This is a genomic window from Microbacterium sp. SS28, from assembly GCF_022761035.1.
Taxonomy (GTDB): Bacteria; Actinomycetota; Actinomycetes; order Actinomycetales; family Microbacteriaceae; genus Microbacterium.
The window spans coordinates 395,018-451,305 of sequence record NZ_JAKWJP010000002.1; the positions used below are offsets into that span (position 1 = coordinate 395,018).

General features: G+C 70.8%; 52 protein-coding genes and 2 tRNA genes (2 of these 54 running past the window's edge). 17 read left to right on the forward strand and 37 right to left on the reverse strand.

The annotated features are described in order from the left end of the window. Positions 1-237, reverse strand: partial view of a DUF3145 domain-containing protein gene (locus MJ607_RS07175; RefSeq protein WP_243074884.1) — the start only. It extends 267 nt beyond the left edge of the window; only the first 237 of its 504 coding nucleotides appear in the window; the start codon lies at positions 235-237; its stop codon lies beyond the left edge, outside the window. A 156-nt stretch (positions 238-393) separates the two neighbouring features. Here MJ607_RS07175 and MJ607_RS07180 point away from each other — a divergent pair. Both MJ607_RS07180 and MJ607_RS07185 read left to right on the forward strand, forming a co-directional pair. Beyond that, positions 394-467: transfer RNA gene (locus MJ607_RS07180), tRNA-Ile, on the forward strand. 1 nt (position 468) lies between these two features. Further along, a complete protein-coding gene (locus tag MJ607_RS07185) occupies positions 469-756 on the forward strand; it encodes a hypothetical protein (RefSeq protein WP_243074885.1) in 288 nt (95 codons plus the stop codon). 15 nt (positions 757-771) lie between these two features. Here MJ607_RS07185 and MJ607_RS07190 read toward each other — a convergent pair whose 3' ends face one another. Next, complete coding sequence (locus tag MJ607_RS07190) at positions 772-1,776, reverse strand: DMT family transporter (protein ID WP_374238034.1); 1,005 nt, start codon at positions 1,774-1,776, stop codon at positions 772-774. A 42-nt stretch (positions 1,777-1,818) separates the two neighbouring features. On the opposite strand from MJ607_RS07190, the gene def reads away from it, so the two are divergent. Then, positions 1,819-2,385, forward strand: a complete 567-nt coding sequence (def, locus tag MJ607_RS07195) for a peptide deformylase (RefSeq protein ID WP_243074886.1) — start codon at positions 1,819-1,821, stop codon at positions 2,383-2,385. Between the two features lie 113 nt (positions 2,386-2,498). On the opposite strand, the gene MJ607_RS07200 is transcribed toward def, so the two are convergent. The 5 genes from MJ607_RS07200 to dusB all read right to left on the reverse strand — a co-directional run bounded on the left by MJ607_RS07200 (position 2,499) and on the right by dusB (position 7,829). Beyond that, positions 2,499-2,571: transfer RNA gene (locus tag MJ607_RS07200), tRNA-Asn, on the reverse strand. 56 nt (positions 2,572-2,627) lie between these two features. Continuing rightward, complete coding sequence (locus tag MJ607_RS07205; protein WP_243074887.1) at positions 2,628-3,410, reverse strand: ATP-binding cassette domain-containing protein; 783 nt, start codon at positions 3,408-3,410, stop codon at positions 2,628-2,630. A 45-nt stretch (positions 3,411-3,455) separates the two neighbouring features. After that, positions 3,456-5,306, reverse strand: coding sequence for a DNA primase (dnaG, locus tag MJ607_RS07210; RefSeq protein WP_243074888.1), 1,851 nt, complete (start codon positions 5,304-5,306; stop codon positions 3,456-3,458). After that, on the reverse strand, positions 5,306-6,673 hold the full coding sequence (locus MJ607_RS07215; protein WP_243074889.1) for a deoxyguanosinetriphosphate triphosphohydrolase: 1,368 nt from the start codon (positions 6,671-6,673) through the stop codon (positions 5,306-5,308). The genes dnaG and MJ607_RS07215 overlap by 1 nt, the downstream gene beginning before the upstream one ends. After that, positions 6,663-7,829, reverse strand: a complete 1,167-nt coding sequence (gene dusB, locus MJ607_RS07220) for a tRNA dihydrouridine synthase DusB (protein ID WP_243074890.1) — start codon at positions 7,827-7,829, stop codon at positions 6,663-6,665. Before dusB ends, MJ607_RS07215 begins: the two co-directional genes overlap by 11 nt. A gap of 61 nt (positions 7,830-7,890) precedes the next feature. Between dusB and MJ607_RS07225 the strand changes: the two genes are divergently transcribed. Continuing rightward, positions 7,891-8,394: a glutathione peroxidase gene (locus tag MJ607_RS07225; RefSeq protein ID WP_243074891.1), complete on the forward strand. Its 504-nt coding sequence runs from the start codon at positions 7,891-7,893 to the stop codon at positions 8,392-8,394. 40 nt (positions 8,395-8,434) lie between these two features. On the opposite strand, the gene MJ607_RS07230 is transcribed toward MJ607_RS07225, so the two are convergent. The 5 genes from MJ607_RS07230 to recO form a co-directional block, all read right to left on the reverse strand. Next, positions 8,435-9,139, reverse strand: a complete 705-nt coding sequence (locus tag MJ607_RS07230) for a DsbA family protein (RefSeq protein ID WP_243074892.1) — start codon at positions 9,137-9,139, stop codon at positions 8,435-8,437. 26 nt (positions 9,140-9,165) lie between these two features. Next, entirely contained in the window at positions 9,166-9,795 is a 630-nt protein-coding gene (locus MJ607_RS07235) for a hypothetical protein (RefSeq protein ID WP_243074893.1), read from the reverse strand. Between the two features lies 1 nt (position 9,796). Beyond that, on the reverse strand, positions 9,797-11,191 hold the full coding sequence (locus MJ607_RS07240) for a glutamate decarboxylase (RefSeq protein WP_243074894.1): 1,395 nt from the start codon (positions 11,189-11,191) through the stop codon (positions 9,797-9,799). Between the two features lie 115 nt (positions 11,192-11,306). Then, entirely contained in the window at positions 11,307-12,116 is an 810-nt protein-coding gene (locus tag MJ607_RS07245) for an isoprenyl transferase (RefSeq protein ID WP_243074895.1), read from the reverse strand. Beyond that, the gene (gene recO, locus MJ607_RS07250) at positions 12,113-12,856 is read right to left on the reverse strand and encodes a DNA repair protein RecO (protein ID WP_243074896.1); all 744 of its coding nucleotides are present in this window, start codon (positions 12,854-12,856) and stop codon (positions 12,113-12,115) included. The genes MJ607_RS07245 and recO overlap by 4 nt, the downstream gene beginning before the upstream one ends. A 36-nt stretch (positions 12,857-12,892) precedes the next feature. Here recO and MJ607_RS07255 point away from each other — a divergent pair, with 36 nt between their 5' ends. Beyond that, entirely contained in the window at positions 12,893-13,597 is a 705-nt protein-coding gene (locus tag MJ607_RS07255; RefSeq protein ID WP_243074897.1) for a trimeric intracellular cation channel family protein, read from the forward strand. A 1-nt stretch (position 13,598) separates the two neighbouring features. Here MJ607_RS07255 and leuA read toward each other — a convergent pair whose 3' ends face one another. Continuing rightward, complete coding sequence (gene leuA, locus MJ607_RS07260; protein WP_243074898.1) at positions 13,599-15,359, reverse strand: 2-isopropylmalate synthase; 1,761 nt, start codon at positions 15,357-15,359, stop codon at positions 13,599-13,601. A 274-nt stretch (positions 15,360-15,633) separates the two neighbouring features. On the opposite strand from leuA, the gene MJ607_RS07265 reads away from it, so the two are divergent. From MJ607_RS07265 to MJ607_RS07290, 6 genes are all read left to right on the forward strand, one after another. Continuing rightward, positions 15,634-17,157, forward strand: a complete 1,524-nt coding sequence (locus MJ607_RS07265) for a S1C family serine protease (RefSeq protein ID WP_243074899.1) — start codon at positions 15,634-15,636, stop codon at positions 17,155-17,157. Between the two features lie 46 nt (positions 17,158-17,203). Further along, the gene (locus MJ607_RS07270; RefSeq protein WP_243074900.1) at positions 17,204-17,818 is read left to right on the forward strand and encodes a hypothetical protein; all 615 of its coding nucleotides are present in this window, start codon (positions 17,204-17,206) and stop codon (positions 17,816-17,818) included. An 87-nt stretch (positions 17,819-17,905) separates the two neighbouring features. Next, entirely contained in the window at positions 17,906-20,167 is a 2,262-nt protein-coding gene (locus MJ607_RS07275) for a CHAT domain-containing protein (RefSeq protein ID WP_243074901.1), read from the forward strand. Positions 20,168-20,194: 27 nt separating this feature from the next. After that, a complete protein-coding gene (locus MJ607_RS07280) occupies positions 20,195-21,535 on the forward strand; it encodes a hypothetical protein (protein ID WP_243074902.1) in 1,341 nt (446 codons plus the stop codon). A 116-nt stretch (positions 21,536-21,651) separates the two neighbouring features. Next, on the forward strand, positions 21,652-21,825 hold the full coding sequence (locus MJ607_RS07285) for a hypothetical protein (protein WP_243074903.1): 174 nt from the start codon (positions 21,652-21,654) through the stop codon (positions 21,823-21,825). A 118-nt stretch (positions 21,826-21,943) separates the two neighbouring features. Next, entirely contained in the window at positions 21,944-22,648 is a 705-nt protein-coding gene (locus MJ607_RS07290) for an ASCH domain-containing protein (RefSeq protein WP_243074904.1), read from the forward strand. Positions 22,649-22,718: 70 nt separating this feature from the next. Here MJ607_RS07290 and era read toward each other — a convergent pair whose 3' ends face one another. The 12 genes from era to MJ607_RS07350 form a co-directional block, all read right to left on the reverse strand. Then, on the reverse strand, positions 22,719-23,651 hold the full coding sequence (gene era / locus MJ607_RS07295) for a GTPase Era (RefSeq protein ID WP_243074905.1): 933 nt from the start codon (positions 23,649-23,651) through the stop codon (positions 22,719-22,721). Further along, entirely contained in the window at positions 23,644-25,053 is a 1,410-nt protein-coding gene (locus MJ607_RS07300) for a hemolysin family protein (RefSeq protein WP_243074906.1), read from the reverse strand. The genes era and MJ607_RS07300 overlap by 8 nt, the downstream gene beginning before the upstream one ends. Then, complete coding sequence (gene ybeY / locus MJ607_RS07305; RefSeq protein ID WP_243074907.1) at positions 25,050-25,520, reverse strand: rRNA maturation RNase YbeY; 471 nt, start codon at positions 25,518-25,520, stop codon at positions 25,050-25,052. Before ybeY ends, MJ607_RS07300 begins: the two co-directional genes overlap by 4 nt. Continuing rightward, positions 25,517-26,548, reverse strand: coding sequence for a PhoH family protein (locus tag MJ607_RS07310; protein WP_243075277.1), 1,032 nt, complete (start codon positions 26,546-26,548; stop codon positions 25,517-25,519). Before MJ607_RS07310 ends, ybeY begins: the two co-directional genes overlap by 4 nt. Positions 26,549-26,591: 43 nt before the next feature. Further along, positions 26,592-26,939: an HIT domain-containing protein gene (locus MJ607_RS07315; protein WP_243074908.1), complete on the reverse strand. Its 348-nt coding sequence runs from the start codon at positions 26,937-26,939 to the stop codon at positions 26,592-26,594. Positions 26,940-26,962: 23 nt separating this feature from the next. After that, positions 26,963-27,784, reverse strand: coding sequence for a 16S rRNA (uracil(1498)-N(3))-methyltransferase (locus MJ607_RS07320; RefSeq protein WP_243074909.1), 822 nt, complete (start codon positions 27,782-27,784; stop codon positions 26,963-26,965). 3 nt (positions 27,785-27,787) lie between these two features. After that, positions 27,788-28,903, reverse strand: a complete 1,116-nt coding sequence (dnaJ, locus tag MJ607_RS07325; protein ID WP_243074910.1) for a molecular chaperone DnaJ — start codon at positions 28,901-28,903, stop codon at positions 27,788-27,790. Between the two features lie 47 nt (positions 28,904-28,950). Then, positions 28,951-29,988 carry a heat-inducible transcriptional repressor HrcA gene (gene hrcA, locus MJ607_RS07330; RefSeq protein ID WP_243074911.1) on the reverse strand — a complete coding sequence of 346 codons (1,038 nt, stop codon included), beginning with the start codon at positions 29,986-29,988 and terminating at the stop codon, positions 28,951-28,953. Positions 29,989-30,082: 94 nt separating this feature from the next. After that, the gene (gene hemW, locus MJ607_RS07335) at positions 30,083-31,300 is read right to left on the reverse strand and encodes a radical SAM family heme chaperone HemW (protein ID WP_243074912.1); all 1,218 of its coding nucleotides are present in this window, start codon (positions 31,298-31,300) and stop codon (positions 30,083-30,085) included. Continuing rightward, positions 31,300-31,950 carry a DUF1990 family protein gene (locus tag MJ607_RS07340; RefSeq protein WP_243074913.1) on the reverse strand — a complete coding sequence of 217 codons (651 nt, stop codon included), beginning with the start codon at positions 31,948-31,950 and terminating at the stop codon, positions 31,300-31,302. Before MJ607_RS07340 ends, hemW begins: the two co-directional genes overlap by 1 nt. Before the next feature lie 10 nt (positions 31,951-31,960). Next, entirely contained in the window at positions 31,961-33,808 is a 1,848-nt protein-coding gene (gene lepA / locus MJ607_RS07345; protein WP_243074914.1) for a translation elongation factor 4, read from the reverse strand. Between the two features lie 23 nt (positions 33,809-33,831). Beyond that, entirely contained in the window at positions 33,832-34,995 is a 1,164-nt protein-coding gene (locus MJ607_RS07350; RefSeq protein WP_243074915.1) for a pyridoxal phosphate-dependent aminotransferase, read from the reverse strand. 65 nt (positions 34,996-35,060) lie between these two features. Between MJ607_RS07350 and MJ607_RS07355 the strand changes: the two genes are divergently transcribed. Further along, positions 35,061-35,786 (forward strand): alpha/beta fold hydrolase, encoded by a 726-nt coding sequence (locus MJ607_RS07355; RefSeq protein ID WP_243074916.1) that lies wholly within the window; start codon positions 35,061-35,063, stop codon positions 35,784-35,786. Here MJ607_RS07355 and MJ607_RS07360 read toward each other — a convergent pair. Both MJ607_RS07360 and MJ607_RS07365 read right to left on the reverse strand, forming a co-directional pair. After that, the gene (locus MJ607_RS07360; RefSeq protein ID WP_243074917.1) at positions 35,775-37,022 is read right to left on the reverse strand and encodes an MFS transporter; all 1,248 of its coding nucleotides are present in this window, start codon (positions 37,020-37,022) and stop codon (positions 35,775-35,777) included. The genes MJ607_RS07355 and MJ607_RS07360 overlap by 12 nt on opposite strands. After that, complete coding sequence (locus tag MJ607_RS07365) at positions 37,019-38,368, reverse strand: GH1 family beta-glucosidase (protein ID WP_243074918.1); 1,350 nt, start codon at positions 38,366-38,368, stop codon at positions 37,019-37,021. Before MJ607_RS07365 ends, MJ607_RS07360 begins: the two co-directional genes overlap by 4 nt. A gap of 248 nt (positions 38,369-38,616) precedes the next feature. Between MJ607_RS07365 and rpsT the strand changes: the two genes are divergently transcribed. Then, the gene (gene rpsT, locus MJ607_RS07370) at positions 38,617-38,877 is read left to right on the forward strand and encodes a 30S ribosomal protein S20 (protein ID WP_243074919.1); all 261 of its coding nucleotides are present in this window, start codon (positions 38,617-38,619) and stop codon (positions 38,875-38,877) included. Between the two features lie 129 nt (positions 38,878-39,006). On the opposite strand, the gene holA is transcribed toward rpsT, so the two are convergent. From holA to pabB, 5 genes are all read right to left on the reverse strand, one after another. Continuing rightward, positions 39,007-40,044, reverse strand: coding sequence for a DNA polymerase III subunit delta (gene holA / locus MJ607_RS07375; RefSeq protein WP_243074920.1), 1,038 nt, complete (start codon positions 40,042-40,044; stop codon positions 39,007-39,009). Positions 40,045-40,053: 9 nt separating this feature from the next. Beyond that, complete coding sequence (locus MJ607_RS07380) at positions 40,054-42,420, reverse strand: ComEC/Rec2 family competence protein (protein WP_243074921.1); 2,367 nt, start codon at positions 42,418-42,420, stop codon at positions 40,054-40,056. Further along, entirely contained in the window at positions 42,417-43,010 is a 594-nt protein-coding gene (locus tag MJ607_RS07385) for a helix-hairpin-helix domain-containing protein (RefSeq protein WP_243074922.1), read from the reverse strand. The genes MJ607_RS07380 and MJ607_RS07385 overlap by 4 nt, the downstream gene beginning before the upstream one ends. Positions 43,011-43,114: 104 nt before the next feature. Next, positions 43,115-45,748 carry a leucine--tRNA ligase gene (gene leuS, locus MJ607_RS07390; protein ID WP_374238035.1) on the reverse strand — a complete coding sequence of 878 codons (2,634 nt, stop codon included), beginning with the start codon at positions 45,746-45,748 and terminating at the stop codon, positions 43,115-43,117. A gap of 77 nt (positions 45,749-45,825) precedes the next feature. Then, positions 45,826-47,127: an aminodeoxychorismate synthase component I gene (gene pabB / locus MJ607_RS07395; protein WP_243074924.1), complete on the reverse strand. Its 1,302-nt coding sequence runs from the start codon at positions 47,125-47,127 to the stop codon at positions 45,826-45,828. Between the two features lie 41 nt (positions 47,128-47,168). On the opposite strand from pabB, the gene MJ607_RS07400 reads away from it, so the two are divergent. The 4 genes from MJ607_RS07400 to MJ607_RS07415 all read left to right on the forward strand — a co-directional run bounded on the left by MJ607_RS07400 (position 47,169) and on the right by MJ607_RS07415 (position 50,616). Continuing rightward, positions 47,169-47,873 (forward strand): DedA family protein, encoded by a 705-nt coding sequence (locus MJ607_RS07400; RefSeq protein ID WP_243074925.1) that lies wholly within the window; start codon positions 47,169-47,171, stop codon positions 47,871-47,873. Positions 47,874-47,877: 4 nt separating this feature from the next. Next, positions 47,878-48,909: an App1 family protein gene (locus MJ607_RS07405; RefSeq protein WP_243074926.1), complete on the forward strand. Its 1,032-nt coding sequence runs from the start codon at positions 47,878-47,880 to the stop codon at positions 48,907-48,909. Between the two features lie 32 nt (positions 48,910-48,941). Continuing rightward, the gene (locus tag MJ607_RS07410) at positions 48,942-49,652 is read left to right on the forward strand and encodes an SOS response-associated peptidase (protein WP_243074927.1); all 711 of its coding nucleotides are present in this window, start codon (positions 48,942-48,944) and stop codon (positions 49,650-49,652) included. Between the two features lie 70 nt (positions 49,653-49,722). Then, positions 49,723-50,616 carry a 3-methyladenine DNA glycosylase gene (locus tag MJ607_RS07415; protein WP_243074928.1) on the forward strand — a complete coding sequence of 298 codons (894 nt, stop codon included), beginning with the start codon at positions 49,723-49,725 and terminating at the stop codon, positions 50,614-50,616. Here the strand turns inward: MJ607_RS07415 and MJ607_RS07420 are convergent. The 5 genes from MJ607_RS07420 to MJ607_RS07440 all read right to left on the reverse strand — a co-directional run. Beyond that, the gene (locus MJ607_RS07420) at positions 50,613-51,809 is read right to left on the reverse strand and encodes a glycoside hydrolase family 3 N-terminal domain-containing protein (RefSeq protein WP_243074929.1); all 1,197 of its coding nucleotides are present in this window, start codon (positions 51,807-51,809) and stop codon (positions 50,613-50,615) included. The genes MJ607_RS07415 and MJ607_RS07420 overlap by 4 nt on opposite strands. 52 nt (positions 51,810-51,861) lie before the next feature. Next, positions 51,862-53,538, reverse strand: a complete 1,677-nt coding sequence (locus MJ607_RS07425; protein WP_243074930.1) for an acyl-CoA dehydrogenase family protein — start codon at positions 53,536-53,538, stop codon at positions 51,862-51,864. Next, complete coding sequence (locus MJ607_RS07430) at positions 53,535-54,620, reverse strand: putative zinc-binding metallopeptidase (protein ID WP_243074931.1); 1,086 nt, start codon at positions 54,618-54,620, stop codon at positions 53,535-53,537. Before MJ607_RS07430 ends, MJ607_RS07425 begins: the two co-directional genes overlap by 4 nt. Before the next feature lie 63 nt (positions 54,621-54,683). Next, on the reverse strand, positions 54,684-55,823 hold the full coding sequence (locus MJ607_RS07435) for a sorbosone dehydrogenase family protein (RefSeq protein ID WP_243074932.1): 1,140 nt from the start codon (positions 55,821-55,823) through the stop codon (positions 54,684-54,686). Beyond that, positions 55,820-56,288: the 3' portion of a VOC family protein gene (locus tag MJ607_RS07440; RefSeq protein ID WP_243074933.1), read on the reverse strand. 5 nt of this gene lie beyond the right edge of the window; only the last 469 of its 474 coding nucleotides appear in the window; its start codon lies beyond the right edge, outside the window; its stop codon occupies positions 55,820-55,822. Before MJ607_RS07440 ends, MJ607_RS07435 begins: the two co-directional genes overlap by 4 nt.

Genomic DNA, 56,288 nt, shown 5'->3' on the forward strand with positions numbered 1-56,288 from the left:
CACCTCGAAGCGCAGGTGCTCCCACCCGCGCATCGCGGTCGCGAGTGCCGCGCCCATGCCGGCGTGGCCCTCCCAGTAGAACTCCGCGCGTCTGCTCCCCGAGAGGATCGGCTGTTCGCACCAGTCGAAGTTGACCGCCCGCCCGAGGGCGCGGCCTACCGCCCACTCGAGGTGGGGGCACAGTGCACGTGGCGCGGAATGGATGAAGATCGCTCCGCGCGCTTGTGAAGACGCCATGGTCGCTCCGTTTCCTTCAGGTACGTCTTCCCCAACGACCTGAACACGGATGCCACAGCATTCTGTTGTGGGGCCATTATCGCTCAGTGGCCCGAGGAACCACAAGCGTGTCATTCGGACGGCCTGTAGGCTCGGAGGGCCCCCTCGGGGGTGCAGGGGGCGGTGGCCAAGCTGGTGAAGGCAGCGGGCTCATAACCCGACGATCGTGGGTTCAAGTCCCACCCGCCCTACATGGATCCCCTCGCGTGGACGATCTTGAGCATCGCGCTCGCTGCGGTCGCGTCCCTGATCGTGGCCGCGCCGGCACTCAAGCGCGACCAGCGCAAGCGCCAGCTCGAGGGCAAGGCGCCGTCCGGAGGACTCGGATCGGGCATGGACGCCGTGTGGCGTCCCTCCGCCGAGGATGCGCACGCGGACTGGGAGTCGCAGCTGGAGCTGCCCGCACCGGCGCCCTCACCGGGTGACGGTGGCCGTATCGAGGAGGGGCGGCTCGTGATCGAGGTTCCGCCGGAGTCCTGACGCGGCATCCGCCGCTCAGTGGGTGTGATCGTCCTCGGGATCGGAAGCCGGCGTGCTTCCGCGCTTGATCGGGATCTCCTGGCTCTCGGACTTCATCTGCGGGTGGTAGCGCGCGAGCGTGAAGACACCCGTGATCGCGATGGCACCCGCGATCGCGAACCCGAAGAAGGCCCACAGGGGCGCGTTCGCCGCCTCCTGCAGGATCGTGAGGCCGATGAGGACGGCGACGATCGGGTCGACGACGGTGAGACCCGCGATGACGAGGTCGGGAGGCCCGACGGCGTACGCGGTCTGCACGAAGTACGCGCCGATCGTGACGGCCGCGACCATCGCGATGAGGCTGAGGATCGTGAGCCAGTCGAAGTCGTTCGCCTTGACCCGTTCGATGACGACCTTCGCGAGAGTCGCGACGAAGCCGTAGATCATGCCCGCCGCGACGATGTAGAACAGCGGGAGGCCGCGCTGGCGGAGCCACAGCCACACTCCGCCGAGCAGGACCAGCAGCACCGCGAGGAGCGAGAGGATGATGATCGTCTCACGCTCCGTCACGGGGTTCTCGGTCGCGAAGAACGCGGCGATCGTGACGAAGATGAAGACGCCGCCGACGCACGCGATGATCGCGGCGATCGACTGCCTCGTCGGACGGATGCCCGTCACGCGCGCGTTGAGAAGCGTCGTGATGACGAGCGAGATGGCCCCGATCGGCTGCACGATGATGAGCGGGGCGAAGGCGAGCGCCACGAGCTGACAGCCGATCGCGAGGCCCAGCATGACCGTGCCGCTCACCCACGAGGGGCGCGTCAAGAGGCTCAGGAGCTGGCGGCCGCTGAGTCCCGCCTTGCCTGAAAGGCCGCTGAGGCGCTCGACCTTCGTGACACCGCGATGCTGGTACTGCGCGCCGAACGACATGAAGACGGCGCCGAGCAGAGCGAGCGGAATGCCGAAGAGGATCGCCGGGTCGCGGAAGAAACCGATGAGCTCATCCGTCACCGCGTCGATCGACAACTCCGCCCACAGCACCCTCCGACACTAACCGCACGGATGCCTCGATAGGCTCAAGGCGTGGCTGTTCTGTCGATTCGCATCATGGGCGACCCCGTCCTCCACGCCCCCGCCGCGGCGGTCGAAGAGATCACGGACGAGGTCCGCACGCTCGTGGCCGACATGTTCGAGACGATGGATGCCGCGCCCGGCGTGGGTCTCGCGGCACCCCAGGTCGGGGTCGGGCTGCGGATCTTCACGTACTCGTACCAGGACGACGACGGCGGCCCCTGGCGCGGCGTCATCATCAACCCCGAGCTGTGGATGCACCCCCTCGAGCCCGGCGCCCCCGACCCGGACGATGAGTCCGAGGGATGCCTCTCGTTCCCCGGCGAACGGTTCCCGCTGCGCCGCTCCGAGCGCGTGCTCGTCACCGGCACCGACCTCGAGGGCGCGCCCGTGCGCATCGAGGTCGACGGCTGGCGCGCACGCATCCTGCAGCACGAGTTCGACCACCTCGACGGCATCCTGTACATCGATCGCCTCGATGACGGCGACTGGAAGACGACGCAGAAGATCGCCCGCAAGCGCGGCTGGGGCAAGCCGGGCAGCTCGTGGATGCCGGGCGTCGACGACATCGACGCCTGATCCCGCCCGGTTCACGGCCGCTGATCGAGGCCGGCGGAGGCGCGGCATCCGTCGCCTTGTCGGCGACCCCGGAAATGAAGAACGGCCCGAGGGTGGAGCCCCGGGCCGAACCGCTCCCCCACTTGGACTCGAACCAAGAACCTATCGGTTAACAGCCGATTGCTCTGCCAATTGAGCTATGGAGGATCACCCTGCGCTCTCGCGCGGGCAACTAGACAATCCTAGCAAACCCGAAGGCATGCTCACGACGCGACGAGGCGATGATCCGCCGACGAACTCGGCGTCCAGAGCAGGTGCTCCGTCCCCCGGCCATAGGCGACCGTGTGCCCCGCGCGCAGCACGAGGACGTCCGCGTCGAGCTCGCGCACGACGTCTGCCTCGTTCGTCACGATGAGCGTCGACATGCCGCGGGCCCGCCGCCGGATGATCGCATCCCTTGCCGCGCGCCGGACTTCCACATCGAGATTCGCGAAGGGATCGTCGGCGATGAGCACGCGAGGCTCGAGCACGAGCGTCCGCGCGAACGCGACGCGCTGGCGCATGCCGGCGCTCAGCTCGTACGGGTACTTCGCGCTCGCGCCGAGCGGGAGCATGAGCTCGTCGAGGAGCGTCGCGACGCGCACGGCGAGAGCACGCTGGTTGACGCGTCGGTCACGGCTCGTGATGGGCTCGCCGATGACCTCGCCGACCGTCATGCGCGAGGGCAGGCTCGCCCCCGCCCGCTGCTCGAGATAGCCCGTGAAGTACGTCAGCTCACGGCGCGCGCGGCCGGGGCGACGCACCGGGATGCCGCCGACCCACGCATCGCCGCCGACGACGGCGACGCCGGAGGCCTCGGTGCCTGCGAGCACCGCCGCGAGACTCGACTTGCCGGCGCCCGTGGGACCCATGACGGCGAGGGTGGCGCCGTGCGGCAGGACGAAGGACACGCCGTCCACGACGCGCACATCGCCGCCGCGCGACGCGCGCAGCAGCGAGAGGTCGGTCGCGCGGATCGCGACGTCGGCGTCACGACGGCGGGGCATGACCACATCCTGCCGCCTCGCGACGCGCGGCGCCAGCCGAGGAGATCAGCCGTCCTCGACGAGGCGGCGCTGCAGATCGAGCTCGCGCAGGCGGAGACGGATGCTGCGGCCGTCCTCGGAGTCGACGGGGACCCGCTGGATCGCCCCGAGCATCTCGGACTTCTCGCGATCGAGGGCGCGCACGATGAGCCGCCGGCACATGGCGGAGGCGGAGGCGACGGCGACCTCATCCGTCTGCGCCGGGAAGTCCGAGGTCAGCAGCTCCGCAGCGAGCGAGCGGAACGGCTCGCGCACCGACCCGACGGCGTCGGCGGCCCACCCGATGCGGTCGAAGTCCGTGACGGGTGCGACGCCGGCACGGACGGCGTCGAGCCCGGGATGCACGAAGGGCAGGCTCAGCGCCCGGGCGCGCAGGTCGGGATCGATGCGGTGGCCGAACTGCAGGAGGCCCATGAGCGCGTCGCGCTCGAGCGCGATGTCGGCGGTGCGCGGCAGCGACGCGAGCGTCACGCGGACGGCGGGCTCGGCATCCGTCTCGGACGCGCGCGCCTGGTCGACGCCGCGGTCGGGGGCCTTCTCGCCGCGCGCCGCACGCTCGACCTCGCGCCGGACGTCCTCGGTGTCCATGCCGAGGCGGCGGGCGAGCACCCGGACGTACTCGGGCTGCAGGAGCGGATCGCGGAGCTCCGCGACGACGGGCGCGGAGGCGCGCAGAGCGCCGATGCGCCCCTCGACCGTCGCGAGGTCGAACCCCTGGATGCGCTGGTCGAGGACGAACTCGACCATAGGGGCCTTGTCGTCCATGAGGGCGCGCACGGCGCCGTCGCCGCGTGCGAGGCGCAGGTCGCACGGGTCGAGGCCATCGGGCCCCACGGCGACGTAGGTCTGCGCGTTGAAGCGCTTGGCGTCGGCGAACGCGCGGAGGGCGGCCTTCTGGCCCGCGGCATCCGGATCGAACGTGAAGACGACCTCGCCCGCGGTCGAGTCGTCGCCCATCACGCGACGGAGGACCGTGATGTGGTCGGAGCCGAAGGCCGTGCCGCAGGTGGCGATCGCGGTTGTGACGCCCGCGAGATGGCACGCCATGACGTCGGTGTACCCCTCGACGACGACGACGCGGTGGCTGCGGGCGACGTCGCGCTTGGCGAGGTCGAGCCCGTAGAGCACCTGCGCCTTCTTGTAGATCGTCGTCTCGGGCGTGTTGAGGTACTTGGGCCCGTTGTCGTCGTCGAACAGGCGCCGCGCGCCGAAGCCGAGCACCTGGCCCGTCACGTCGCGGATGGGCCACACGACCCGGCCGCGGAAGCGGTCGTAGACGCCGCGCTGCCCCTGCGACACGAGGCCTGAACTCGTGAGCTCGTCGGTCGAGAACCCCTGCGCGCTGAGCGCGTCCAGCATGCCCGACCAGCCCTTCGGGGCGTACCCGACCCCGAAGTGCGCCGCGGCCCCCGCGTCGAAGCCGCGTTCGCCGAGGAAGCGGCGCGCGATGTCGGCGTCGGGCGACGCGAGCCGGCTGCGGAAGAACTCGGCAGCCGCCGCGTTCGCGGCGTACAGGCGGGCGCGTCCCGACGTCTCGGGACCGGCTCCCCCGTCCTCGTAGTGGAGCGTGACGCCGATGCGCGCCGCGAGGCGTTCGACGGCCTCGGTGAACGAGAGGTGGTCGAGGTTGCGCAGGAACGAGTAGACGTCGCCCGATTCGCCGCACCCGAAGCAGTGGTAGAAGCCGGCCTGCGGGCGCACGTTGAAGCTCGGGCTGCGCTCGTCGTGGAAGGGGCACAGGCCCTTGAGCGCGCCGACCCCCGCGGACTTGAGCGCGACGCGCTCGCCGATGATGTCGGCGATGTTCGTGCGCGCCTTGACCTCGTCGACATCCGCCTGCAGGATGCGTCCGGGCATCAGAGACCCTCGAGCGGCTCGGGCAGCGCGTACTCCGTCGAGGCGACGATGCGGCTGCCCGGGACCCAGATGCCGATGCTCTCGAGGTCGACCGAGCCGACGAGGCGCGAGTGCCACGAGATCGCGAAGCGATCGGTGAGGCTCGCGACCTGGTCGACGATGACGCGACGGCGCGCGGCATCCGTCTCGGCGCGCGAGAAGTCTTCGGCGTGGATGCTGTCGAGGTGACGCGGCTGCTCCCACAGTGCCGTCGCGAGGCGTTTGAGGATGCGGCGCTGCTCCTTGTAGAGCCCCTTGCGACCCTCGACAGAGACGATGAAGGCGCCGATCGTGCCCTTGAGCACGGCCATCTCGGCTTCGATGACGCGCGGGACGACCACGTGGCCACGGTAGCGCGTGAGCGCGGGCGCGTCGTAGTGCTCGCGGGTCGCCGCCGTCGCGGCGCGCGCGAAGCGGCCGATGAGGTCGGACGTCAGGTTCTTGAGGCGGGCGTGGGCCGCGCGCGTGCCGTCGAAGGACGTGATCCACTCGGGCATGCGCATGAGCCGGTAGAGGGCGTCGTCGAGCTCGTCGCGCGCGAAGTCGTAGCCGACCCACGCCTGGATCGCCGTGAGCAGCGCCTCGCGTTCCCGCACGTCGGCGAGGCGCGCGGGATCGATGTAGCCGTTGACGACGGCGTCCTCGAAGTCGTGCACCGAGTAGGCGATGTCGTCGGAGAGGTCCATGACCTCGGCCTCGATGCAGCGCACGCGACCCGGAGCGCCCTCGCGCAGCCAGCGGAACACTCCCTCGTCCTCGGGGTAGACGCCGAACTTGAGGCGGCCGCCGGGGTCGGGAACGGGATGATCCGCTGTCCAGGGGTACTTGCAGCTCGCGTCGAGGCTCGCGCGCGTGAGGTTGAGCCCGAAGGATGCGCCGTCGTCGTCGACCACCTTGGGTTCGAGGCGCGACAGGATCCGCAGCGTCTGCGCGTTGCCCTCGAATCCGCCGATGTCGGCCGACCAGTCGTTGAGCGCACGCTCACCGTTGTGACCGAACGGCGGGTGGCCCAGGTCGTGGCTCAGGCACGCCGTGTCGACGACGTCGGGCGAGAGCCGCAGCTCGATCGCGAGCTCGCGGCCGACCTGCGCGACCTCGAGCGAGTGCGTCAGGCGGTTGCGCGCGAAGTCGGCGGGGCTCGCGGGGCTCAGCACCTGCGTCTTGGCGGCGAGGCGGCGGAGTGCCGCCGAGTGCAGCACGCGGGCGCGATCGCGCGCGAACGCGTCGCGCTGCGAGCGGTGGAGCTCGGGGTGGAAGCGCTCGGCGTCATGATCGGCGTAGCCCGCGGGCCGTCCGGCCGAGACGCCGACGGCGCCGTCAGCCGCCACTGTGGTCGAGTTCCGCTTCGGCGAGGGCGCTGGATGCCTCGGCACCGAGCTCTCGCGAGTCGAGCCAGCCGTCCGGCAGTGCAGGCCGCTTGGGGGTGCCGGCCCGGCCGCGCTGGCCCTCGGCCGCGGCGCCCGGGTAGGGCGCGTCGAGTTCGAGGGTCGCGAGCAGCTCGTCGATCTCGGCGAGGCTCGAGGCCGTCGCGAGGCGCGCACGCGTGTCACCGCCCACGGGGTAGCCCTTGAAGTACCACGCGACGTGCTTGCGAATGTCGCGGCATCCGCGGTCCTCGTCCTCCAGGAACTCCACGAGCAGCTCGGCATGACGCCGGAATGCCTGCGCGACGAAGCCCAGGGTTGCGTCGACGGGTGCGCCCGCCGCGGCGCCGGGCGCACCGAGGGCGCGCGCGAGGTCGCCGAAGAGCCACGGCCGGCCGAGGCATCCACGTCCCACGACGACACCGTCGCAGCCCGTCTCGCGCATCATGCGGGCGGCGTCGTCGGCTGACCAGATGTCGCCGTTGCCGAGCACGGGGACGCTCGTGACGGTCTCTTTGAGCTTCGTGATCGCCGACCAGTCGGCCTGGCCCGAGTAGAACTCGGCTGCCGTTCGCGCGTGCAGCGCGACGGCGGCGACGCCGGCGTCCTCGGCGATGCGGCCGGCCTCCAGGTAGGTCAGGTGGTTGGAGTCGATGCCCTTGCGCATCTTGATCGTGAGCGGGATATCGCCCGCCGAGCGCACGGCGCCCGTCACGATGTCGCGGAACAGCTCGCGCTTCCAGGGGAGCGCCGCTCCCCCGCCCTTGCGGGTGACCTTGGGGACGGGGCATCCGAAATTCAGATCGATGTGGTCCGCACGATCTTCCGCGACGAGGACGCGGACGGCTTCGGCGACGGTCTTGGGGTCCACACCGTACAGCTGGATCGAGCGCGGCGTCTCGGACTCGTGGTGCGTGATGAGCCGCATCGTCGTCGCGTTGCGCTCGACCAGCGCGCGCGACGTGATCATCTCGCTCACGTACAGGCCCGCGCCGTACTCGCGGCAGAGTCGCCGGAACGCCGTGTTGGTGATGCCCGCCATGGGGGCCAGCACGACGGGGGCGTCGAGCTCTATGGGCCCGATGCGCAGTGCGCGCGCAGGGGCGAGGGCGGTCGTCATCCTGTCATTCTCCCAGACGAAACTTCAGCCTCTCCCGGAAACGGGGCCTTAGCCTGAGAACATGACACAGGCCATCGACACCGCCCTCCGCGACATCCCGTTCCAGACCGCCGACGGCGGGACTCAGACGCTCGCGGATTACGGTGAGAAGGTCCTCCTCGTCGTCAACGTCGCCTCGAAGTGCGGTCTCACGCCGCAGTACGAGCAGCTCGAGCAGCTGCAGAAGGCCTACGCGGACCGCGGCTTCACCGTCGTGGGGTTCCCCTGCAACCAGTTCGCGGGACAGGAGCCGGGCGGCATCGACGAGATCCTCGACTACTGCGCCATGACGTGGGGCGTCACGTTCCCCGTCGCCGACAAGGTCAAGGTCAACGGGGGCAAGGCCGCACCGCTCTTCAAGGCGCTCAAGAAGACCCGGGATGCCGAGGGCAAGCGCGGGCCCGTGATCTGGAACTTCGAGAAGTTCGTGCTGACGCCCTCGGGCGATCTGCACCGGTTCCGTCCGAACGTCAAGCCCGACGACCCCGCGATCGTCGAGGTCATCGAGCGGAACCTTCCCGCCTGACCGGCCGGCGCCGCGGCTCGCGTCGCGGCGCCCCCGCGGATCAGGCCGCGGCGTCCTCGTCGCCCTCGGCTCGCTCGGCCCAGACCTGCCGCGCGATCTGCGCGAAGGCCTCGGCGGGCTGGGCGCCCGAGACGCCGTACTTGCCGTCGATGACGAAGAACGGCACGCCGTTGATGCCGTAGGCCTGCGCCTGCGCCTGGTCGGCGCGCACCGCGGCGAGGTAGCGCCCGCTCTGCAGCGCCTCGAGCGCGGCATCCCGATCCAGCCCCGCATCGGCGGCGAGATCGGCGAGCTCGTCCTCGAGGCCCAGGTTGCGACCCTCGGTGAAGTAGGCCGACATGAGGCGCTCGGCGAGCTCGAGCTGGCGGCCCTGCTCCTTCGCGAAGTGCAGGAGCTCGTGCGCCTTCACCGTGTTGGTGTGCTTGAGCAGGTCGAACCGGTACTCGAGACCCGCCTCGGCGGCGACGCCCGTGACGCGCTCGAGCATCTGCTGCGCCTGGTCGCGCGAGATGCCCTTGTGGGTCGCGAGGTAGTCGGCCTCACCGCCGGCGAAGTCGACCGGGGTGTCGGGAGAGAGCTCGAACGAGTGGTACGTCACCTCGACGACCGGGGCGTCGGCGTCGGTCGACACGTCGGCGAGGCCGTTCTCGAGGTTGCGCTTGCCGATGTAGCACCACGGGCAGGCGATGTCGCTCCAGACGTCGATGCGGATGGGCGCGGGCGCGGCGGAAGTCGTGTCGGGCATATCAGGGGCAACCCATGCCGCGGGCGTCATATTCCCCGGCGCGAGAGTGCCGCGGCGATGAAGAAGCAGACGGCCCCGAGGAACGTGCCGAGGTTCATCCACCGCACGTCGACGAAGTCGCCGGTCGCGGGCAGGACGTAGGCGCCCACGGCCGAGATGCCGAACGCGACGGATCCCGCCATGTTGAGCCACGTGCCGCGCCACGTGCGGGCGTCCGGATCCCACAGCTCGTGCCGCCGACCCGCCGCGAACAGCGCGAGCGTGCTCGAGATGAGGAACGCCGCCGAGCCCCACGCGTCCGGGGTCCAGCCGGCTGTGGGGTCCTCGAGCTCACGCGAGGCCGCGAGCACGACGGCGAACGTGCTGACGTTGAACAGGAGGGTGCCCACGAACTGGATCGCAGCGGCCCACCAGTCGTACGCGTCGGCCGTCGTCGCCCCGCGCAGAGGCGGCCTGCGACCACTGAGCAGGAGCTGGATGAGCCCGGCCAGCGTGAAGAAGATCGACCCGACGAAGAACGTCAGGGCGCCCCACACGGGACCGACGGCCGAGGCGTACCAGGGGATGGCGCCCAGCGCGAAGAAGGCGGAGCCGACCATGAAGCCCCACGCCTCGCGGCGGAGGCGCACGCTGCGCGATGGAGAGGTCCTCGCCATGTCAGTGATGGAACGCGCCGGCCTCTTCCTCGGTCATGGACACCGTGATGGGGTGCTTGTCGAAGTGCGCGATCGCGTTCCGGTAGTCGTCCATGAGCAGTGCGGCCTCGTCGCGGCCGAACCCGGCACGCACGAGGATGCGCTGGATCGGCAGGTCCTCCCGCTCCGGGGGCATCGTGTACGCGGGCACCTGCCATCCCCGGGTGCGGAGGCGGTCTGCGAGGTCGAAGAGGGTGAAGGGGTGCTCGACGCCGTCCTTGAGCTTCCACGAGACGGCCGGGATGCCCTCGTCGGGACGCCCGGAGTTGATGATGTCGAAGTGGCCGAGCTTCTCGATCTCGGCGGCGAGATACATCGCCGTGTCGTAGCAGGACTGGTGGACCTTGCGGTACCCCTCACGCCCGAGCCGCAGGAAGTTGTAGTACTGGACGACGATCTGGCCGCCGGGGCGGGAGAAGTTCAGGGCGAAGGTCGGCATGTTGCCGCCGAGGTAGTTGACGTTGAAGATGAGGTCCTCGGGAAGATCGGCGGCATCGCGCCATACGATCCATCCGACGCCGAGCGGGGCGAGCCCGAACTTGTGCCCCGACGTGTTGATCGACTTGACCCGCGGCAGGCGGAAGTCCCACACGAGGTCGGCAGCGGTGAACGGCGCGAGGAAGCCGCCGCTCGCGCCGTCGACGTGGATCGGGATGTCGAGGCCGCTCTCGGCCTGCAGCCCGTCGAGCGCCTCGCTCACGGCCTTGACCGGCTCGAAGCCGCCCGTGAAGGTCACGCCGAGGGTCGGGACGACGCCGATCGTGTTCTCGTCGACGCGGGCCAGCACCTCTTCCGGCGTCATGAGGAAGCGGTCGCCCTGCATCGGGATCTCGCGCAGCTCGACATCCCAGTAGCGCGCGAACTTGTGCCAGCACACCTGCACGGGACCCGTGATGAGGTTGGGCTTGTCGGTCGGCAGGCCCGCCGCACGTCGCCGCGCGCGCCAGTTCCACAAGAGCGCCATCCCGCCCAGCATCGCGGCTTCACTCGAGCCCGTCGTCGAGGTGCCGAGGGTGTTCTCGGCGTCGGGCGAGTGCCAGAGATCCGCGAGGATGTGCACGCAGCGCGCCTCGATCTCGGCGGTCTGCGGGTACTCGTCCTTGTCGACCATGTTCTTGTCGAGCGTCTCGGCCATGAGCGAGCGCACTTCGGGCTCGAGCCACGTCTGGCAGAACGTCGCGAGGTTCTGGCGCGAATTGCCGTCGAGGAGGAGCTCGTCCGAGACGACTTGGTACGCGTGCCGCGCGAGGTGCTCCTTCTCGGGGATGCGGTACTTGGGCATCGCAACGGAGAGATCCGTCGAGGCGAACACCTCGTCGAGGATCTCGTCGCGGATGTTGTCGCGGTGGTGCAGCATGGTGGGCCCCCTCCATCGGTCGCCGGCGAGCCCAGGCGAGGGAGCGGCGGCGAGTACTCCCCCGGGTCTATCGGCTCGCGGCGGGGACTGTCAATGTCCCGCCGATGAACGTTCGCTACCGCGCGGCGTCCGGCTGGTCGACCGCGCCGCCGAACCGGCGATCACGCGCGACGTACAGCTCGATCGCCCGCCACAGATCGGCGCGACCGAAGTCCGGCCAGAGCGTGTCGAGGAAGACGAACTCGGCATATGCGGACTCCCACAGCAGGAAGTTCGACGTCCGCTGCTCGCCGCTCGAACGCACGAACAGGTCGACGTCGGGCATCTCGGGGATGTACAGGCGGCGCTGGATGAGCTTCTCGGAGACGGCGCTCGCGCGCAGGCGCCCCGCCGCGACGTCGTCGGCGATCGAGCGCACGGCGTCGACGAGCTCGACCCGGCCGCCGTAGTTGACGCACATCGTGAGGGTCAGCACGTCGTTGCCCGCCGTGAGCTGCTCGGCGTACTGCAGCTCCTTGATGACCGAGCCCCACAGGCGCGGCTTGCGCCCCGCCCACCGCACCCGCACGCCCCACTCGTTGAGCTGGTCGCGGCGACGGTGCAGGACGTCGCGGTTGAAGCCCATGAGGAAGCGCACCTCGTCGGGCGAGCGCGACCAGTTCTCGGTCGAGAAGGCGTAGACCGAGACGTGTTTGACGCCCGCCTGGATCGCGCCCGCGACGACGTCGAGCAGCGCCGCCTCGCCCGCCTTGTGCCCCTCGACGCGGGTGAGTCCGCGACGATTGGCCCAGCGGCCGTTGCCGTCCATCACGATCGCGACGTGCTGCGGCACCGAGCCCTTCGGGAACGCCGGCGGGTAGACCCCCGTCCAGTCGACGGGGCGGTACGGCACGGCGTCGCGGTGCGTGTAGGGCTTCGGGGTCACCGGGCGGCCTCCCAGGGCGAGGATTCGACGTGCGAAAGAGAACGGATGCCGCGCTCGAGGTGCCACTGCGCGTACGCGGCGATGAGCCCCGACACCGAGGCCGTGTCTCGGGGAGATGCCGCGTCGACGGCATCCCACTCACCGGCCATGAGCGACTGCAGCAGCACCGCGGCCTCGGGGGCGACGCGGGCGGAGCCGGCGGGCGCGCAGTCGCGGCAGATCATGCCGCCCAGCTGCGCGACGAACGTCTCGTGCGGACCGGGCGCACCGCAGCGGGCGCAGTCGTCGAGCCCCGGCGCCCAGCCGGACAGCGCCATGGCACGCAGCAGATAGGAGTCCAGGATGCTGCGCGACGCGTGCTCGCCCTTCGCGAGTGCACGCAGCCCGCCGACGAGCAGGAGGTACTGCTGCGGCGTCGCCTCGGCCTCGTTGAGGCGATCGGCGGCCTCGACCATCGCGCTCGCCGAGGTATAGCGGTCGTAGTGCACGGCGATGTCGGCGCCGTAGGTGCCGAGCGACTCCGCCTGCTGCACGATGTCGAGCGAGCGGCCCTGGTACAGGAGGACGTCGGCGACCATGAACGGCTCGAGCCTCGACCCGAAGCGCGACGACGTGCGGCGCACGCCCTTCGCCACAGCGCGGAGCTTGCCGTGGCGCCGGCTCAGCATCGTCACGATCCTGTCGGCCTCACCCAGCTTGTGGGTGCGCAGGACCACGACCTCGTCGCGATAAGTGGGCACGGATCAATTATCCCGGGGTGCCCCCACAATGGACGTGTGAACGAGCCGCTCTTCGTCATCCCGCTGTGGGCCGATCTCATCGCCGTCGGACTCGGCGGCGTGCAGGGCGCGCTGTTCGCCTCCGGATTCCAGGGCGAGCGCCGCCTCGACCTGCTGGGCGTCGCGATCATCGGCGTCGTCATGGGGATGGGTGGCGGTCTCATCCGCGACCTGCTCCTGGACGTCCCACTGGTGACGCTCCAGAGCAACTGGTACCTGCTGACGGCGACGCTCGCGGCGCTGATCGGAATGCTGCTGGCCAACCTCTTCCAGCGCGCCAACCGCGTCATCGTCGGGCTCGACGCCATCGTGATCGGCCTGTTCGGCGCCTTCGGCACGAGCAAGGCGCTGGCCCTCGGGCTGCCGCTCGTGCCGGCGGTCTTCATCGGGGTGTGCTCCGCGGTCGGCGGCGGCATCCTCCGCGACATCATCATGGGGCTGCCCGTCGCGATCATGCACGTGGGCTCGTTGTACGCTGTCGCCGCGGCGGCCGGATGTCTCGTGCTGGCGGTGGCGGATGCGCTCGGCGCGCCGCTCGTGGCGGCGGCTGCCGTGGGGATCGTCGTGACCTTCGTGATCCGGCTTCTGGCCGTGATCTTCGATCTGTCACTCCCCGAGCAGCGCATGCTGTATCGACGGAAGGTCGCGGTGGAGACCTCCGCCGTGCCGATCATCCGACCGCGCGGCGACAGCGTGGCGTGAGTCAGACGCCCGCGAGGGCCTCCGTGCGCCGGCGCGTGCGGATCGCACGGTTGACGCCCGAGACGATCGCCTTGAGCGACGCCGTCGAGATGTCTCCGTCGATTCCGACGCCCCACAGGCGCTCGCCGTCGACCTGCAGCTCGACGTACGACGCGGCCTGCGCGTCGCCTCCCGCACTGAGGGCGTGCTCGACGTAGTCGTAGAGGGTCACGTCGAAGCCGTGCGCGCGGACGACCTCGAGGAACGCCGCGACGGGCCCGTTGCCGTGACCGGATGCCTGCACCCGGTCCTCGCCGTCGCGCAGCGTGATCTCGAGCAGCACGTCACCCGACAGGTCGCTCTGCGTGCGCGTCGAGAGCAGCTCGAAGCGGCCCCAGCGCGCGTCGTCGATCGCGGTGGGCAGGTACTCGTCCTGGAAGATCGCCCAGATCTGCTCGCTCGTGACCTCGCCGCCCTCGGCGTCGGTCTTGGTCTGCACGACGCCCGAGAACTCGATCTGGAGCTTGCGCGGGAGGTCCAGCGCGTGGTCGGTCTTGAGCAGGTAGGCGACGCCGCCCTTGCCGGACTGCGAGTTGACGCGGATGACCGCCTCGTACGAGCGACCCAGGTCCTTCGGGTCGATCGGCAGGTACGGCACGGCCCACTCGATCTCGTCGACCGAGACGCCCTCGGCCGCGGCGCGCGCCTCCATGGCCTCGAAGCCCTTCTTGATGGCGTCCTGGTGGGAGCCGCTGAAGGCCGTGAAGACGAGGTCGCCGGCCCAGGGGCTGCGCTCGTGGACGGGCAGCTGGTTGCAGTACTCGGCCGTGCGCTTGACCTGGTCGATGTCGCTGAAGTCGATCTGCGGGTCGATCCCCTGCGTCAGCAGGTTGATGCCCAGCGCGACGAGGTCGACGTTGCCGGTGCGCTCGCCGTTGCCGAAGAGGCAGCCTTCGATGCGGTCGGCGCCGGCCATGTAGCCGAGCTCGGCGGCGGCGACGGCCGTGCCGCGGTCGTTGTGCGGGTGCAGTGAGAGGATGACGTTCTCGCGGTGCGCGAGACGGCGGCTCATCCACTCGATCGAGTCGGCGTAGACGTTGGGCGTCGCCATCTCGACCGTCGCGGGCAGGTTGATGATGACCTTGCGCTCGGGCGTCGGCTCGAAGATCTCGATGACCTGGTTGCAGATGTCGACGGCGAACTCGAGCTCGGTGCCCGTGTAGCTCTCGGGCGAGTACTCGTAGAAGACCTTGGTCTCGGGGATGCGCTTCTCGAACTCGCGGCACAGGCGCGCGCCCTCGAGGGCGATGTCGATGATGCCCTGGCGGTCGGTGCGGAACACGACGTCGCGCTGCAGGATGCTCGTCGAGTTGTAGAGGTGCACGATCGCCTGCTTGGCGCCGGCGATCGACTCGTACGTCCGCTCGATGAGGTGCTCACGCGCCTGCGTCAGCACCTGGATCGTGACGTCATCCGGGATCAGGTTCTCTTCGATGAGCTGGCGCACGAAGTCGAAGTCGGTCTGGCTCGCGCTCGGGAACCCGACCTCGATCTCCTTGTAGCCCATGCCGACCAGCAGGTCGAACATGATGCGCTTGCGCTCGGGGCTCATCGGATCGATGAGCGCCTGGTTGCCGTCGCGGAGGTCGACGGCGCACCAGCGCGGCGCCTTCGTGATGCGGTTCGCAGGCCACGTGCGGTCGGGCAGTTCGACGCCGAACTGCTCGTGGTACGGCCGATACTTGTGGATCGGCATCCCGGAGGTCTTCTGGGTGTTGTCCATGATGGAGTCGCTTCTCTCGTCTGAGGTGATGCGGGCCAACCACAAGCTCCGCGACGAGGAAGGCCCTAGAACGAGGACTCGCCGCGGCGGCTAAGGAGGAGAAGCAAGCCTGCGCGCATGGAGTCAGGGTACACCCGCGCGATGGGCGTCGCGAAATGACGAGACACGCGCGGCCGCGCGTGCCATGATGTGCCCAGGCTCGTCGTGCCGGGCCTGTGGCGCCCGTTCGGGGGAATGCGCGCCGCGTCGACGCAGACGCCGCCGGGGGGCAGCCATGGTGTACCGCCGTTCGTCCGATCGTTCCCGCCGCTTCCCGGTCGCCCTTGCCGTGGGCGCCGCAGCGGCCCTCCTGCTCTCCGGATGCGGAGCAGCAGGCGAAGAGCCCGAGAGCGGGCCTGATCCCGCCGGCTTCGACGACCTTCAGTCGGCGACCGTCTACATCAAGGGGCAGGGCACCTTCATCGACCCCGGCTCGCTCGATCCCGCCGAGGGCCGCTGGATCGGCTCGGGCTTCGTCGTGAGCGACGAAGGACGCGTCATCACGAACAACCACGTCGTGACGGGAGCCGGCACCCTCGACGTGCTGCTCGGGGGCGAGGACGAAGTGGGCGCCGAAGTGCTCGGCGCCTCGGAATGCCTCGACCTCGCCGTCTTGCAGCTCGACGAGGGCGAGTACCCGTTCCTCGCGTGGCACGACGGCGAGATCAAGACGGGCCTCGACGTCTACTCGGCGGGCTACCCGCTCGGCGCGGCGGAGGAGTTCACCCTGACGCGGGGCATCGTGTCCAAGGACGACTTCCCGCTCGACACGCAGTGGGCCTCACTCGAGCACGTCATCGAGCACGACGCGCGCATCCGCGGCGGCAACTCGGGCGGACCGCTCGTCGACGAGAACGGCGCCGTCGTCGGCGTCAACTATGCGGGAGACGACTCGCTCGACTACAACTTCGCGATCCACCGGGATGTCGCAGAAGAGAACATCGACGCCATCGCGTCGGGCGAGCGGGTGCTCTCGATCGGCATCAACGCGCAGGGCTGGTCGAACGAGGACGACTCGCTGTTCGGCATCTGGGTGCAGTCGGTCGAAGCCGGAGGGCCGGCGGATGCCGCGGGCATAGAGCCCGGAGACCTCATCTTCTCGCTCGCCGGCGTCACGGTCGGCGACGACGGAACGCTGGGCACGTACTGCGAGGTGCTCGACACGCAGGGCAGCGACGCGACGATCGACATCGAGGTCTACCGCCCCGGGACCGACGAGCTGCTCGAAGGCCAGATCAACGGCGATGAGCTCGCCGTGAAGCAGTCCGGCTACCTCGGAGGGTCGGTTCCCGACGACGGCGGCTTCCAGAGCGTGACGGATGACGCGGGCGTGCTGAGCGTCTCGGTGCCGGCCGATTGGGCCGAGGTGGACGGAGCCGGCTTCACCGACGGGTCGGGCACGTCGTGGTACGCGCTCTCGGCCGCCCCCGTGCTCGAGTCGTTCTGGGGGACCTTCACGGGCTCCGGCGTGCAGTTCATGGGATCGACCGAAGCGGGCCAGTCCGCGGCGGATCTGCTCACCTCCCTCTCGGGCACCTACGACTCGGAGTGCAGTCCGGTCGAGACGGCCGAGTCGTACGACGACGGCTATTACACCGGCGTCTACTCCGAGTGGGACTGCTCGGGAACCTCGGGAATCGTGCTGTCGGCGATCGACGCGGGCGGCAACAACGTCGTGCTGCTGCTTCAGCTCAACTCCGACTACGAGAAGACGGATGCGCTGACCGAGATCATCTCGACCTTCTACGCGGACTTCTGATCCGAGCCGGGTGAGACGAACGCGGGCGGCGAGACACCTGAAGGGTATGAACCGAGTTCGTCGCGCATTCGCCGCGGCCGCGGGAGCGGCATCCGTCCTCGTCCTCGCCGGGTGCGCGACTGCGTCCGGCACGGGCGGCGTGCCGTTGGGCGACGCCTACCCCGCCGCGCCGTCGGGCGAGGTCGTCGGGCAGGGCACCGTCATGGATGTCGGCGGCGAGGCCGAGCTGTGCCTCGGGCCGGTCGCGGAGTCGTATCCGCCGCAGTGCTCGGGCATCCCGCTCGAGGGCTGGTCGTGGGACGGCGTCGAGGGCAGCGAGACCTCGGACGACGTGCAGTGGGGCGCCTACGCCGTGCAGGGCACGTACGACGGTGAGGTGTTCGCCGTGACGGCTCCCCCGATCATGCTCGCGCTCTACGACCCGATGCCCTTCCCCGACCCCACGGGCGGCGAAGCAGGCGAGGGCGACGAGGCGACGCTCGTCGCTCTGCAGGACGAGCTGCCCGATCGGCTGGGCACGCAGTACCTGTCGTCGTCGATCGAGAACGGCTACCTGTGGATCGACGTCGTCTGGGACGACGGCACGCTTCAGGATGCCGCCGATGCCGAGTTCGGTGAGGACGCCGTCGTGGTCCGCTCGGCCCTGCGCGAGGTCTCGTAGCGCGTCTGGTGCACGGTGCTCACGCGGGTCTAGTGTGAGCGACGGGCGCCCTCTCCGGCGCCGACCGGGACGCATTGCGGGGCGACGATGAGTGCCAGCGAAGAGCGCGCGTTCGAGGCGGTCGTCCTCGCGAACTCCTTCACGCAGCCGAGAGGCCGCGCCTACGTCGTGGAGTTCTTCCCCGCGTCGGTCGTCGCGCTGTACGACGCCGTCGTGGCGCGGCCGGACTGGCAGAACGCGCAGACGCTGACCGAGCGCGCGCTCGCCGTGGCCGCCGCGCTGGATGAGGACTCCGAGCTCGACGCGCGGTACCGCGCCGACGTCGAGGCGGGACGGCTGGGCTTCGGCGCGGGCGAGGACGAGGAGATCGACCGGGCCATCGGCGAAGTGTCCGAGGCGCTCGGGGGACGCGTCCTGCACGCGGGCCCGCCCGAGGAGGCGATGGAGGCCGAGGCTCCGGCGGAGGCCGGTGTCGAGTCGCCGGCGGCGGAGATGCCCGACTACGCAGCGGAGGCCGAGCCGCCGATGGCGGAGATGCCGGAGGCACCCGCGGAGGCCGGGATGGTCGATGAGGCCGTCGAGGCGGGGCCGCCGGATGACGGACTCCTCGGCGGCGGGGCGACCGAGGAGTGGTCGCCGGAGACGCCGAGCATGGTGCCGCCTGCCGCGGACGAGTCGACGATGGAGCCGCCCCTCATCGCAGGGGGCGATGGTGCTCCGGGCGGCGCGACCGCGAACGGCGGAGGCGGCTCGGGGGGCGGGGGCTCAGGTGGCGAACCCGCGGCCGAGACAGTCCAGACCTGGCTCAACGCCGAGGTGCAGGGCGACGACGACGTGCTGAGCGTCGCGACGGAATACGTGCTCGCCGTGTTCTTCGGTGAGAAGAGCGAGGCGGCCGCCGGCGCAGCGCCGACCGCGATCGCGTTCGCCACCGGGCAGAGCGCCGTCGATGTCACTGTGCAGCTCGTGAGCACGGACTTCACGGTTCCGCCGTTCCCGCAGCAGCTGCGCGTCGGACGCGACGGCGCGTCCAAGGGCCGTGCGCTCTTCCCCGTGACACCGCTGCACGGCGGGGCGTCGACCCTGAGCATCCTCGTGGACGTGCAGGGCAACTTCCTGCAGCGACTCGAGCTCTCATTCGACGTCGGCTCGTCCGCCGGCGTCGAGACCAAGAGCTTCGGCAGGCCGGCGGGCGCCGCCGTCGCCATGGAGCCGCGCACCGCGTCGATGCAGTTCATGCCGGCGACAGGCGGATACGAGCTCTTCGTCAAAGGCGTCACTGATCAGCAAGTGTTCGTGCAGCTCACGCAGGACGAGCTCGCGGCCCGCATCGGCGACGTCCGCGAGGCCCTGCTGAAGACCGTCAAGGATCCGACGTTCGCGCTCGAACTCGACATCCCGCCCGACCTCGGGGCCGCGGCGCTCAAGGAGCTCGCCTTCGCGGGCTTCCGGCTCTACCAGGCGATCTTCGCGGGGCCGTTCGCCTCGGAGGAGCTCAAGCGCGTCGGCCGTTGGCTGCGCGAGAGTCTGGCAGACGACGTTGCGACGCTGCAGGTCGTCTCGCGCGGGTTCCCCGTGCCGTGGGCGCTCATGTACCTCACGGACCGCTTCTCGAACACGGCACTCGACTGGCACGACTTCATCGGCATGCGCCACGTGGTCGAGCAGATCCCGATGCGCGAGATCTCGGCGATGCCGCCCGTCACGACGATCGCATCGACGCCCGACTTGAGCGTGCGGGTGCTCTTCAACGACGGCATCGACGCGCAGATGCCCTCGCATCCCGTTGCGGCGCAGCGCGCGTACTGGAACGCGCGCGGTGTTGCTCTCGGCGTCGGCACCAAGGTCGACGACCTCGTGACGGGCGCCCTCGCGACGGGGGCGACCGACAAGGTGCTCTACCTCTACTGTCACGCCGTCGCCTCGGACAAGGACTCGGATGACTCGTACCTCGTCCTCTCGGGCGACGAGCGGATCTCGCTCGGCCAGCTGGCGGTGTACGCCCCCATCGAGGACCAGCTGCCGGCGCATCCGCTCATCGTCGTGAACGCGTGCGAGTCGGGCGATCTGTCGCCCAACTTCTACGACGGCTTCGTGCCGTACTTCCTCGCGAAGGGCGCGCGCGGAGTCGTGGGCACCGAGTGCAAGACGCCGGGCCGCTTCGCGAGCGAATGGGCCATCGCGTTCTTCGACCGGTTCTTCAGCGGCGAGCCGCTCGGCGCCGCCGTCCTCGGAATCCGCCGGGAGTTCCTCGAGAAGCACGGCAATCCGCTCGGGCTGCTCTACGGCGTGCACTGCGACACCGACACGCGCGTGGATCCCGCGCTCGCGGCATCCGTCAGTCCCTAGAAAGCGTTCACGAGAAACGGAGCGTTCATGTCTCTTCGGCGCATACCCGGTCGTTCGCAGTCGTATCACCTCATCAGCTACGACCGGAAGGGTCGCGAGCAGCGCGACGAGGACGGCGGAGTCGCGAGCGAAGCGGCGCTCGCCGCGATCGCCGCTCCGGGAGTGACCGACGTCTTCGTGCTGAGCCACGGGTGGCAAGGCGACCATGCCGACGCCATCTCGCAGTACGACCACTGGATCGGCGCGGCCGATCCCGATGCAGACGCCGACGGCGTCAGTCCCGTCGTCATCGGTCTGCACTGGCCGAGCAAGGCCTGGAGCGATCGGGAGCTGAAGGATGCTCCATCCGGCCTGCTCGGAGACGAGCCGACCGGCGACGGCGTCACGGTCGACGAGGCCGTCGAGGAGTTCGCGGCGCAGCTCGGAGACGACCCCGCGACGAGGGAGGCTCTGCGGGAGGTGCTCGCGTATGCGGCATCCGTCCCCGTCGACCAGGAGGCCTCCGACGCGGATGAGCTGCCTGCGGGGGTTGCCGAGGCCTACCGCACACTCGTCGCCCGGCTCGGCGCGTCGGCAGACGACGGGGGCCTGCTCGGCGGCGGCTGGGATCCCGATGCCGTGTTCGCCGAGTCGCTCACGACGGAGGCGGATGACGGATTGCTCGGCGACGGATGGTTCAGCCGGCTGCGGGAGGCCGTGCTCACTCCCCTGCGCCAGCTGACGTTCTGGAACAGCAAGAACCACGCACGCGAGTTCGGCGAGGGCGCTGCCGCGGATCTCGTCCGCAAGATCATTCGGACGGCGGACGTGCGCGTTCACCTCATGGGCCACAGCTTCGGCACGATCGTCGTCTCGAGTGCCGTGCGGGGCGCGAACGGAAGCCCGAAGCCTCCGGCGAGACCCGTCTCGTCGCTCTTCCTCGTGCAAGGGGCAGTATCGCTGTGGGCGTTCGCCGAGGAGGTGCCCGAGAAGTTCGGCGGCGGCCGTGGCTACCTCGCCGACGTCGTGCGACCGGAGTTCGTGTCGGGGCCGATCGTCGTCACACGCTCCAAGTGGGACTACGCCGTCGGCAAGTTCTATCCCCTCGCGGTGCGCCTCGCGGGCCAGTATCTGCTGGGCGACGACGAGGCGCCGAAGTACGGCGGCATCGGATCGTTCGGAGCACACGGCGTCGCGGGATCGGTCGAGCTTCCTGCGCTGGCTGCCGGCGCGCGGCAGGACCCCGGGCTCGAGGCCGGGACCCTGTACAACATCGACGCGAGCAAGGTCATCGCGAAGCTCGACGGCGCCTCGGGCGCGCACAGCGACATCGGGCACGCCGAGCTCTCGTGGCTCGCGTGGAACGCGGCGCGCGCGTCGGCTCGCTGACCCTCCCTATCGAGCCTCGAACGGAGCGAGACGAAGCGCGAATGTGGCAGAGAAACCAATCCTCACCAGGCTAAAACCAGGCTCCAATGTCGGAACCCCAGGGCAGAATGGGGGCTATGAAGCACTCGATCGCCGCCCTCCGCGACACGGTCGAGCAGCTTCGCGGGCTTGCCGCGGAGGCGGTCGGGGGTGGTGCGATGCGGGGCGCGTCCGACACCGACCTGGCGGACGCGACGGTGCTGATCGGGGAGCTCGGGGGACCTCATCGGCCGGCGGACATGAACAGATGACCGGGCTGCTGGGACTGTCCCGATGCAGATCCACGACGTCACCCGCGAACGCCTCACAGCCGACGCGTCTGCTGAAGTCTGAAGCCCCACGGGCGCGCCGCCTGGAAGACTGGCGAGCATGGAACCACTCCCCTCGGAGCTGCGCGTGATCGAAGAGGCGGAGGCGCTCGCACGAACGCTCGGCGACGATCCGAACCATACAGTCGCGGCCGTCGCGTTGGACGCGTGGGGGCGGCTGCACCACGCCGTCAACGTCTTCCACTTCACCGGCGGTCCGTGTGCAGAACTCGTCGCACTCGGCGCTGCGGCAACGGCCGGGGCCGGGCCGCTCGTTGCCATCGCCGCCGCCGGTGACCGCGGACGGGGGCTGATCCCGCCCTGCGGCCGATGTCGACAGGTGATGCTCGACCATCACCCGGACTTTCTTGTGGCGGTTCCCACGGAGGACGGCCCGCGCATGCGACCGATCACGAAGCTCCTGCCGGATGCCTACGTCTTTCCGGATGCCGATGCAGTTCGCCTTTTCCGGCTGAACAAGCGGTACCGCCACTCGGTCGAGAACGGAACCAAGACGTCATCGGTGCGGTGGGACGAGTCGTGGTCGACGGGCCGCGTCGTCATCTACTTCGAGGACGACGGCGGCGCTCCTCTGCCTGCGGAGATCACGGGCGTCCATCGATATCGACTCGATGAGCTCACCCCGGATCGGCTGCGAATCCGCGCGGACACGTCCGTCGACGAATACATCGCGGGCCTGCGCCGGCACTATCCCGCGATGCCGGAGGCCGCCTGGGTGGATGTCGTCGACTTCTCGATCGACTGACCTGCCGGGGCGAAACGCGCCGACGTGCGGTCGGATCGCAAGGTGCTTCAGCGGCACCCTCGACCGCGGGTCAGAACCCGAGGCGGCCGAGCTGCTTCGGGTCGCGCTGCCATTCCTTCGCGACGCGGACGTGGAGCTTGAGGAACACCTTCGTGCCGACGAGCGGCTCGATCTGCGCGCGGGCGCGGGTGCCGACATCCCGAAGCCTCGAACCCTTGTGGCCGATGATGATGGCCTTCTGGCTGTCGCGCTCGACGACGATGTTCGCGTGGATGTCGGTCATGGAGCCGGTCTCGCGCTCGGCGATGTCTTCGATCGTGACGGCGATCGAGTGCGGGAGCTCGTCGCGCACGCCGTCGAGGGCGGCCTCACGGATGATCTCGGCGATGCGGTCCTCGGTCGACTCGTCGGTGACGACGCCGTCCGGGTACAGCTGAGGCCCCTTCGGCATGAGGGCGAGCAGCTCGTCCGTGAGCACGTCGAGCTGCTCGCGCGTGAGCGCCGAGAGCGGGATGACGGCGGCCCAGTCCTCGCGCAGGCTGTCGACCTCGAGCAGGCGCTCGGTGATCTGCTCGCGGGACGCGGCATCCGTCTTCGTGACGATCGCGACCTTCTTCGCGCGACCGTAGCCCGACAGCGACTCGGCGATGCGGCGGTCTCCCGGTCCGACCTTCTCGGTCGCAGGCACGCAGAAGCCGATGACGTCGACGTCGCCGAGCACCTGCTCGACGAGATGGTTCAGTCGCTCTCCGAGCAGCGTCCGGGGCTTGTGCAGACCCGGCGTGTCGACGATCACGAGCTGCCCTGCGGGGCGGTTCAGGATGCCGCGGATCGCGCGACGCGTCGTCTGCGGCTTGTCGCTCGTGATGGCCACCTTTTCGCCGACGAGGGCGTTGGTGAGGGTCGACTTGCCGACGTTCGGCCGCCCGACGAATGTCACGAAGCCCGATCGCCCCTGAGCGACCTCCGCCGCCTCGGGGGCGGAACTCGATTCCTCAGCCATTTCGCTCCTTCTTCGACTTGGTCTTCTGCCCCGCGGCCGGCGTCTCGCCGGTCACCGGCACGATCACGATGGGCTCGGTCCGCGGGCGGGCATGGCGCACTTCGCCCGTGCGCGGGCGCGAGCCGAAGGCGTCCTCGGCCGCTTCGAGCGACTCGGCGCGCTCGACGAAGATCGTCGCGAGCCCGCGCCCGCGGCCGCGCGAGGCGCCTCCGGTCATGACGAGACCACCGAACTCCGCCATGGCACCCGGCTGCGGAATGCGCCCGAGCGCCTTGCCCAGCAGACCGCCGATCGAGTCGACGTCCTCATCGTCCAGTTCGAGTCCGAAGAGGTCGCCGACCTCATCGAGGCCGAGGCGCGCGCTGACCTTGTAGCGGCCGGGCTCGAGCTCGACGGCGTCCTCGACGCGGGGGTCGTACTCGTCGGCGATCTCGCCCACGAGCTCCTCGATGAGGTCCTCGAGAGTGACGAGCCCCGCGACCCCGCCGTACTCGTCCACGACGAGGCACACGTGCACGGCGTCGCGCTTCATCTGCTGCAGGAGCGACTCGGCCTTCATCGACTCGGGGACGAAGACGGCCCGTCGGGCGATGCGCGAGACCGGCGCGTCGCGCCATCCCCTCTCGTCGCGGAAGCCGAACTGCACGAGATCCTTGAGGTACAGCATCCCGACGACGTCATCCGCGTCGTCGTCGACGATCGGCACGCGCGAGACGCCCTTGTCGAGGAACACTCCCATCGCCTCGCGGGTCGAGGCAGCGGCATCCACCGTCACCATGTCGATGCGCGGAACCATGACCTCGCGCACGATCGTGTCGGTGAACTCGAAGACGGAGTGGATGAGGTCGCGGTCGTCCGCCTCGATGAGGTCCTGCGACGCGGCTTCGTCGACCATGTCGAGCAGCTGCTCCTCGGACGCGAACGACGCGCCGCGCGCGACGCCCGGGGTCACGCGGTTGCCGAGCGCGACGAGCCCGTGCGCGAGGGGGCCCAGGATGATCCGCACACCGCGGACGACGGGCGCGGCAGCGACGAGGAGCCGCTTGGCGTGCTGGCGGCCCCACGTGCGCGGGCTCGCCCCGACGAGGACGAACGAGATGCCCGTCATGATGACGGCGGACGCGAGCATCGCCCACCAGATGCTGTCGAACAGGAGCATGAGCGAGACGGTGACGAGCACGGCGGCCGTCGTCTCGGCCAGGATGCGCATGAACACGACGGCGTTCGAGTGCACTTCGGGATCGTCGGCGATGCGGCGCAGCGAGTCGGCGCTGCGCCCGCCCATCGCGAGTTCGGCGAGTCCCTGTCTCGACGTCACGCCGAGGGCTGCGTCGAGGGCGGCCATGAGACCGCCGAACGCGACGAGCAGCACCGCCGCGAGCAGCAGGAGGAACGGCGTCATGCGCGGCTTCGTCGACGTTCGGAATGCTGGAACCCGACGATCAGCTCCTTCTGCAGTCCGAACATCTCGCGCTCCTCCTCGGGCTCTGCGTGGTCGAAGCCCAGCAGGTGCAGGAGCCCGTGCGTCGTCAGGAGGATGAGCTCGTCCATCGTCGAGTGCTTGGCCGCGACGGCCTGCGTCTCGGCGACCTGCGGGCACAGCACGATGTCACCGAGGAGGCCCGCGGGCGTCGGCATGTCATCGGTGCCGGGGCGCAGCTCGTCCATCGGGAAGCTCAGGACGTCGGTGGGGCCGGGCTCGTCCATCCACTGCACGTGCAGGGCCTCCATGGCCCCCTCGTCGACGAGCACGATCGCGACGTCGGCGTCGGCGCTCACGTGGAGCTCGGCGAGGTTGTACTCGGTGAGGCGCAGCAGCACCGTCTCGTCGATCGGGATGGCGGACTCGTTGTTGATCTCGATCGTCATGAGCGGCCTCGCTTGGGAAGGTGGTCACGGGGTCCCGACGAGCGCGGGGCCGCCGAGCGGCGCTCGGCCCGGTTGGCGAACTCGGAAGCCTCGTCGCGCTCCCGGCGGGCGGCGAGGCGACGCTCGTCGTACTCGGTGTACGCGTCGACGATGCGGCCCACGAGCGAGTGGCGCACGACGTCGTCGCTCGTGAGGTACGAGAAGTGGATGTCGTCGATCCTGTCCAGCACCCGGGTCACGAGCCGCAGCCCCGACGCGCCCTGCGGCAGGTCGATCTGCGTGATGTCGCCCGTCACGACCATGCGCGTACCGAAGCCGAGTCGCGTGAGGAACATCTTCATCTGCTCGGGCGTCGTGTTCTGGGCCTCGTCGAGCACGACGAAGGAGTCGTTGAGCGTGCGCCCGCGCATGTAGGCGAGCGGCGCGACCTCGATCGTGCCCGAGGCCATCAGCTTGGGCACGAGCTCGGGGTCCAGCATCTCGTTGAGCGCGTCGTACAGCGGACGCAGGTAGGGGTCGATCTTGTCGTTCAGCGTGCCCGGCAGGAATCCGAGCCGCTCCCCCGCCTCGACCGCCGGTCGCGTCAGGATGATGCGGCTGACCTCTTTGCGCTGCAGCGCCTGCACGGCCTTGGCCATCGCGAGGTACGTCTTTCCGGTGCCCGCGGGACCGATCCCGAAGACGATCGTGTGCTCCTCGATCGCGTCGACGTACGCCTTCTGGCCGAGGGTCTTGGGACGGATCACCTTGCCCCGCGACGACAGGATCGCCTCGCCGAGCACTTCGGACGGGCGCGGGCCGCCTTCGGCCTGCAGGATGCGGTTGGACGACGCGACATCGACGGGCGCGAGGTCGTGCCCCGCCTTCGTCATGGCGAGCAGCTCGTCGACGAGCGACCGCGCGGCGGCGACGGCAGCCGCCTCGCCGGTCAGCGTGATCTCGTTGCCGCGGACGTGGACATCGACGCCGGGATGCTCCTTCTCGACGACGCGCAGGAGCCTGTCCTGCGGTCCCAGGAGCTGCACCATCGCGACGCCGTCGGCGTAGACGCGGTCGACCGTGGGCGTATCGTCAGGCACCGAGAGTCTTCTCCTCGAGTCCGCCGGCGAGGACGTGGGCGTGTACATGGAACACGGTCTGGCCGGCGTGAGGGCCCGTGTTGAAGATGAGACGGAAGTCGCCGTCGGCGTGCTCGGCCGCGAGCGTGTTGGCGAGGCCGATGAGCTCGCCGAGCAGGTCGGGGTCGCCCGCCGCGAGCTCGACGACGTTGCGGTATTCCTCGGTCTTGGGGATGACGAGGAGGTGCACGGGCGCCTGTGGATGGATGTCGCGGATCGCGAAGGCGTTCTCGGTCTCCGCGATGATCTCGGACGGGATCTCACCCGCGTAGATACGCGTGAAGATCGAGGTTTCGCTCATTCCGCCAGTCTACCGGCGGGGCCTCACCAGCGGCCGAGGCCCGCGCTCGCGACCGCGATCGCCGCGGGTCCCGCCGTCGAGGTGCGCAGTACCGTCTCGCCGAGGCGCACGCGCGTCGCACCGGCCTGCGCGAAGCGCTCGAGCTCGTCGGGCGCGATGCCGCCCTCGGGACCGACGATCAGCACGAGATCGCGGTCGTCCGATACCTCGAAGTCGAGCCCTGTCAGACGGTCGTCCGCGGTCGGCTCGAGGACGAGCAGACGCGCCTCGCCGGCGCGGCGGATCAGGTCGGCGGTCGAGACGAGCGCAGACACCGTCGGCAGCCACGCGCGGTGGGCCTGCTTTCCGGCCTCGCGCGCGATCGTCTCCCAGCGCGCCCGGCCCTTCTCGGCCTTCGCGTCCCAGCGCGAGACGCTGCGGGACGCCTGCCACGGCACGATCTCGTCGACGCCGAGCTCGGTCGCCGCCTGCACGGCGAGCTCGTCGCGGTCGCCCTTCGCGAGCGCCTGCACGAGCACGAGCCGGGGAGAGGCGGGCGGGATGTCGGTGCGCCGCGTGATGCGCACGACGACCTCCTTCGGCTGCACGTGCTCCACGATCCCGTCGAGCCACACGCCCTGGCCGTCGCCGACGGTCACCTCCTCGTCGATGCGCACGCGCCGGACGACGGCGGCGTGGTGCGCCTCCGCCCCCCGCAGCACGAGACGGTCGCCGGCGCGCGCGTCGGCCGGGGTCGACACGAGCGCCGCGGCGGCCTGCTCGTGGAGCGAGCCGTCAGGACGCGACACGGTCGCGGAGTCGACGACGGCGCCCGCGGCCCCATCGAGCAGGAAGTGCAGCGGCATCCGTCAGCCCCGGAATCGGTCGCGCAGCTTCGCGAACAGACCCTGGTGGAACTCGGAGAGGCGGGGCGCGGGGGCCTTCGTCCTGCGCGCGAACTCCTCGATGAGCTGCCGCTCCTTGTGGTCGAGGCGCGTCGGCGTCACGACGTGCACGCCGACGCGGAGGTCTCCGCGCTGCGTGCCCCGCAGCGGCGTGATGCCGCGGCCCTTGATCGTGAGGACGTCGCCGGCCTGCACCCCCGCGCGCACCTCGAGGTCGACGGGGCCGTCGAGCGACTCGATCGTCGTGGTCGTGCCGAGGATCGCGTCGGGCATCGAGACCTCGAGCGTCGCGAGCAGGTCGTCGCCGTCGCGGCTGAAGACCTCGTGAGGCTGCACGGAGACCTCGATGTAGAGATCGCCGTTGGGGCCGCCGGCGGGACCGACCTCGCCCGAGCCGGGGAGCTGCAGGCGCAGGCCCGTCTCGACGCCGGCGGGGATGTCGATCGCGACGGTCCGGCGGGCGCGCACACGACCCTGGCCCTGGCACGTCGCGCAGGGGTACGGGATGGTCGTGCCGTATCCCTGGCAGACGTTGCACGGCTGGCTCGTGACGACGTTGCCGAGCAGGCTGCGCACTTGGCGCTGCACGTGCCCCGACCCGTGGCAGATCTCGCACGTGACGGGCGAGGTGCCGGGCTGGCAGCACGAGCCCGTGCACGTCTCGCAGAGCACCGCCGTGTCGACCTCGAGGTCGCGGTGGGCGCCGAAGACGACGTCTTTGAGCTCGAGCGTCACGCGCACGAGCGCATCCTGGCCGCGCTCGCGACGCGACCGGGGTCGGCCGGCTCGTCCGCCGCCGCCCGCCGCGCCGAAGAATGTCTCGAAGATGTCGCCGAACCCGCTGAAGTTGCCGCCGCCGCCGCCGAAGGGCGAGTCGCTGCCGCCCATGTCGTAGCGGGCCCGCTGCTCGGTGTCGCTCAGCACGTCGTAGGCGTGCGTCACGAGCTTGAACCGCTCGGACGCCTCCTCGCCGGGGTTGACGTCCGGGTGCAGCTCGCGCGCGAGCCGTCGGTACGCCTTCTTGATCTCGTCGAGCGTCGCGTCCCTCGACACACCGAGGACCTCGTAATGGTCAGCCACAATCGCCTTCCCTCCCGCGCCGTGCGCGGGACGTGTCTTTCACGCCGTCAGCGGGCGTTCTCGTCGTCGTCGAGCATCCGGCTGAGGTAGCGGGCGACCGCCCGCACCGCCGCGAGATTGCTCGGGTAGTCCATGCGCGTCGGGCCGAGCAGCCCCACGCGGGCGCGCGATCCCGTCGCGTCGTAGTCGCTCGCGACAACGGATGCCTCGGCCAGGCCGAACGCCTCGTTCTCGCGGCCGATGCTCGTCGCGAGGCCGTGCTCGTCGGCGACCATCTCGCTCATCAGGCGCAGGAGGGTCACCTGCTCCTCGATGGCCTCCAGGAGCGGGTAGATGCTCCCCCGGAAGTCGGATTCGCGCCGCGCGAGGTTCGCGGCGCCCGCCATGACGAGGCGGTCCTGCCGGAACTCCTCCAGCTCCTCCGCGACGATGCGCACGATCGCGACAGTCGCGGCGGCGATGCCGGGCGCGTCCGGGGCGGCTGCGAGGTACTCGTCGATGCGCTGCGCGCCCTCGCGCACGGCGCGTCCGACGATGAGGTCGGCCACGACCCGGCGCGCGTGCGTCATCGACGCCTCGTCGAGCTCGATGCGCGCCGACACGAGCCGCTGCGACACGCGCCCCGTGTCGGTCACGAGGATCACGATGAGCCGCCCGCCTTCGAGCGGGACGAGCTCGACATGCGAGACGCTCGCGCGCGCGAAAGACGGATACTGCACGATCGCGACTTGGCCCGTGAGCTGCGTGAGCCCGCGCACCGTGCGCACGAGCAGGTCGTCGAGGTCGTCGGGTCCGTCGAGGAAGGACGTGATCGCGTGGCGCTGGGCAGGAGTGAGGGGCCTCAGCTCGGCGAGATGGTCGACGAAGACGCGGTAGCCCTTGTCGGTCGGCACGCGTCCCGACGACGTGTGCGGAGCCGCGATGAGCTCTTCGTCTTCGAGGAGCGCCATGTCGTTGCGGATCGTCGCGGCCGAGACCCCGAACGAGTGGCGCTCGACGATCGACTTGCTGCCGACCGGCTCGTGCGTGTCGACGTAGTCCTGCACGATGGCCCGCAGCACTTGAAGTCCTCGATCGGTGACCATTACGCCCTCCTCACGCCCGCTCCGCCTAGGTTGGCACTCCCCTGACTTGAGTGCCAATTCTATCGGATCGCGGTGGCGTGCTCCCGGAGGCGCGTCAGTCGGTGAGGGCGCGGACGACGGCGTCGGCGAGCAGACGGCCGCGTCGCGTCAGGACGATGCGGCCGTGCAGGGCCGCAGGACCCTCGACGAGACCATCGGCGATGAGGGCGGCGACGGCGTGGCGCCCCTCCCCCAGGAGCTCCGAGACGGGCAGGCCCTCACGTATGCGCGTGCGCAGCAGGATGCCCTCGAGGGCGCGGGCCGCGGCATCCGGTCGCTCCCGTCCTGCCGCAGGCGACTCGCCCGCTGCGAGGCGCTGGGCGTACGCGGCGGGGTGCTTGACGTTCCAGAACCGCACGCCCGCGATGTGGCTGTGGGCACCAGGACCGAAGCCCCACCAGTCGTGGCCCTGCCAGTAGGCGAGGTTGTGCCGCGAGCGGTGGTCGCCGGGGCGCGCCCAGTTCGACACTTCGTACCAGTCGTAGCCGGATGCCGCGAGCAGGTCGTCCGCGAGCTCGTACATATCGGCCTGCAGGTCGTCGTCGGGCGCGACGACCTCGCCGCGGCGGATCTGCCGCGCGAGCTTCGTGCCGTCCTCGATGATGAGCGCGTAGGCCGAGACGTGGTCGGGTCCGAGGCCGACGGCCGTCTCGACCGAGCGGCGCCAGTCGTCGAGGGACTCCCCCGGCGCGCCGTAGATGAGGTCGAGGCTCACGTCGAGTCCCGCTCCGCGCGCCGCCGCGACGGCGCTCGCGACGTTCGCGGGGTCGTGCGTGCGGTCGAGCGCCGCGAGGACGTGCGGGACGGCGGACTGCATGCCGATCGACAGGCGCGTGACACCGGATGCCGCGAGCTCGCGGGCCGTGGCATCCGTCACCGTGTCGGGGTTCGCCTCGACAGTGACCTCGGCGCCGTCGGCGATGCCGAACGTCGTGCGCACGCCGTCGAGCATGCGCGCGAGGTCGCCGGGCGGGAGGAGCGTCGGGGTGCCCCCGCCGAAGAAGACGGTCGTCGCGGGGCGCACCGGGCCTGCGTCGGCGAGGACGCCGCGCGCGAGGTCGATCTCGCGCAGCAGCGTGTCGGCGTACTGGTCCTGCCGGGCGCCGCGCAGCTCGTCCGACGTATAGGTGTTGAAGTCGCAGTATCCGCAGCGGACGCGGCAGAACGGCACGTGCAGGTACACGCCGAACGGCGTTGCGGGATCGGCCACGGCATCCGGCGGAAGCGCTCCGTCCGCCGGCGCCGGCTCGCCGAGCGGAAGCGCGGCACCCATCAGGCGGGGGTCGTGTAGAGGGGCGAGATCGCCCGGAGGTAGCCCGTGAACAGCTCGCGACGGCGACGGCGCGTGAGCGTCGGAAGCATCCGGTAGAGCAGCGAGACGGGGCGGTCGAAGGCGCGCACGGTGAACCACACCTCGTCGTTCTCGTGCCACTCGAGCATGAACGACTCCTCGCCGCTCACGACCGAGCCGTCCACAGTGCCGAGGGCGAAGCCGACGCGGCGGGGCTCTTCGATCGCGAAGATGACGCGCAGCTCGCCGTCGACGTTGTACATCTTGACGCGGCCCTCGACCGTGATCGTCGTGCCGGCCGCGACGTACGGCGTGCCGTCGGAGTCGAAGCGCTGCTCGGTCTCGCTGCGGCTCGGCGCGACGGGATTGCCCTCGGCGTCGAAGCTCACACCCGAGTACATGGGCCCGGCCGCCGGACGCACGTCCTTGAGCTCGAGGCCGGCACCGCGCTGCGCGCCCCACGAGAGGAGCGCCTCGCTCGCCGTCTCGAAGCGCGCGTCTCCGCTGCCGACGCGCCATGACTCCTCGGCCGGGATGCTGCGCTCCGGCGGATACTGCATGAGGTCCGGAGCCTGCGTCGCCCCGACGGCGGCGTAGTCGACGGTCTCGTCCTTGAACGTCCCGCGGCGCATGGGTTCCAGCCTACTTCTGCTTGCCCTCGACATCCCCTGAGAGCGCGGCGATGAACGCCTCCTGGGGGACCTCGACGCGACCGACCATCTTCATGCGCTTCTTGCCCTCCTTCTGCTTCTCGAGAAGCTTGCGCTTGCGCGTGATGTCGCCGCCGTAGCACTTGGCCAGGACGTCCTTGCGCATCGCGCGGATCGACTCGCGCGCGATGATGCGCGCGCCGATCGCAGCCTGGATGGGGACTTCGAACTGCTGGCGGGGAATGAGCTTGCGCAGGCGCTCGGTCATCATCGTGCCGTAGGCGTAGGCCTTCTCGCGGTGCACGATCGAGCTGAACGCGTCGACCTTGTCGCCCTGCAGGAGGATGTCGACCTTGACGAGGTCGGACTCCTGCTGTCCGCTCGGCTCGTAGTCGAGGCTCGCGTAGCCCTGCGTACGGCTCTTGAGCTGGTCGAAGAAGTCGAACACGATCTCGCCGAGCGGCATGTTGTAGCGGAGCTCGACGCGCTCCTCGCTGAAGTACTCCATGCCGAGCAGCGTGCCGCGGCGGCCCTGGCAGAGCTCCATGACGGTGCCGACGTAGTCCTTCGGCAGCAGGATCGCGGCCTTGACCATGGGCTCGGTGACCGAGGCCACCTTGCCGTCCGGGTACTCGCTCGGGTTGGTCACCGTGATGTGCTTGCCGGCATCCGTCATCACTTCGTAGATGACGCTCGGCGCCGTCGTGATGAGGTCGAGGTCGAACTCGCGCGCGAGGCGCTCCGTGATGATCTCGAGGTGCAGGAGGCCGAGGAACCCGCAGCGGAATCCGAAGCCGAGCGCGACCGAGGTCTCGGGCTCGTACTGCAGCGAGGCGTCCGAGAGCTTGAGCTTGTCGAGCGCGTCGCGCAGGTCGGGGTAATCGCTGCCGTCGATCGGGTAGATGCCCGAGAAGACCATCGGCTTGGGGTCGGTGTAGCCCGGCAGCGGCTCGGACGCAGGCTTGCGGAGGTTCGTGATCGTGTCGCCGACCTTCGACTGGCGCACGTCCTTCACGCCCGTGATGAGGTAGCCGACCTCGCCGACGCCGAGACCCTTGGACGGGGTCGGCTCGGGGCTCGACACGCCGATCTCGAGCAGCTCGTGGGCCGCCTTCGTCGACATCATCTGGATGCGCTCGCGCGGCTCGAGCTTGCCGTCGATCATGCGGACGTACGTCACGACGCCGCGGTAGGCGTCGTACACGGAGTCGAAGATGACGGCGCGCGCCGGGGCGTCCGCATCGCCCTTCGGGGCGGGGATGTCGCGCACGAGGCGGTCGAGGAGCTCTTCGACGCCCTGGCCCGTCTTGCCGCTGACGCGGAGCACGTCGTCGGGGTCGCCGCCGATGAGGTTCGCGAGCTCGAGCGCGAACTTCTCGGGGTCGGCGGCGGGCAGATCGATCTTGTTGAGCACCGGGATGATCTGCAGATCGTTCTCGAGCGCGAGGTAGAGGTTCGCGAGAGTCTGGGCCTCGATGCCCTGGGCCGCGTCGACGAGGAGGATCGCGCCCTCGCACGCGGCGAGACTGCGCGACACCTCGTACGTGAAGTCGACGTGGCCGGGCGTGTCGATCATGTTGAGCGCGAAGGTCTGGCCGCCGGACGCCCACGGCATCCGGACGGCCTGGCTCTTGATCGTGATGCCGCGCTCGCGCTCGATGTCCATGCGGTCGAGGTACTGCGCGCGCATGTCACGGTCGGAGACGACGCCCGTGATCTGGAGCATGCGGTCGGCGAGGGTCGACTTGCCGTGGTCGATGTGGGCGATGATGCAGAAATTGCGGATCGCCTCGGGAGCCGTGAGGGACGGCTCGAGGGACTTCAGGGCACGCGGGGACATATCCGCCCTAGTCTACCGGCGGGTCAGACGGCGCCCGCGCCCCGCACCCCCGGGGCCGGGAGCCGGCGCAGGCCCTCGAGCAGATCGTCCCGCCGCGCGGCGCAGCACACGCGGATCCAGCCCTCTCCCGTCCCTCCGAACGCACTCCCGGGGGCCACGGCCACCCGCTGCTCGTGCAGGAAGCGCTCGGCCCAGGCCGCGACATCCCCTCCCGTCGCGTGCGAGAGGTCGATCCACAGGTAGAACGCACCCGTCGGGGTGAGGTAGGTCAGGCCTCGCTCGTCGAGGAGGCGCGTCGCGGCGGCGAGGTTGTCGCGATAGTGGACGGCGGCGTCGCGCACGGCGTCCTGCGGGCCCGAGATCGCGGCGAGCGCGGCATGCTGCGCGGGCATGTCGACGCACGAGATCGCCGACTCCTGCACGCGCAGCATCGTCGCCGTGAAGCCCTTCGGCGTCACGAGCCAGCCGACGCGGGCGCCCGTCATGGCGTACGTCTTGGACGTCGAGAACACCGAGAGCACGCGATCGTCGGCGTCGAGCGACGCGGGGCTCACGTGCGGAATGCCGTACGTGAACGCCTCGTAGCACTCGTCGCTCAGCACCCACAGGTCGTGGCGAGCCGCGAACGCGAGGAGGTCGCGGATCGTGTCGGGCTCGAACGTCGAGCCGAGCGGATTGGACGGCGAGTTGACGATGAGCAGCCGCGTGCGGTCGGTCACGAGCGCCTCGAGCTGCGCGAGGTCGGGCTGGAAGCCCTTCGCGGGGCTGAGCGTGTACGGCACCGCGACGGCCGAGAGCATGTGCGCGTTCATCGTGAACGTCGTATACCCGGGATCGGGCACGAGCACCTCGTCGCCGGGCGCGAGCGTGAGCGACATCGCCTGATGCAGCGCCTGGGTCGCGCCGACCGTGACCCAGACCTGCTCGACGTCGACGTGCACGTCGTTGACGGCGGCGAGCTTGTCGACGATCGCCTCGCGAAGGGCCGGGATGCCGCCGTTCGGCGCGTAGCGGATGAGCCCCTGCTCCCACGCCTGCGCCGCGGCCGTGCGGATGGCAGGCGTCGCGAGCTCGCCCGGCTCGCCGACGGCGAGGATGATCGCGTCGTCGAGGCGCAGCGCCTGCTCGAGGATGTGCCGCACTCCCGAGCCGGGCATGCCGAGGATGTGGTCCGCGAGGCGAGGCATGCGGTCAGCCTACGTGCGCCGCGTCGTCGCGCCCTGCGGGCCGTGCCCGCTCCTACGCTGGCACCATGACGGTTCAGGTGGTGCTCGTGCACGGCATCCGGACCTCGGCGACGATGTGGCGCGCCCAGGTCGAGCACCTCGAGGCGCGAGGCAACCCCGTCACGGCGGTCGATCTGCCGGGACACGGGAGCCGGATGAGCGAGGAGTTCACCCTCGCGGGCGCCTTCGCCACGATCGACGAGGCCGTGCGCCGCGCTGCCCAGAAGGGTCCCGTGCTGCTCTCGGGGCACTCGATGGGCGGGCTGCTGTGCATCGAATACGTGGGCGCCGAAGACCGTCCGCCTGTCGCGGGCTTCATCGCGGCATCCTGCACCGCGATCCCCCGGGGCGTCGCCCTGCAGACGTATCGCCTGCTCGCACGGGGCTTCGACGCGCTTCCGGACCGCGGGATGTGGCTCACCGACCGCATGCTCGACCGCATCCTGCCGGCCGAGACGCGTGCCGACTTCGGCGCCGGCGGCTATGCGCTGGACGCGCAGGACACCGCGCTGCGCAGCCTGTCGGTGCTCGATCTGCTCGCGGCGCTCCGTCGCATCGACGTTCCGCTGTGGTTCCTCAACGGGCAGTACGACCAGCTGCGCGTCAACGAGCGACTCTTCCTCGCCACGGCTCCGCACGCCGAGCTCATCGTCGTCCCCCGGACGACGCACCACGTGACCGTGATGCGCCCCGAGGTCGCAGACGCCCTGATCGACCTCGCGATCGCGACGATCGACGCGTCAGACGTGTGAGGGGGCCGGCGTCCGCCGGCGGATCGCGAGCGTCATCGCGCCGCCCGCGAACGACAGGATCCCGCCGACCAGGAACATCAGCCAGAACCCGCCGATGAGCGCGACGAGCCCCGCGCCGATGAGCGGGCCGAGCAGCTGCCCGAGGCTCGCCGAGACGTTGACGAAGCCGAGGTCGCGCGCGTGGTCCTCGGGGAACGGCAGCAGGTCGGTGCCGAGCGCGAGGCCGACCGACATGTACGCGCCGTAGCCGACGCCGAGCAGCGCCGCCGCGACGATCGTCGTCTCGAACGACGGGAGGAAGGCGATGAGGACGGATGCCGCGCCCTGCACGAGCGCCGAACCCACGACGATCCCGATCCGCTTCCCTGTGCGGTCGGAGATGCGCCCCGACACGATCGAGGACACGACGACGAAGAGCGTGTAGACGAGGATCAGCAGCAGCAGTTCGTCCTCGGCCCCCGCCGCGTCGCGGTGCAGGCCGTAGAGCAGGAAGAAGAGCAGCAGCCCCGTGCCGAGCGCGTTGCCGATGTTGACGGTGAGTCGCCCCGCGAGCATCCACGCGAAGTCGTGATCGCGCAGCGCCGCGAGCCGCTCCCCGACGGTGCGCGCCTCACGCGCGACCGCCGATTCGGCGGGGGCGGGCGGGTCGGGCAGCAGAAGGGCTCCCGCGGTGCCGACGACGGCGAGGAACGCCGCGAGTACGAGGTAGCCCGTCACGACGCCGAGCTCGAGCAGCACGATGACCCCGACGCCGACCACGATCCCGAGCGCCTGCGACGACGAGACAGCCGCCGAGGCCGCGCCGCGCTGCGTCGTGAGCTGATCGGCGATGAGCGCCGTGAACGCGGCCGAGGCCACCGCCGTGCCGATCGACACGCCGACCCACGCGAGGCCGATCCCCCACGGGCCCTCGGCGAACGAGATGCCCACGAGCGACACCGTCGCCATCGCGATGCCCGCGAGCGCCCACGGGCGGCGACGACCGCGCCGCCCCCGTGTGCGGTCCGAGAGGGCACCCGCGAGCGGCCCCGCGATGACGCCCGCGATGCCGCCGGCGGCCAGCACGAGACCCGACGAGACGACGCCCGAGACCCAGCCCGCGGCATCGTCCGGCGTGTCGAGCTGCAGCGGGATGAGCAGCTGGAGCGGCGTCAGCTGCACCGTCCACAGAGCGAGCCACGCGAGCGTGAACAGGACGAACCACGACGCGCCGACGCGTCCCTGCGTGCGAGTCATGCGCGCGCCTCCTCGATGAGCGATCGGTACCAGTCGAACGATGCCTTCGGCGTGCGCTCCCCCGTGTCGTGGTCGACATGGACGAGCCCGAACCGCTGCGTGAAGCCGTCGGCCCACTCGAAGTTGTCGAGCAGCGACCACACGGTGTACTCCTCGACGCGCACCCCGCTCTCGCGGGCGCGGCCGATCGCCGCGATGTGCCCCGCGAGGTAGTCGATGCGGTCGGTGTCGTCGATCGGCGCGTCGGCGTGGTCGGGTTCGGGGAAGGATGCCCCGTTCTCGGCGATCACGATGGGCGGGAGCGCGGCGCCGTAGTGCGCGTCGAACTGGACGAGCAGCTCGGTGAGCGCCTCGGGCACGATGGGCCACAGCTCGCCGAAGCCCGTGTGCGAAGCGCCGGGCGTGGGCACGATCTCGAACGGGACGGGGCTCTCGTCCGGCGCAGCGGCGACGGTCGTCGGGTTGTAGTAGTTGAGGCCGTAGACGTCGATCGCCGCGCCGATCGCCTCGAGGTCGCCGTCCTGGACGGGCATCGGCGGGATGCCGAGGACCTCGAGATGGGGATAGGCGCCGAGCAGGACGGGGTCGGCGAAGATGCGGTTGTGCACGACGTCGTAGACGTGCGCGGCGACGAGGTCGGCCTCGGCATCCGTCGCCGGCTGCACGAGCGTGTGGTTGTTGACGATGCCGACCGTCTCGGCGCCGTGCGCGCGGAGGATCGCGGTCGCGCGCCCGTGCGCGAGCAGCTGGTGGTGCGCCGTCGGGAGCGAGTCGAACAGGAGCGTCCGGCCCGGGGCGAGCTCGCCGATGGCGTAGCCCTGCAGCGACGTCGAGACGGGCTCGTTGATCGTGTACCAGTGCTTCACGCGATCGCCGAGGGCGGATGCCACGAGCTCCGCGTAGTCGCCGAACGCCTCGGCCGTCGCTCGGTCGAGCCAGCCCCCTTCGGCCTCGAGGGTCGAGGGGAGGTCCCAGTGGTACAGCGTCGGCAGCGGCGTGACACCTGCCGCGAGCAGGTCGTCGACGAGCCGGTCGTAGTACGCGAGCCCCGCGGCGTTGGCGGGGCCCCGCCCGTCGGGCTGCACGCGCACCCACGAGACCGAGAAGCGGTAGCGATCGACGCCGAGTGCGCGCACGAGTGCGACGTCGTCGGCGTGCCGTCGATAGCTGTCGGGACCCGGCTCCGCCGTCGAGCCGTCGCGCACGGCGCCCGGCGTCTCGACGAAGTCGTCCCAGATGGAGCGCCCGCGGCCGTCGGCGTCGCGCGCGCCCTCGATCTGGAAGGCGGCGGTCGCGACCGACCAGCGGACTCCGCTCAGAGCGGCGGTATCGGGGCGTGCAGGCATGGCGGAGCTCCTTCGCTCTCGGCGTCGTCCGGGGGCACGACGCCTCCGATCATCCCTCATGACGGGCCATCCCGGCGACGGCGATCCACAGGGACACGCGCCGTGCCGCCGAATCGAGCCATCGAAGCGAACCTGGTAGACTCGGTGATTGGCTTGCGTGTGGGTCCCACCCTGCACGCCGCCGGAGGCGCCCCTCTACCGCTCACCGGCAATCAACCGATTCACTCCGAACGAAAGAACGTCGACACGTGGCTAACATCAAGTCGCAGATCAAGCGCAACAAGACCAACGACAAGGCGCACGAGCGCAACAAGGCTGTCAAGAGCGAGCTCCGCACCGCCGTGCGTCGCACGCGCGAGGCCGTCGTCGCGGGCGACAAGGTCGCTGCTGAGAAGGCTCTCGGCACCGCGACCAAGAAGCTCGACAAGGCCGTGAGCAAGGGCGTCATCCACCAGAACCAGGCGGCGAACCGCAAGTCGGCCATCGCCAAGCAGGTCGCCGCTCTCTGAGCCGACTTCTCACGAAGGCCCGTCCCGCTGGGGCGGGCCTTCGTCGTTCACGCCGCGCTGTTCGCTCGCCTGCGGCATGCGCGGGTGCTCGTGCGCGGGACCCGCACTCTGCCGCAGGCGAAGAGAGGCTCAGGACGCGAAGGGCGCGCGCGTCGCGATGACCGTGACGAGACGCTCGAGCGCGAACACGGAGTCGCGCGACGCGCCCTTGACCTCGGCATCGGCGCGCGCGGCCGCCTGGATCGCCATGCCGAGCGTCGCCTCCGACCACCCCTGCAGATCGCGCCGCGCGCGGTCGACCTGCCAGTCCTTGAGCCCGAGCCGGGCGGCGAGGGCGGCCGAGTGCTCGCGCTGGCCGGCGACACGCGCCATCGTGCGCAGCTTGGAGGCGATCGCCGCGACCATCGGGACGGGGTCGGCGCCCGAGGCGAGGGCGTGGCGCAGCGCGATGAGCGCCTCGCCGTAGCGGCCCGCGATCGCCGTGTCGGCGACCGTGAACGCCGACGTCTCGACGCGGCCGCCGTAGTATCGCTCGACGATCTGATCAGTGATGTCGCCCGGGACGTCGGCGATGAGCTGCTGGCATGCCGCCGCGAGCTCGGTGAGGTCATCGGCGAACGCCGAGACGAGCGCGCGCAGCGCCGTCGGGGTGATGCGCTTCTTCGCCGCCTGGAACTCGCCCGCGGCGAAGTCGAAGCGGTCGCCGTCGCGCTTGACGGCGGGACACGGCACCTCGACGCCGCCGCCCTCGCCCGCGCGGATCGCGTCGAGCAGCTTCTTGCCGCGCACGCTCGCGCCCGTGTGGCGCAGGACGACCGTGGCGCCGTCCTGCGGCGCCGCGAGGTATGAGAGCGCCTCGGCCAGGAACGCATCCGAGCACTTCTCGACGCCGGAGACGCGCACGAGGCGCGGCTCGCCGAAGAGCGACGGCGACGTGACGGCGAGGAGCGTGCCCTGCGAATAGTCGTCGGCCCGGACGTCCGTCACCTCGAGGCTCGGATCCTCGGCGCGCAGGAAGTCCCGCACGGCGGCGGTCGCCCGCTCGGCGCACACTTCTTCGGGCCCGGAGACGAGCACGATGGGCGCGGGCTGCGGGTCGCGCCACGACAGCTGCGGGATGGCGCTGCGCGACTTCGCGGGAGCGGTGCGTCGCGGGGTCGGTGCCATGCGTCCAGCCTAGCCAGCGGGTCCGACCCCGACGGCCCGCTCGCGCCACACCTGGAGCGACCCCGCACCGATCCAGACCGCGACGACGCCCTGCCGATCCGTGCGCGCGACTACCGCGCCGAGCTCGCTCAGCACGTCGAGGATCTCCTGGCGTGGATGCCCGTAGTCGTTGCCGAGCCCGACCGTCACGAGGGCGACGGCCGGCCGCGCCGCCCGGTAGAGCTCGGGCTCCTGGTCGGCGCTTCCGTGGTGCGCGACCTTGACGACGTCGTACGGCGGAGCGAGCGCACCCGATGCCTCGATGGCCCGCTGCGGCGAGGCCGACAGGTCGCCGAGGAACAGGGCGGGAGGGATGCCGCCGCCGCGGATCTCGACGACGACGCTCGCATCGTTCCCCGGTGGATACGCGCGGCTCTCGGCACGCGGCCACACGACGCGGTAGGCCGCCGCGCCCAGCTCGCCCTCGAGCCCCGTGCGCGCCGCGACGAGCGTGGCCCCGCCCCGCGCGAGCGCGTCGAGGACGTGCTCGTGCGCGTCGGACCCGGGAGGACCGTGGAGGACTTGGTCGACGCGGCCGACGACCGCATCGACACCGCCCGAGTGGTCGGCGTCGAAGTGCGTCAGCACGAGCAGGTCGAGGTGTCCGACGCCGGCGCGGGTGAGACATGACTCGAGCGCGCCGGGATCGGGGCCCGTGTCGACGAGGGCCACCTCCCCCGCGGAGCGGACGAGGACGGCGTCGCCCTGCCCGACATCGCACACGAGGATCGCCCACGCGGGCGGCAGCGTCAGAGGCCCTGCCAGCCCTGCGAGGGCCGCTCCGCCCGCGACGCCGCCCACGACGACCGCGACGAGCGCACCGGCGACGGCTCGGACGACCCTCGTGCGATGCGATCGCGGCCCGAGGAGGACGATGACCGCCGCTCCGAGCACCGTGAGTGCCGCGAGACCCCACCAGCCCTCGAGCCACGGGACCTGTCCGCCGGGAAGCTCCGCGAAGGTCGTCGCCGTCGCGGCGATCCACGCCGCCGGCACCCACGCGAGCGCCGCGAGCCCAGACTGCAGGACCGGGATCGGCAGCGCGAGGCACGCGGCGAGGCCGACGACGGTGGCCACCGGGGCGGCGGGCGCCGCAAGGAGGTTCGCGATGACGCCGTAGAGCGGGATGGTCGGCGCGATGAGGACGAGGAGGGGACCGCACGCGAGCTGCGCCGCGAGCGGAACCGAGAATCCGAGCGCGAGGGCGCGCGGCATCCATCGTTCGAGCCCCGCCGCGAGTGGGCGCGCGAGGAGCAGGAGCGACGCCGTCGCGACGCTCGAGAGCGCGAAGCCGAGCGAGGTGGAGAGCCACGGATCCACGGCGAGCAGGACCGTCACCGCGAGGCACAGGACCGCGACGCCAGCGGCCGAGCGGCCCAGGACGACGGCGAGCATCGCGACGGCGGCCATCGCGGCGGCGCGCGCGACACTCGGCTCGGGGGTCACGAGCACGACGAATGCGACGAGGGCGGCGATCCCGACACCGACCCGCACGCCACGCCGCGCCCCGAGCAGCGCGGCGCCCGCGAAGGCGAGACCGACGACGAGGGCGCAGTTCGCTCCCGAGACGGCAGTGAGGTGCGAGAGCGAGGAGGCCTTCATCGCGGCGTCGAGGTCTGCGCCGACCCCGCTGGTGTCGCCGACGGCGAGTCCCGCCACGAGGCCTCCTCCCGGGTCCGGCAGCCCGCGCGTCGCGGCGACGAGGCCGTCGCGCAGCGCCCCCGCGAGCGCCTCCGGTCCCGACGGCGGCTCGACCACCTCGACACCCGCCGACGCCGTGACGAGCACGACCGACCGCTCCCCCGGATCGGCGGGCCGCGTCGTCCCTCGAACGACGATGACGGCCCCGACGTCGAGCTCCCCGAGCCCGTCGACGTCATCCGGCTGCACCCCGATCGACACCGGCAGGTCGACCGATCGCGCGACAGGGCCCGTCGCTGCGCGCGACGTGACGGCGTCGAACACGAGCTGGCCCGTCGCGGCGCGCCGCTCGATCTTGCCGACGACCCGCGCCGTGAGCTCGACGGCCCGTCCGCCGTCGACCGAGAGCGTCACGAGAGCCGTCCGGGCGGGCTGGGCGAGCACGACGTGCGAGGCGACGACCGCCGCAGCGGCACACGCGAGGACGACGACGACCGCGACGCGTCGCCGAGCATGCGGCCGAGCATCCAGCCGAGCATGCGGCCGCAGCAGGAGGCTCATCGCGACCGCGGTCGCGATCCAGGCCGCCGCCGCGAGCACCGGCGCGATGGCGGGGACCATCGTCGCGGCAGCCGCCGTCCCCCACACCAGCAGCGCGACCGGCACGAGGCGGAATCGCCGCAGCCGACGGGTCACACGCTCACCTGGTCGCGCAGGGCCTCGAGCATCTTGTCGCCGATGCCGGGCACCGCGAGGAGATCTTCGACGCTCGTGAACCGGCCGTTCTCATCGCGCCACGCGATGATGCGCTCCGCCATCGCGGGCCCGATGCGCGGGAGCGTGTCGAGCGCCGCCGCGTCCGCGGTGTTGAGATTGACGCGTCCGTCCGTCTGCGCCGCACCGGCGCCGGGGTCGGGTGCGGCGCCCGCGACGGGCACGGCGAGCTGCTCGCCGTCGCTCAGCGGTCGCGCGAGGTTCACGGCGGCGCGGTCGGCCTCCGCCGTGAATCCCCCCGCCGCCGCGATCGCGTCCACGACGCGGGCGTGCTCGCCGAGGACGTACAGTCCCGGCGCCGCGACGGCTCCCGAGACGTGCACATAGACGGATGCCGCGGGTGCGGCATCCGTCCCCGGTCCCTCCGACGCGGGAACGGCCTCGACCGGCGATGCGGCCCCGCGGACGATGCCGATGCCCACCGTCACCGCGAGCGCCGCGAGGACCACGACGACGGCCGCCCCGACCCCCAGACGCCTGCGGCCCTGCACGGGGTCTTCGGCCGCAGTCACGCGGTCGACGCTAGGGCGGGACGATCACCCCCGACCGCCTCGGAAGCACGGACGTGGATGACCGGACCCGCACAGCGGGGTGGGGAGGAGACTCAGCGCGAGACTCAGCGCGTGCTGAAGCTCACGACCTTGGGCGGGCGCACGATCGCGCGGACGATCTGACGATCGCCGAGCGAGCGGATGACGCGCTCATCCGAGCGGGCGAGCCTCTCGAGGGCTGCGCCGTCGATGCGCGCGGGCACGTCGAGCGTGGCGCGCACCTTGCCGTCGATCTGCACGACCGCTTTGACCGAGTCCTCGACGAGCAGCGTGGGATCGGCCTGACGCCACGGCACGAGACCCACGAACGAGTCGTAGCCGAGCACCTCCCACATCTCTTCGGCCGTGTGCGGAGCGAACAGGTCGAGCACCATCGCGATCGCCTCGGCGGCCTCGCGCACGGCGGGATCGCCCGCGCCGGCATCCGAGTCGATCGTCTTGCGCGTCGCGTTGACGAGCTCCATGAGGCGCGCGACGACGACGTTGAACTTCGTCTGCTCGATGAGCCCAGGAGCGTCGGCGAGCAGACGGTGCGTCACGCGGCGCAGCGCCGCGTCGCCCTCGGCCCACACGACGTCGGGGCTGCTCGTCACCTCGTGCGCGATGCGCCACGCGCGGGCGAGGAACTTCGTCGCACCCGTCGTCGAGACGTCGTCCCAGTCCTTGTCGTCCTCGACGGGGCCTGCGAAGGCCAGCGCGACGCGCAGCGCGTCGGCGCCGTGCGCGTCGAGCTCCTCCTGGAAGAGCACGAGGTTGCCCTTGCTCTTGGACATCTTGGCCCCGCCCAGGATCACCATGCCCTGGTTGATGAGGCTGGAGAACGGCTCGGTGAAGTCGACGAGGCCCATGTCGAAGAGGGCCTTCGTGATGAAGCGCGCGTACAGCAGGTGCAGGATCGCGTGCTCTACGCCGCCGATGTAGAAGTCGACGGGACCCCACTTGCCGGCCTCGCGCGCCGAGAACGCCTCGCCCGCATCGCGCGGCGACAGGTATCGCAGGAAGTACCACGAGCTGTCGACGAAGGTGTCCATCGTGTCCGTGTCGCGCAGCGCGTCCTCTCCCGTCTCGGGGTCGGTCGTCGCGACCCAGTCGGACGCACCGCCGAGCGGCGAGGTGCCCTTGGGCTTGAGGTCGAGACCCTCGACGGACGGGAGGAGCACGGGGAGCTGCTCGTCGGGCACCGGGACGGTGCGGCCGTCCTGCGTGTGGACCATCGGGATGGGTGTGCCCCAGTAGCGCTGGCGCGAGATGAGCCAGTCGCGCAGGCGGAACGACTTCGCCGCCCGTCCCGTGCCCGCCGCTTCGAGCTTCTCGACCATCCGCGCGATCGCGTTGCGCTTGGAGAGCCCGTCGAGCGCGCCCGAGTTGATCATGCGGCCCTCGCCCGTGAGCGCGATGCCGGTCTTGGCGGGATCGATCGTGTCGAGCGTCAGGGCGTCGGCGCCGGGATCGATCGGCACGCCGTCGTCGTCGAGCTCGATGACCGGGATGGCGCCCGTGATGGGCGCCGTGGTGTCGACGACGACGCGCACGGGCAGGTCGAACGCGCGCGCGAAGTCGAGGTCGCGCTGGTCGTGCGCGGGCACGGCCATGACGGCGCCGTGGCCGTAGTCCGCGAGGACGTAGTCGGCGGCCCAGATCGGCAGGCGCTCGCCGTTGACGGGGTTGATCGCGTACCGCTCGAGGAAGACGCCGGTCTTGGGGCGGTCGGTGCTCTGGCGCTCGATCTCGGTCTCGCGCTGGACGCCCGCGAGGTACTCGCCGAAGCGGGAGCGGACCGCGTCGGACGCACCCGCGGCGAGCTCCGCCGCGAGATCCGACTCGGGCGCGACGACGAAGAACGTCGCGCCGTGCAGCGTGTCGGGGCGCGTCGAGAAGACCGTCACGACGCCCTCGCGGCCCTCGATCGCGAAGTCGATGTCGGCTCCCACCGAACGGCCGATCCAGTTGCGCTGCATCTGCAGCACCTTGTGCGGCCAGAAGCCCTCGAGCTGGTTGAGGTCATCGAGCAGGCGGTCGGCGTAGTCCGTGATGCGGAAGTACCACTGCGTCAGCTTCTTCTTGACGACCTCGGCGCCGCAGCGCTCGCAGTGCCCTTCGACGACCTGCTCGTTGGCGAGCACCGTCTGGTCGTTGGGGCACCAGTTGACGGGGCTCTCCTTGCGATAGGCCAGCCCGCGCTCATAGAGCTTCTGGAAGAGCCACTGGTTCCAGCGGTAGTACTCGGGGTCGCTCGTGTGCAGGACGCGCGACCAGTCGAACGAGACGCCGTAGTCCTTGAGGCTCTCGCGCTGCTGCGCGATGTTCTCGTACGTCCACTTGACGGGGTCGGCGCCGCGCTTGATCGCCGCGTTCTCGGCGGGCAGGCCGAACGAGTCCCAGCCGATGGGGTTCAGCACGTTGTAGCCGCGGTGACGCCAGAAGCGCGCGACGATGTCGGAGTAGAGGTAGTTCTCGGCGTGCCCCATGTGCAGATCGCCCGAGGGGTACGGGAACATCGCGAGGACGTACTTGCGGGGGCGCGTGTCTCCTTCGCCGCCGGCGCGGAACGGGTCGTCCTGGGCCCACCGGGCCTGCCACTTGGCCTGGGCGGCGTGCGCGTCGTACGCGGCGCTCTCGGCGGCGGGCAGGGACGAGGAGCTCTGGGACACGTGTGGGGACCAATCGTGCGAAGACGGGAAGGCGCGCGAAACGCGCATTCCAGGTTACCGGACCCGCGTCCGGCCCAGCCGGCTCACCGTCCAGCCGAGCCTGCTCGCCGTCCGGCCGAGCCTGCTCACCATCCGGGCGGCAGCTCGCCGCCGAGCGCAGCGAGGGGGCCGCGCGCCTTGACGCCCACCTCCGCCACCTCGGCCGAGGCATCCGATCTCCAGGTGATCCCGCCGCCGGCCCCGACGTACGCGCCGTCCGCGTGCACGACGATCGACCGGATGACCATCGCGAGGTCGAGCGCGCCGTCGTCGCCGACCCACCCGAAGCATCCGGCGAACACGCCGCGCGGGGCCGCCTCGAGCTCGTGGAGGATCGTCATGGCCGAGAGCTTCGGTGCACCCGTCATGCTTCCCGCGGGGAACGCGGCATCCAGCAGACCGCCGACCGTCGTCCCCGCCTCGAGGCGCCCCGAGACGGTGCTCACGAGCTGGTGCACGGCGGGATAGCTCTCGACGGCGAACAGGCGGTCGACCGCGACCGAAGCGGGCGCGCTCACGCGCGACAGGTCGTTGCGCATGAGGTCGACGATCATGACGTTCTCGGCGCGCTCCTTCACGCTCGCCACGAGCTCGGCCGCGAGCGCAGCGTCGGACGCGGCATCCGTCCCCCGCGGACGCGTGCCCTTGATGGGGTGCGTGCGCACGACGCCGTCCTGCACCTCGAGGAACAGCTCGGGGCTCGCGCTCAGGAGCGCGACGACCCCCGACCGGATCAGACCGCCGTGGTGCGCGGGCGTGCGGGCACGCAGGCGCAGATAGACCGCGAGCGGATCGACGGATGCGTCGACCTCGAAGCGCGTCGTGAGGCACAGCTGATACGCGTCGCCTTCGCGGATCGCATCGCGGCAGCGCTCGACGAGCTGGGCGTACTCCCCCGGCTCGTGCCGCGCGCGCACCGTGACGGGCTCGGGCTCGCCCTCCGCCGGCTCGGCGTGCGACGCCGCGACGTCGCGAGCGAACGCGGCGATCTCGTCGGCGGGCGCGAACGCCCAGATCCGGCGCGTCGCATGGTCGAACGCGACGTGCCGCTCGACGCGCAGCCACAGCTGCTGCGGGATGCCGGGCTCGACCGGGCTCGTCGGTGCACCCGCGCGCGCGGCGGCGTCCTCGTACCCGAGCCAGCCGATCCAGCCGCCCGAGAAGCGGCCGCTCTCTGCCTGCTCGCCGGGCGGTTCCGCGCACGCGAGTGCCCGGATGGCCGCCGGATCGGGCTCGACCGAGCCCCCGCCGACCCAACTCCAGCCCGTCGTCGCACCCGGCCCCGCGTCGAGCCAGAACGAGTCCGCGCGCTGCGCGAAACCGGCCAGATAGACCGTCTCGGGGTCGATCCACTCGTCGAGCAGCGTGGCGACGAGCGGGCGGAACATTCTCCCAGGCTAGAGCCCGCCTGCGCCCTTAGGCTCAGGGGGTGAACGAGTTCCTCTCGTGGCTCCTCGACGCCGTGCAGAGCGTCGATCCGCTCGTGAGGACGATCGTCGCCGGCATCGCGGTCATGCTCGAGACGAGCGTCCTGATCGGGCTCGTCGTGCCGGGCGACACCATCGTCATCGTCGCGGGGACGGCAGTGGCATCCCCTCTCGAGGGAATCCTGCTCGGCATCGCGGTCGTCATCGGCGCGCTCATCGGCGAGAGCGTCGGCTTCTGGCTGGGACGGTTCCTGGGCCCGAAGATCCGGGCGTCGCGCCTCGGCCAGCGCCTCGGCGACGACAAATGGGAGCGCTCGGAGCGATACCTGCGCCGCCGCGGAGGACCCGCGATCTTCATCTCGCGCTTCCTGCCCGTCCTCCACTCGCTCGTGCCGCTCACGGTCGGGATGAGCGGGTACTCGTATCGGCGGTTCCTCGCGTGGACCGCCCCCGCATGCGTCGTGTGGGCGACGCTCTTCATCTCCGTGTCCGCCGCCGCGGCGGGGACCTATCGGGAACTCGCCGACCAGCTCCACTACGCGGGCTACATCTTCGTCGCCGTGATCGTCGGGTTCCTCGTCCTCGTCTTCCTCGGAAAGAAGCTCATCGAGCGGCTCGAGCGCCGCCACCTGCATGCGGAGGACCAGATCTCGGGCCGTTCGGACACCCTCCGGTCAGGTCATGTCGAGGAGGACATGGAAGACTGAGGGGATGCCTGCGAAGACCAACATGCGCACGAAGGTGCTGTGGCTCGCGCGTATGGAGTACCGCCTGCACTCGTGGCGCGAGCGCCGCGCGCGGGCGCGGGGGCAGAGGCCCACCGTCATGCCCTTCCCCGGCTACGGCGGCGTCGACTGGGTGCGGGTGCTGGGTCGCGCCCTCATCGTCCCGCCGGTCAAGCCACTGGGAACCGGCGAGTACGCGACAGTGCGCGGATGGCGCAGCTTCGTCGCGGTGCCCGTCGGCTTCGCCCAGGTGAGCGTCACGATCGCCGGTGTCACGCACGAGGTCGTCGCGGATCGCGGGGGCGTCATCGACACGGTGCTTCCCGCGCAGCTCGAGCCGGGCTGGCAGACCCTCACGATGTCGGTCGAGGGCTCCGAGCCCGTCGAGACGCGCGTCTTCATCGTCGGTCCCGACATCCGCTTCGGCGTCGTCTCGGACGTCGACGACACCGTCATGGTGACAGCGCTCCCCCGTCCTCTGCTGGCCGCCTGGAACTCCTTCGTCGTGGACGAGCACGCGAGGCAGCCCGTGCCGGGCATGGCCGTGCTGCTCGAGCGCATCGCGCGCGACACTCCCGGGTCGCCCGTCATCTACCTCTCCACGGGCGCGTGGAACATCGCGCCCACCCTCACGCGATTCCTGCAGCGGCACCTCTTCCCTCCGGGCGCCATGCTGCTCACCGACTGGGGTCCCACGCACGACCGCTGGTTCCGCAGCGGCCGCGACCACAAGCTCACGAACCTGCGCAGGCTCGCCCGCGAGTTCCCGCAGATCAAGTGGCTCCTCGTGGGCGACGACGGGCAGCACGACGAGGCGATCTACACGGCCTTCACGACCGAGCATCCCGCCAGCGTCGCAGGCGTCGCGATCCGCCGCCTCTCGCCCGCCGAGGCCGTGCTCGCGGGGGGTCGGACGGTCGTGGACGATCACTCCGCGGCTGACGTGCCGTGGGTGACCGAGTCAGACGGCGCGGGACTGCTCGAACGCCTCGAGAAGGTCGGCGTCGTCGAGGCCTGACCGGTGTCTGCGCCCCCGCGTAGGCTGGCGGCATGTGCGGAAGATTCGTCGTCGCGAGCGTCGGCTCGGAGCTCGTCGGCGTCCTGCGGGTCGACGTCGAGAGCGACGACCTGCCCGAGCCCTCATACAACATCGCCCCCACGGCGGGCGTCGCGATCGTGCTCGATTCGGCCAAGACCGATCCTCCGACCCGCCGCCTCGAGACGGCGCGCTGGGGGCTCGTGCCCGTCTGGGCGAAAGACCTCTCGATCGGCGCCCGCGCGTTCAACGCGCGCTCGGAAGAGCTCGAAGACAAGCCGATGTTCCGCAAGGCGCTCGAGAAGCGCCGCGCCGTCGTGCCGGCATCCGGCTACTACGAGTGGAAGCGCACGGGCGACGAGAAGATCCCGCACTACATCCATCCCGCCGACGGCTCGCCGCTCTTCTTCGCGGGACTGTACGAGTGGTGGAAGGACGCCTCAAAGCCCGAGGACGATCCCTCACGCTGGGTGCTGAGCTTCACGATCCTGACGCGCGACTCGATCGGCCGGCTCGGGTCGATCCACGACCGCATGCCGCTCTTCCTCGATCCCGACCACGCCGACGCATGGCTCGACCCGAGCACCGACAACGTCCGCGATGTGCTGGATGCCGCGATCGACGCGGCACCCGCGATCGCCGAGACCCTCGACGACCATGTCGTGGGCAAGGCCGTCGGCAACGTGCGCAACAACTCACCTGAGCTCATCGAGCCCGCCGCCTGAGTCCCGTGCTCCAGCCGCCCCAGCATCCGCTCGCCGGCGACGCTCAGGCGCCCGCGCCTATCCTCGAAGCATGAGCCTGCTCGCCCCCGCCCCGGTGCTTCTCGCGCCTGCGGAGTGGCGCGCACGCGAAGAGGCTCATCACGCGCGCGCCGACGCGCTCACGGCGGGCCACCGCGCCCGCGCGTCCCGCGGGGAGAAGCATCCCGTCGAGGACTTCCTCTTCACCTACTACTCGTACAAGCCCGCCGTATTGCGCCGGTGGCACCCGGGTGCGGGCGCCGAGCTGGCCGAGGCCGCCGAGACGCCCCGCGCGGACTGGAACTGGTACATCTCGGGAAGTGACCCGCAGTCGCTCGTCGTCGACGACCTCGGCTTCCGCTCTGCCAAGGCGCTGCTCGTCACGGGCGTGGAGAAGATCCTGCGTGCGACCGCGGGCCGCGCCGGATCCTTCGGCTGCTTCGGGCTGCACGAGTGGGCCATGGTCTACCGACAGGGCGAGCACCGCCACGCCGTGCCGCTCCGGCTCGGCCAGGACGGAACCGATGCCGTCGTCGAGGCGCACGAGCTGCGCTGCACGCACTTCGACGCCTTCCGGTTCTTCACCCCCGAGGCGGTGCCGCGCAACCGTGAGACTCCGACGCGCGAGCTGCAGCCCCGCATGGAGCAGCCGGGGTGCCTGCACGCCGGGATGGACCTCTACAAGTGGGCGGTCAAGCTCGGCCCGCTCGTGCCGGGAGACCTGCTGCTCGACGCGTTCGAGCTCGCGCACGACATCCGGATCCTCGACATGCAGGCCTCGCCGTACGACCTCGCCGACCGCGGCTATGCGCCCGTGCGCATCGAGACCGCCGACGGCAAGGCCGAGTACGTGCGCCGGCAGCGCGGCTTCTCGGAGCGCGGGCAGGTGCTCCGCTCACGCTTGCTGAGCGTGCTCGACCCGCTCGCGCCGCTCGACCCGGCTTAACCGGCGGGCGTGCAGTCGGCGCACGGCACGAGCCCCCGACCGGATGCCGCGACCTCGAGCCGCAGCGCCGTGACCCTCCGGGCTGCCTCATCGAGGCGCTCGGGCGGCACGGCTCCCGATTCGACGGCCGCGACGATCCCGTCGACGATGCGCGGTGCGGTGCCGGCCGTCGAGTACAGGACCGTCAGCAGCAGATCGCTCCCCGCGGCGAGCGCGCGGACGGCGTTCGCGACGGGGTCCTGATACTCCGGGATCCCGGATGCCTCGAGCATGCCCAGGTCGTCGGTGACGATGACGCCCTCGAAGCCGAGCTCGTCGCGCGCGATGCGATGCCACTCGGGTGACAGCGTCGCGGGCGCCGCGTCGACCGCCGTGTACACGAGGTGTCCGAACATGAGCATCGGGGCGCCGGCGTCGATCCCGGCCTGGAACGGCGCCGCGTCGGTGGCCGACCAGTCGGCCTTCGTCTCATCGGTCGACGGGATGCCGGCATGCGAGTCCCCTGGAGCCGCGCCGTGTCCCGGGAAGTGCTTGAGGGTCGTGAGCGCCTGCCCGTCCTCGCCCGTGACCGCCGCCGCCACGCGCTCGAGCGCGGTCTCCGGCGTCGTCCCGAGAGCGCGACGGTAGATGAACATCGAGGGGTCGTCCGTCACGTCGGCGACGACGCCGAAGTTGACGCCGATGCCCGCGCGCTGAACGAGGGCCCCGCGACCGGCGAATGCCTCGGCGGCCGCGGCGGGCGCCTGATTCTTGAGTGTCAGCGCGGAGGGGAACGCGTCCCACGGCAGGCGCGAGACATCGCCGCCCTCCTGATCGATCGCGATCAGCGGAGGCAGCCCGGCGTCGAGCGTCAGCGCCGCGGTCACTCCCCGAAGCGCGGACTCGTCCTCCGGGATGTTGGCGCCCATCAGGAGGAATCCGCCGATGCCGGTCGTCTGCATGTAGTCGCGCAGGATCGCGGCATCCGTCGTCGGGATATGGCCCATGACGACGGCCGCCGCCTTCTGTCGCAGCGTCATGCCGGACACGACGGCAGCTGCCCTCGCCGGGAGGTCGTCGTCTGCCGCCGCGACGACGCGCACGAGGGGGTCCGGCGGCGCCGCGAGGGCGCTCTCGCCCGGTGCCGACCCTGCGACGACCACCGCGATCGCGACTCCGGCGCAGACCCCGAGGATCCGCCGGCCGATGGTCACCCTGCCAGCCTACGTCGGCGGGGCTCCGCGGTCGCCGTGCGGGAACGCGGGCTCAGTGCCGCGCGACGATGGCTGCGGCATCCGTCCCCCGCGGGAGCACGCCGTACTGCGCGGCCCGATCCTCGCCGAGACGCGCGGCGAGGAAGGTCTCGGCGTCGAGGGTCGGGGCGTGGCGCAGCATGAGCGAGGACTGGAGGGCCAGGGCGAGCGCCTCCGTGAGGCGGCGCGCGTTCGGCGCCGCGAAGTCGGGCTCGCCCGCGACCTCGATGAGGAGGTCGAGGGTGCCGCGGACGTGCGCGTCGAGCAGCCGTGACGCGCCTTCTGTGACGGCGAGCTCGTCGGCGAAGGCGTCCACCGACGACGGGTCGCGGGTGAGCGCGCGCAGGACGTCGAGCGCGATGACGTTGCCCGACCCCTCCCAGATCGCCATGACGGGCTGCTCGCGGTAGCGCCGCGCGAGCGGGAACGACTCGGTGTAGCCGTTGCCGCCGAGGCACTCGAGCGCCTCGTAGGCGTGATGCGGACCGCGCTTGCACACCTGATACTTGGCGACGGGCGTCGCGAGCCGGCGGAGCGCGACGTCGTGCTCGGTGGCATCTGCCTCGAACAGCTGCGCGAGACGGAGGCCCGTGAGCATCGCGGCCTCGGACTCCAGCGCGAGATCCGCGAGGACGGCGGTCATGGCGGGCTGGTCGATCAGCCGCGCACCGAAGGCGGAGCGCCCGCGGGCGTGCCATACCGCTTCGGCGACGGACTGGCGCATACCCGCCGCCGTGCCCAGGACGCAGTCGAGGCGGGTGCGCTGCACCATCTCGATGATCGCGCGCACTCCCCTGCCCTGCTCCCCGACGAGCGTGCCGATCGTGCCGTCGAACTCGACCTCCGCCGACGCGTTGGACCGGTTGCCGAGCTTGTCCTTGAGACGCTGGATGCGGAAGACGTTGCGTGTGCCGTGCGAGAGGATGCGGGGCACGAAGAGGCAGCTGAGGCCCTCATCCTCGCCGCCGCGGGTCGTGTGCGCGAGTACGAGGAACGCGTCCGACATCGGTGCCGAGCAGAACCACTTGTGACCCGTCAGCTGGTACGCGTGGCCGCCCATGCTCGTGCCGACTGTCGTGCCGGCGCGCACGTCGGAGCCGCCCTGCTTCTCGGTCATCGCCATGCCCACGAGGGCGCTGGTCTTGCCGCCCTCGACCACGAGACGCGGGTCGTACGCGCGGGAGTGCAGGCGCGGCATCCACTCCTCTGCGATCCACGGCGACCCCTCGATCGAGGCGACCGCCGCGTGCGTCATCGAGACGGGGCACGCATGCCCCGGCTCGACCTGTGCGAAGAGCATGAAGTGCGCGGCGCGCGCGACGGCGGCGCCCGGCCGGGGATCCGCCGACGCGGACGTGTGGGCGCCCGCGGCGAGCGCCGCTCCGAGCACGCGATGGTAGGAGGGGTCGTACTCGACCTCGTCGAGCCGGAAGCCCCAGCGGTCGTGCGCATGCGCGACGGGCGTATGGACGTTCGCGAGCTCGGCGTCGCGCTGGAAGCCGAGGGACCCGACGAGGGCGCCCGTGTCGTGCAGCGCATCGTCGGCCCACTCCGCCCCGAAGGCGCGCACCGCGCCGACGAGAGGCGCGTTCAGCGCGTACTCGTCGACATCGACGCGCCACGGGGGCTGGTTCTCGACATAGTGCGTCGCCGCTCCGATGACGCGCCGCCCCCGCGAGTAGCTCGTCACGCGCGCTCGGTGTCCTGCGGATAGATGAGCTGGAACTGCTCCTCGGTTGTGAGCGGGGCGTGCGTGACGAGGTCGTGCATGAACCCGAGCTTGCGACGGACAGGAGGCGAGATTTCGAACGGGTACAGGTCGCCGAAGCCCATAGCCCGGTTGATGCGGTTGAAGGCCTCCGACATCCATTCCCAGTCCGCCAGAAGCAGCGCGACGGGCTCGTCGCGGTACGATCCGAGCGGATCGACGTCGATGTCGCGCAGATGCGTCGCAGAGGCATCCAGGTGGATCCCGATCGCGGCGGCCGTCTGCAGGGTGCCCGTGATGTGGAGGTAGTGGGCGAACGTCTCGGCGAAGTCCTCCCACGGGTGCATCGTGGCGTACTCCGAGATGAAGGACTCGTGCCAGTTCTCGGGCGCACCCATCGCGTAGTGGCGCTTGATGGCGTCGCGGTAGCTCGCCCGCTCGTCGCCGAAGAGGTCGCGGCAGCGCGCCCAGTCCTGATCATCGGTGAGCAGCACGTTCTGGTAGTAGTGGCCCGTCTCGTGCCGCAGGTGACCCAGCATCGTGCGGTACGGCTCACCGAGCCTGATCCGCAGCGCCTCGCGGCGGTCGTCGAGGCTCTCGGCGAGGTCGATCGTGACGATCCCGTTCGCGTGCCCGATCATGACAGGCCGCCCGAGCGAGATGCTCGAGAGCAGATCGAAGCCGAGGCCGCCCGGCTGCACGTCCCACGGCACGATCGGCAGGCCCAGATCGCCCAGCTGCAGCAGCAGCCGGCGCTTGGCCTCCTCGGTCTTCGCGAGTTTCGAGAGAGCGATCGTGTCGTCCGGGTCGGGCCGCGTGCGCGTCAGACGGCACGAGAAGCACCGGCCGGCCGGCGCATTCTCCCAGACGAGCCAGTTGCACTCCCAGCCGCGATTGCTGCACGTGTACCAGTTCTGGTCGCCGATGACCGCGCGACCCTTCCGCACCGAATAGAACTGCCGCGTGATGATGTGGTACCCGAGCTCCGCGTCGCAGTTGTGGCACACGAGGGCGTCGAGATACAGGAAGTGCCGGCAGACGGGACACCGGGGTTGTTCGATCACTCGTTCACCGTAACGCCGGATGCCTCGTGAATGGGGAGTCGCGGCGGTCCGCGGCGGGCCGTCTCAACCCTGCCGGGTGAGCTCGAGTCGCAGAAGCAGGTCGTCCTCGGGGCGCGGCGAACCGCGGCCGTCGGTGTTGCCCGTGAGCACCCAGAGCGACCCGTCGGGCGCCGCCACGACATCGCGCAGGCGCCCCTGTTCGCCCGTGAGGACGGCCTCGGGGCCCGCTGACGAGTCGCCGGTGTCGACGACCCACAGCCGCTCGCCCCGCAGGCCCGCGAGGAAGACGGTGTCTCCCACCGCCGCGATCCCGCTCGGGCTCGCGTCGTCGGTCGCCCACGTCGCGACGGGATCGATGTAGTCCTCGTCGTCCGCGACGCCCTCGTGCACGGGCCAGCCGTAGTTGCCGCCCGCCTCGATCCGGTTGAGCTCGTCGAACGTGTCCTGGCCGAACTCGCTCGCCCACATCGTCCCGTCGCTCGTCCACGCGATCCCCTGCACGTTGCGGTGGCCGAGCGTGTAGACCGTCGTGCCGAACGGATTGCCGGGCGCGGGGTCGCCCTCCGGAGTGATCCGCAGGATCTTTCCGCCGAGGGATGCCGCATCCTGCGCGGCATCGCGCTGCTGAGCGTCACCCGTCGTGACGTAGAGCAGCCCGTCCGGCCCGAAGGCGAGGCGGCCGCCGTCGTGCGTCGACGCCCGCGGGATGCCCGCGAGAATCACCTCGGGCTCGCCGATGCCGAGCGCTCCGTTCCTGCCGAGGAGCGGCATCCGGACGACGCGGTTGTCTGCGGATGCCCCGTGGTACGCGTACAGCCAGCGCTCGTCGCCCTCGTCGCGCAGGGCGAGGCCGTGAAGTCCCGACTCGCCGCCCGCGACGACGCCGGGCACGCGGCCGACCTCGCGGACGTCACCCGCGGGTGTGAGCTCGCGGATCGCGCCGTCGTCGCGACTGCTGATGAGGGCTCCTCCGCCGGGCAGCGGCACGACCGACCACGGCACAGCGAGCCGCGAGGCGAGAGTCACGGGATCGCCTGCGACCCGCCAGAACCCGGAGCGGGCCTCGGTCGCCGTGGGTGCGGGCGTCGCATCACGAGTCGCAGAGGGAGGGATGCCGGCGCTCGGCGCCCCCGCCGTGCATCCGGCGATCGCGAGCACCGCGACGAGCGCGAGGGCCGCGGGAGCGCGCCCGAGGGCGCTCATGACGCGGCGGCGGCCGCCTCGATGACGCCGATGTCGATCTTGTGCATGCTCAGCATCGCCTGCACGGCCCGGTGCGCGCGGTCGGGGTCGGGATCGCGGATGAGATCGATGAGACGATCCGGGATGATCTGCCACGAGAGTCCCCACCGGTCCTTGAGCCAGCCGCACGGCTGCTCCGTCCCGCCCGCCGTGAGCGCGTCCCAGTACCGGTCGACCTCGCCCTGATCAGCGCAGGACACGTAGAGCGAGACGGCCTCGGTGAAGGGGAACTGGGGACCGGCATCCATCGCGTAGTGATCGCGCCCCGCGAGGCGGAAGTGCGCGTGCATGACCTTGCCGCCCATGCCGGGAACGCCCTCGGGGTATCTGCCGATCGAGACGATCTCGGAGCCGGGGATGAGCTCGGTGTAGAAGCGGATCGCCGCCTCGGCGTCGTTGTCGAACCACAGGAACGGGATCACGTCG

What these genes read in the sequence shown, in the direction of transcription:
- MJ607_RS07265 (WP_243074899.1), top strand. Translation starts at nt 15,634, where the DNA reads ATGGTGTACCGCCGTTCGTCCGATCGTTCCCGCCGCTTCCCGGTCGCC.
- MJ607_RS07340 (WP_243074913.1), bottom strand. Translation starts at nt 31,950, where the DNA reads ATGCGCCGCGGGACGTTCAAGGACGAGACCGTCGACTACGCCGCCGTC.
- MJ607_RS07360 (WP_243074917.1), bottom strand. Translation starts at nt 37,022, where the DNA reads ATGACTCGCACGCAGGGACGCGTCGGCGCGTCGTGGTTCGTCCTGTTC.
- MJ607_RS07405 (WP_243074926.1), top strand. Translation starts at nt 47,878, where the DNA reads ATGCCTGCGAAGACCAACATGCGCACGAAGGTGCTGTGGCTCGCGCGT.
- dnaG (WP_243074888.1), bottom strand. Translation starts at nt 5,306, where the DNA reads ATGCCCGGACGCATCCTGCAGGCGGATGTCGACGAGGTCAAGGCGCGC.
- MJ607_RS07435 (WP_243074932.1), bottom strand. Translation starts at nt 55,823, where the DNA reads ATGAGCGCCCTCGGGCGCGCTCCCGCGGCCCTCGCGCTCGTCGCGGTG.
- MJ607_RS07355 (WP_243074916.1), top strand. Translation starts at nt 35,061, where the DNA reads ATGACGGTTCAGGTGGTGCTCGTGCACGGCATCCGGACCTCGGCGACG.
- dusB (WP_243074890.1), bottom strand. Translation starts at nt 7,829, where the DNA reads ATGACGACCGCCCTCGCCCCTGCGCGCGCACTGCGCATCGGGCCCATA.
- MJ607_RS07225 (WP_243074891.1), top strand. Translation starts at nt 7,891, where the DNA reads ATGACACAGGCCATCGACACCGCCCTCCGCGACATCCCGTTCCAGACC.
- leuA (WP_243074898.1), bottom strand. Translation starts at nt 15,359, where the DNA reads ATGGACAACACCCAGAAGACCTCCGGGATGCCGATCCACAAGTATCGG.
- era (WP_243074905.1), bottom strand. Translation starts at nt 23,651, where the DNA reads ATGGCTGAGGAATCGAGTTCCGCCCCCGAGGCGGCGGAGGTCGCTCAG.
- lepA (WP_243074914.1), bottom strand. Translation starts at nt 33,808, where the DNA reads ATGTCCCCGCGTGCCCTGAAGTCCCTCGAGCCGTCCCTCACGGCTCCC.
- MJ607_RS07270 (WP_243074900.1), top strand. Translation starts at nt 17,204, where the DNA reads ATGAACCGAGTTCGTCGCGCATTCGCCGCGGCCGCGGGAGCGGCATCC.
- hemW (WP_243074912.1), bottom strand. Translation starts at nt 31,300, where the DNA reads ATGGGTGCCGCGCTTCCGCTCGGCGAGCCGGCGCCGGCGGACGGAGCG.
- MJ607_RS07285 (WP_243074903.1), top strand. Translation starts at nt 21,652, where the DNA reads ATGAAGCACTCGATCGCCGCCCTCCGCGACACGGTCGAGCAGCTTCGC.
- MJ607_RS07410 (WP_243074927.1), top strand. Translation starts at nt 48,942, where the DNA reads ATGTGCGGAAGATTCGTCGTCGCGAGCGTCGGCTCGGAGCTCGTCGGC.
- MJ607_RS07350 (WP_243074915.1), bottom strand. Translation starts at nt 34,995, where the DNA reads ATGCCTCGCCTCGCGGACCACATCCTCGGCATGCCCGGCTCGGGAGTG.
- pabB (WP_243074924.1), bottom strand. Translation starts at nt 47,127, where the DNA reads ATGTTCCGCCCGCTCGTCGCCACGCTGCTCGACGAGTGGATCGACCCC.
- ybeY (WP_243074907.1), bottom strand. Translation starts at nt 25,520, where the DNA reads ATGACGATCGAGATCAACAACGAGTCCGCCATCCCGATCGACGAGACG.
- MJ607_RS07205 (WP_243074887.1), bottom strand. Translation starts at nt 3,410, where the DNA reads ATGCCCCGCCGTCGTGACGCCGACGTCGCGATCCGCGCGACCGACCTC.
- MJ607_RS07365 (WP_243074918.1), bottom strand. Translation starts at nt 38,368, where the DNA reads ATGCCTGCACGCCCCGATACCGCCGCTCTGAGCGGAGTCCGCTGGTCG.
- MJ607_RS07315 (WP_243074908.1), bottom strand. Translation starts at nt 26,939, where the DNA reads ATGAGCGAAACCTCGATCTTCACGCGTATCTACGCGGGTGAGATCCCG.
- MJ607_RS07320 (WP_243074909.1), bottom strand. Translation starts at nt 27,784, where the DNA reads ATGCCGCTGCACTTCCTGCTCGATGGGGCCGCGGGCGCCGTCGTCGAC.
- MJ607_RS07235 (WP_243074893.1), bottom strand. Translation starts at nt 9,795, where the DNA reads ATGGCGAGGACCTCTCCATCGCGCAGCGTGCGCCTCCGCCGCGAGGCG.
- MJ607_RS07300 (WP_243074906.1), bottom strand. Translation starts at nt 25,053, where the DNA reads ATGACGCCGTTCCTCCTGCTGCTCGCGGCGGTGCTGCTCGTCGCGTTC.
- MJ607_RS07280 (WP_243074902.1), top strand. Translation starts at nt 20,195, where the DNA reads ATGTCTCTTCGGCGCATACCCGGTCGTTCGCAGTCGTATCACCTCATC.
- holA (WP_243074920.1), bottom strand. Translation starts at nt 40,044, where the DNA reads ATGGCACCGACCCCGCGACGCACCGCTCCCGCGAAGTCGCGCAGCGCC.
- MJ607_RS07185 (WP_243074885.1), top strand. Translation starts at nt 469, where the DNA reads ATGGATCCCCTCGCGTGGACGATCTTGAGCATCGCGCTCGCTGCGGTC.
- hrcA (WP_243074911.1), bottom strand. Translation starts at nt 29,988, where the DNA reads ATGGTCACCGATCGAGGACTTCAAGTGCTGCGGGCCATCGTGCAGGAC.
- leuS (WP_374238035.1), bottom strand. Translation starts at nt 45,748, where the DNA reads ATGCGCGTTTCGCGCGCCTTCCCGTCTTCGCACGATTGGTCCCCACAC.
- MJ607_RS07290 (WP_243074904.1), top strand. Translation starts at nt 21,944, where the DNA reads ATGGAACCACTCCCCTCGGAGCTGCGCGTGATCGAAGAGGCGGAGGCG.
- MJ607_RS07275 (WP_243074901.1), top strand. Translation starts at nt 17,906, where the DNA reads ATGAGTGCCAGCGAAGAGCGCGCGTTCGAGGCGGTCGTCCTCGCGAAC.
- MJ607_RS07310 (WP_243075277.1), bottom strand. Translation starts at nt 26,548, where the DNA reads ATGGTGCAGCTCCTGGGACCGCAGGACAGGCTCCTGCGCGTCGTCGAG.
- MJ607_RS07415 (WP_243074928.1), top strand. Translation starts at nt 49,723, where the DNA reads ATGAGCCTGCTCGCCCCCGCCCCGGTGCTTCTCGCGCCTGCGGAGTGG.
- MJ607_RS07240 (WP_243074894.1), bottom strand. Translation starts at nt 11,191, where the DNA reads ATGCTGCACCACCGCGACAACATCCGCGACGAGATCCTCGACGAGGTG.
- MJ607_RS07230 (WP_243074892.1), bottom strand. Translation starts at nt 9,139, where the DNA reads ATGCCCGACACGACTTCCGCCGCGCCCGCGCCCATCCGCATCGACGTC.